Here is a 56,276-nt window from a genome sequence, read left to right as displayed (position 1 = left end):
AGTGGAGACGTTGTCCTCCTCTCTCCGGGGTGTGCAAGTTTTGATATGTTTAAAAACTTTGAGGAAAGAGGAGAAAAGTTTAAGGAGGCTGTAAGGCTCTTGGAGGAAACTCTTGCGGGACGGTAGAAAGTACTCTGCCTTTCTCATATTCATAATAGCGATACTCCTTTCTGTAAGTGGAATAGTCTTTGTATACACCGGTAGTTACTTTTACTGTCTCAAGCACGGCGTTGCTCCCTACTCCTTTGCCTTAAAACAGTCCATCGCCCTCGTTATAGGGGTGGTAATCGCCCTTGGAATCTACAAGTTCCTTGACTACAGAAACCTTGCCGTTAACAAGCGTTACATCTGGGGACTCTACCTTGTAGCCAACCTTCTGCTGATTGCTGTCCTAATCTTTGGAAAGGAGGTTAACAACTCTAAGAGCTGGATATTCATTGCAGGTTTCTCCGTCCAGCCTGCAGAAGTTGCCAAAGTGTTCGTCATTCTCTTCGTTGCCGGTTACTTAAGGTATAAGTGGTATGAAATACAGTCAGACGTTAAAGTCTTTATCGGCTTTATCGTCCTCTCCTTTATTCCGGTTATCCTGATTCTCTTAGAGAAGGACCTTGGCTCTGCGATGATTCTCTCAATCGTTATCTTTGCGATTCTCTTCATTACCGGATTGAACTTTCGCTACATTCTCTACCCGATGCTCTTAGGGATTGTTATGTTCGTGGTTGCCGTCGTTACAGCCCCCTACCGTCTTGCGAGGATAAAGATTCTCCTTGACCCTGCAGGATACTTCCACACATCTGCAAAGTACAACAGCTACCAACTCGTTCAGGCCTTTGTGGCCTTTGCTAAGGGTGGGTTAACCGGAATGGGAATTGGGCAGGGAGCTCAGTCAAAGTTCCTCTTCCTTACCTTTTCCTTTAGCGACTTTATGTACGCCCACATTGCCGAAGAGACTGGAGCTCTCGGCGCAGGGCTGGTTCTTCTTGCCTTCTTCCTGATACTCTACTTAGGTCTCTCCATTGCCGACAGGACGGATGAGAAGGTTGGAAAGTTCATGGCGCTGGGGTTGACACTCTACATCTTCCTTCAGGGAATGGTTCATATGGGGGTAAACCTTGGACTTGTCCCCACAACGGGAATTACCCTTCCCTTTATGAGTATGGGAGGAACTTCACTCATTTCTATGTTCATTGCCGTTGGAATTTTGATGAACATTGCAAGATTCTTGCCTGAAGAGAGTAGAACCAACATAAGGCTCTTAGGAAGGGGGAAGTTTGCGTGAGAATTATCGTCTCCGGTGGAGGAACGGGAGGACACCTCTTCCCCTGTCTGGCCGTTTCTAAAAGGCTCATTGAGGAAGGCCACGAAGTTCTCTTTGTGGGTTCTACGGCCGGTATTGAGAGTAGAAAACGGGAGCTCCTCCCGTCACCTTCCGTCTTCATTGACTCTAAGGGAGTAAGGGGTAAGGGAGTTAAATCCCTCCTAAACGGCTTCTCCCTCCTTAAGAGCATCTGGCAGGCCTTTTCTGTTATCTCCTCCTTTAAGCCCGATAGGGTCGTTCTCTTTGGAGGATACGTCTCTTTCCCCTTGGGTGTTGCTGCGACGGTTAAAGGAGTCCCCCTGATACTTCAGGAGCAGAACTCAATCCCCGGAAAAACGAACCTCCTCCTATCTCGCTTTGCTAAAAAAGTGCTCGTAGGTTATAGGGGTGCGACCGGCTTTTTTAACGGTAAAGCCGTTTTTACAGGTAACCCCGTCAGGGGAGAAATTCTTGAGGCCGTAAAAAACAAAGAGTCTTTAAGGAAGAAAGTTTTAAGGGCGCTGTCCCTTTCTGAAAAGAAAAAGACCCTCCTTGTCGTTGGTGGTAGTCAGGGAGCTCTCTGGATAAACGAGACTATGAAGAAAGTAGCCCCTGAGCTTACTGACCTTAGGGAGAAGCTTCAAATTATTCATGTTACAGGCGAGGGAAAATCTCCGGAGATGGAGGATATTTACAGGAAGGAGGGAATAGAGGCCAGAGTTTTTACCTTTTATCCAAAAATCTGGGAGCTCTACTCGGTAGCCGACGCTGCAGTTTCTCGGGCTGGAGCTCTCGCCATTTCAGAGATTCTCCTCTTTGGCATACCTACCCTCTTTATTCCCTTTCCCTACGCCGTAGATGATCACCAGTTCTACAACGCTAAGGAGCTCTATGAGGCAGGGGCTTGTATCCTGAAAAGGCAGGAAGAGCTTACGCCAAAGGAAGTTGCAACTACTGTGAAGCTCTTGCTCTTTGATATAATGGCAGGGGAAATCTCTAAGAACATGAAAAGGCTTGCCATTTTTGACTCTACTGAAAGGGTGGTGAGAGAGATTATCAATGGGTGAGGTGAAAAGAGCTGTAGAGGCTGCAATCTTCCTGTCTCAGGAGCCGGTTTCTGAGAAGGTCCTTTCAGAAAGGTTGGGATTTGAGATTGAAGAGGTAAAGAAAGCCCTTGAAGAGCTTGTAGAGGACTACGCAGAGAGGGGGATTGTCCTTAAAAAGGTTGCCGGTGGTTACCGCTTCTTTACAGCTCCCGACCTATCAAAAACCCTTAAGTCCTTTGTAGAGGATAGGCCGGTAAAGCTTTCAAGGCCTCTTTTAGAGGTCCTTGCCGTGATTGCCTACAACCAGCCGATTACAAAGAAAGACATTATGAAGATAAGGGGACAGAACTGTGATGGCGCTATAAAGTCCCTCCTTGAAAAGGGGCTGATAGAGGTTGCCGGTAGGGCTAACACTCCCGGTAGGCCAAAGCTTTATAGAACTACCGATGCATTCTTGTACCACTTTGGACTAAATTCAATAGAGGAGCTCCCGAAAGTTTCCTTAGAGGAAGACTTAAATGGGCAGGATTGATGAGGCTATAGATATCCTTTATGAGGATGAGGAGTTAGCTCTCTGCTGTGATGAGTTCCTGCCCGCTATAGAGGAGAGACTCAGAGCTCTGGACAGGACTTTACCTTTAAGCATTGATTCTGATTTTTTTGTTGAGTTAGTTGATAAAATAAGAAAAGAGTTGCTAAAAAATGGAATACCGGAGGGAATAATGGGTGTTGTTACTGTGACTTATGAACTTGGCTCCCTTGGTCTTGACGTTGCGAGGGGGATAGCTGAAAAGCTCGGCTATAAGCTGGTCTTTTCAGAAATACTTCAGGAAGTCGCTAAGAGGCTTGAAGTTCCTGAGTGGGAGATAGAGGAGTTTAACGAGTTTAAATATGTCTCCTCAAAGCTGACAATCTTTGACCTTTTCCAGATAGACAGGAGCTTTATAGACTTTGGAGCTCTCTTTGGAGAGAAGAGAAGGGATATAACCTTTGAAGAATTTAGGGAGGCCCTTACAAAAGCCGTTACGTCTTTTGCCGTTTCAAACAACGTTGTTATTGTAGGCCACGCTTCTGCCTGCATCCTGAAGGAGTACCCCGGAACTCTCCACATTAAGGTTGAAGCTCCCTTTGCCGACAGGGTAAAGGTTTACGCCGAAAGAACAGGAGTTTCACTATCTGAAGCCGAGAGGCAGCTAAGGAGAATAGACGAGAAGGAGAAAGAGTTCTACAGGGACCTGTGCGACGTTGACGTTGCCGATATATCCCTCTTCCACCTCAAGCTCAACACCTCCAAGCTCTCAGTTGATAGCGCCGTGGAAGTTGCACTGAAAGCCTTTGAGCTGGTGGTGGGTGAGTAGCGATGAAGGTAAAAGTTACTCCCTATGATGCCCTTATAATCGTGGACGTTCAAAAAGACTTTCTACCGGGGGGAGCTCTCCCCGTTCCAAAGGGTGACGAGGTGGTTGAGCCTTTAAACGAGTATATTGCCTTCTTTACCTCTAAGGGTCAACCGATTTTTGCTACTCGGGACTGGCATCCAGAAAACCACGTTTCTTTTAGAGAAAACGGGGGACTGTGGCCTAAGCACTGTGTTCAGTGGACTGAGGGAGCGTCATTTGCCGACGGCCTAAAACTTCCTCCCGATACTTTCATAATCAACAAGGGAGATAGGCCTGAGCTTGAGGCCTACTCCGGCTTTCAAGGGACGCTCCTTCATTCCCTCTTAAAAGAAAGGGGCGTAAAAAGGCTCTTCATCGGAGGACTTGCTACAGACTACTGCGTAAAGAACACCGTGCTGGGAGCTCTGAACCTTGGCTATACCGTCTTCTTTTTGGAGGACGCTTCAAGGGGAGTGGACGTCAACCCCGGCGACGTAGAAAGGGCAGTTGAGGAGATGCTCCTAAGAGGAGCAGTAAAGGCTACACTGGATGACCTTCGTTAGTCCTCTTCCTCTTTTAGGCTCTCAAGCAGCTTGTTGATGTCTATGCCGAAAGCGTCCTCCTGCTCCTTTTCGGTTCCGTAGGAGTAGGAGTAGGAGCTCGTGAACCCCCTTAAAGGTCTTCCCTTTTCGTCAAAGCCTGTAGCAATTACCGTTACTTGAAGAACCCCTTCAAGGTCCTCGTCCACCGTTACGCCGAAGAAGAAGTTGGTGTCGTCCCTCTTGGCTCTCTCTTTTATAAGTCCTGCGGCGGCGTAAGCCTCGTCAAGGGTTAAGTCCGGCCCTCCTGTGATGTTTACGAGTATCCTGCTTGCCCCTTCTACCTGAACGTTCTCTAAGAGTGGGTTATCTATCGCCTTCCTTGCTGCGGTGAGAGCTCTATCCTCCCCTTCAGCTTCTCCTGTTCCCATTAACGCGTATCCGCCGCTCTGCATTACCGTCTTAACGTCTGCAAAGTCTAAGTTTATCAGCCCCGGCTTTGTAATTACTTCCGTAATGCCCTTTACCGCTTGGTAGAGAACGTTATCTGCAAGCTTAAAGGCATCTATTATGCTGAGGCCTTTAGGAGCTACGGTTATAAGTTTCTGGTTGGGAATTACCATGAGTGTGTCAACGAACTCTTTAAGCCTCTTTATTCCGGCCTCTGCAAACTCGTGCCTCTTCCTTCCTTCAAAATCAAAGGGCCTTGTGACAACGCCAACAGTGAGGATTCCCATATCCTTAGCAATTTTTGCAACTATTGGAGCAGCTCCTGTTCCGGTACCTCCGCCCATTCCTGCTGTAATGAAGACCATATCGGAGTTCTCTAAGATTTCCCTTATTTTCGGTTCATCTTCTAAGGCGGCCTGCTCTCCAATTTCTGGTTTTCCTCCAGCTCCAAGCCCCTTGGTTAACTTTTCTCCTATCTGAACCTTAACGGGAACTGGAAGTTTGGAAAGAACCTGAGCGTCTGTATTTATGGCAATGAACTCAACTCCTTCTATTCCTTGTTCAAACATCCTTGATACTGCGTTTCCTCCGCCTCCTCCGACGCCTATGACCTTAATTACAGGGCCTTGGAAAGTGTCATCAGCTATTTCAAACATTTGGCCTCCTATTTTGCGCTTGATTTGAATCTAAAATATTTCGCAATATAATTGTTGTAAATTAACAACAACGGGCAAGGGAGGCAGGACACCTAAAATATTAGGCGGGTTCTAAACCCAGCCTACCCTGTATACTTCTCCGCCTTCCTTGCCCTCCCACAAAGGGAGGAATGTTATGCTCGTAGAGTTGTGGGAGCTCTTCCAGAAGACACGGAAACCTCCTTTTCACATTGCCGAGAGAATTATACTCAATGCCTTCAAAAATTCTGGTGTTTGCGTGATAGGTGTTGATGTGGGGGCAACTTTTTCTGTCTTTGCCGTTGACGGTCAGGTGCACAAAGTAAATCATTCAGAACTCAAAACTTTCAAAGAGGAGCTCATCAAAAAAGCAGACAACAGGAAGATTAGAATCTACTTTGAGCAAACTGGCCGTTACTCTCTACCCATCGTTGAAACCTTTTTAGATGTAGCGGAACTTTACCTTGTTGAGGGAAAAAAGCTAAAGGCCGCAAGAGAGCTCTTCTCTACCCCAAGCAAAAACGACTACTATGATGCTCGCCTTTTGGCCATCATTGGAGCTCTTCCTGTCCCTGTTATTCCCCTTGACTATGATGCCTATACCTTAAGGTTCTTAACCCAAAGAAAAGTAAGAATAGAGAAGACAATTCAGAAATCCATAAACAGAATACGCCAGTGCATAGCTGTTCTATTCCCCCACGAGTATGAAAACTTTACAAAGAACAGACTTGAAAACCCTAAAAACCTATCTCGTTTAAGAGAGCTTGCCGAGAACTTTACTCCCTTTTCGGCAATCCAAGAGGAGCTTTTGATAGAGTTAACTTCCGAAATGCAAATTTTGGAATTACTACTTAGACAAAAGCAACAAGTAGAAGAGCGGCTGGAACTGCTTTCAGAGAAACCCTCCATAAAGAGAGACCTTGAAATTTTGATGAGTTTTCCGGGCATAGGAAAAAGTAGAGCCTTGACCTTAAAGGCAAGTTATATAGACATTAGGAGATTTCCCAATTGGAAGGCCTTTATCAAGTTCATGGGATTTACGAAACAAGAAAACCAAAGCGGGACGTCGGTTAACTACAAGAAAAAAGTGAACTCTAACAGGCTTGTTCGCCGTGAAATGTTTATGGTGTGTCAGCTCTTTAAGAGAGATAGCGTAAAGAACGTTGCGGCCGATTACTTCCGTTATTACTTGCTTAAGACTGGAGGAGTTTTTAAGAAGGCTTTTCATAAGTTCTCTGTGAAATACTTGCGGGTGATGTACTACTGTCTTAAGCACGGTGAGAAGTTCACCCCGGAGCTCCTTGAGGCGAGCTTAGAGGACTTGATAAGCCCTCTCACGAGAGAGGAGCTTAGGCGAAATGTTAAGCAGTTAGAGGAGCAAAGGGGTAAGAAGAAGAAAAAGGGGAGAAAGAGATGATTACACTCACGAGGAGGGACATAGCTAAGCGGTTAAAAGAAAGACCGTTGTGGAAGGAGCTCACGCAAGAGCAAATAGAGACAATGATTAACGACTTTTTAGAAGAAGTGAAAAGAGCCGTGTTACATGAAGACTACGCAATCACTTTCCGGGGATTCGGGAGGTTTTTCCCAAGAGTTGTGAACAAGAGCCATGCACCCACGAGGGAAGGGAAAACGGTTCTTAATTCCGTTTCTTACAAGGTTTTGGGGTTCAACTATTCAAAGAAGGAAAGCAGGGTGAAACTCCCTTGTAAGTAACAAATAAGTAATTGTCAAGTCTGGCCATCCTCTAAAGCTTATCTGGGGGAAATAATGAGCTCTTTTGTCTTTGAAAGGGTCTGTTTTGTGTCTGTTTCAGGCGGGAAAGATAGCACGCTAACATTAGCCCTTGCGCTGGAGAAGTACAAAGACACGGATGTTCCTGTAGTTCCAGTCTTTTGCGATACAAAGTGGGAACATCCGGAAACTTACAGATACTTGGAGGAATTAGAAAGGTTTTTTGCTATCAGAATCCATAGGATAGAGGCTTTTAAGGGAGGCCTTCCCGCTCTGATTAGAAAAAAGGGAGTTTTCCCCTCTCCACGCAGAAGATATTGCACCCAGATTCTAAAGACGGAAGCTCAAAGAAAGTTCTATGAGAGCTTTTACTTTTCTTTTCCCTTTAGGTTGGCGGAAGTCTGGATAGGGATTAGGAAAGAGGAAAGCATTGCTCGGAGGAACACAGAAGATTTTCTACTGAAAGCTGGTCAAAAAACGAGATTCGGGGAAAAGTATCCTTTTGACATCCTTTTCTACTACCCCATTAAGGACCTCACAAAAGAAGAAGTCTTTAGGGAACTACGTAAAAGAGGCGTCCCCTTAAATCCCCTCTATCAGGATTTTGAAAGAGTAGGTTGCTACCCCTGCTTTCTATCAAGAAAAGAAATCGTTCAAGTAATTCAGAAAGCATTAGGAGGAGACCCTTTTTCCCAAAAACGACTAAAAGAGATGAGAGAGTTAGACAAGGCAGTTCCGGGAAGATTCCACGTAGATTACAGCTTGGACGAGCTCATAAAAAAAGCAAACGAGCTCATAAAAAAAGCAAAGGAGAAGGCTAAAATGTTGGAACTTCCTTTTGAAAAAAGTAAAGCCAAGCTTAATGTGGTATTTGAAGACGGCTTTGAGCGTATCCGTGTAGCATGGGAGACGATTAAACGCTTTCACGGGAAGAGAGTCCTTGAGGGCAGAAAACCCCTTCCCCTCTTCTACTTGATGATTAAGGAACTGGAAAAGGCTCTTAAGGGAGGAATTTACTACATTGTTGTTTGGAACGTGATACTCGTTGACTATCCTATCCATCCTGACGGGAAGGGAGCTCACGGAAGTTTCATTCTCTACAATGTCAAAGATGGTATTTTGCATCTCAATCCGTTTCTGAAATGGAAGATTGAAAAGCAAAAAAGGCCTGTAGTGCTTACAGGCGACACGAGGAGCTCACGACTTGTAAGACTTTTCCAGAAATACGGAATAGGCCGAATGTTCATAGAAAAGCCAATACGACCCTATCCCGCTGAAAGATGGGGTTTTGACAACGGAGCTTACGGCGACTTCCTTAAAGGGAAAGAATTTGATGCAGACCGCTATAGACGGAACTTGGAGAAGGCCATCAAGATAGCCGAAGCCTTCCACCTTCCTTATTTGGCCGTTCTCCCGGACGTTGTAGGCGGCGGAATGCGTTCTCTGGAGCTCTCTATCTATTGGCTGGAGAAGGAGCTCCGTTATATACCATTCCCGTGGTATTTGGCCGTCCAAGATGGAATGTCCGTTGAAGAGGTCAAAGAAGTCCTTATTAGCTACCCTCAAATTAGAGGCCTCTTCTTAGGCGGAACGGATGAGTTTAAGAAAACAGCTCCTATGTGGAGCTCCTTAGCTCACTCACTTGGCCGAAAATTCCACTACGCAAGAGCGGGCTCAGTGAAAAAGGTGAGAGAAGCCATCAAGGCCAATGCCGATAGCTTAGATTCCTCGTTACCTCTTTGGAGTGAAGAAAAGCTAAGAAGATTTCTAAAGGCCTTGAATCCTGCAATGGAGCTCCCTCTTTTTGAAACCGTCGGAGCGTAACACTCACCCTGATGGTCCATCGTGCCCGCTTAGCACCTTTTAATACCAACTGCGGAATCTGTAATACCTATGCACGAATTGTTCTTTTTTGCACGTAATTCACTTTTTTGCACGTCAACGTGCAAAACTTAGCAAAACGTGCATTTTTCCGTGCTACCCTTCCCCCGATTGGGAGGGTAGCGTGGACTACGGGAAACTGGCCAGCTTAGGAGTAGAACCTGAGAAGGTTTCAAAGTTTCCAGAGGCTTACAGGATACGCCTTACCTCTAACGACCAGAGCTTAGCTATCTTAGAGGAGCTCTCCCGTGAGTATGCACTCCACCCTCGTATCCGTTCCCTTGTAGCTGGAATAATTAGGCCGTGTAAAGAGAAAAACTACGACTGCTATATAGCCCGCATTGCTGAGTTCGTAAGAAGAAACGTCAAGTACGTCAACGACCCGCCACGCACGGAAGTATTCCAAAGCCCCGTTCGGACGCTGGAGTACGGTATAGGCGATTGCGACGATTTTGCGGTCCTAACTGCATCACTGCTTAGGGCTGTTGGCCTTAACACACGTATCAAAATCAAAAAGGTCAACGAACGCTGGGGGCACGTAGTTACCGAAGTTTTTAACCCTAATAGAGGATGGATAGAAGTGGATACAACAAAAAAAGAAGTTTTTGAACTTGGCGGCGGAGTAATACACCGCCCTAAAAGCTGGTACTTCCTTCACATGCATTACAATCGTCCCAAGAACGTTCCTAATTACCACGCTACTCTTTTTCTTGCCCGCAAGGAAGGCAAGTGCGTGCTAACCGCAAGGCATCCATGTGCACCTCTTGTATGTCCGAACGGTCGTGTTATTCCAAGTCCAAATAAGCTTTGCCAACGAAAGCATTACAAGCCACATCATAAACCTCTTCTCCGTCCTTACCATCCTGCAAGAGCTGACCGTCCTGTAAGGCCTGTCAGGCATACAAGCTCACTACAGAGACACATCACAACAACAAAGGCGGTAGAAAAAACGACAAAAGGAGCTCACAAAGAAGGAAGCTTCCCTTGGTGGGCGTTAATTGCCGGCGGTGCAGTGGTATATGCCCTATGGTGATGAGGTGAGAGATGGTTTACGAGCTTGGATTATTCGGGGGGTTTAAGAAAGTTTTCAAAAAAGTTAAGCACGCAGTCAAGAAAGTTGGGAAAACAGTAAAAAGGATAGGGAAAAGCGCTATCTCGGCGGCAGGAAAAGCTATTGGCGGAACTTTCGCAAGTGCAGCAGTTGCGGCAGATAACTACATAGACACTTACTCAAAAATGTACCAGAACCGTTATCCTTCTGCACCTGCCCCTGCGCCTCAGCCACCACATTCCTATTCAAGCTTAGAAGTAGCTCAATACTATCCTTCAAGGCCTGCACCTACGCCACAGAAAGACAAAGTAAATCTTGAAAAATACCTACCTTGGGCACTTGTAGCGTTACTCCTGCTTAGAAAGAGGTAAGCGATGTTGCCGTTAGCGATAGCTGGCCTTTTGGCCGTAGGTGGAGCGGGAATTCTCTTGGGAAAGAAGCTTGAAGAGGATAAAGAGAAAGAACTTGCGTTCAAAAATCAAAAGGAATGCTTTGACTTAGCTAAACAGGGCAAGATAGACCCCAAGGTCTGTGCATCAATTGGGAAAGAAAAATCCTTTTTGAAAGACGTGGCAGAAGTTACCGAAGAAATAGGGAAAGCCATTATTGGGGCCTCTGTAGCCTATCTCGTTACAAAACTCGTAAAGAGGTAGAAAGTGAGTAAGAAAGAGGAACTCAATAAAGCAATTGAACTTTACGAAAAGTTCCATTGGGGAAAGTTGCCTAAACAAGCTTCACAAGTCCGTATAAAGCTAACAAAGACTTTTGTCCATCTTGGAAAGCTCTTAGGTGTCGTTTACTTAGCCGACAAAGGAGATGGCCCTAAACCATATATCCACTTCTTTGGGGGCGAACCCGAGCCCTTCTCCCTTAAGTGCTGTAAGTGCGGAGGGGAAGTCTGTCTTAGGAAAGAGAGGAGATTCCGCATTTCAAAACTTCCAGACCTTTTAACAGACCCAGACGGAGAAGAACTCTACATAGCAAACTTCTCTGGACGAGTAACGGAGAGAGGAATTGAAGGCTAAAAACCCAAATGGAGGTAAGAGATGCCAAAGGAGCTCATAGGAATGGTAATCAATCCTTCAAAGGAGACAAAGGAGAGAAAAAGAAAGAGCTCCAGAAGGAGCTCAAAAGGCCAAAAGAGCACCAAAAGAACATCCGTATCAAACAGAGGGAAGAGCAGGAATGTTGTGATTATCGCTAACCCTGCCCGTGATTCAAACGCCCTCCTTGAAATTTCTGCAGGTGCGGCCGTAGGACTTGCAGGCGGAAAACTACTTGACAACTACGTCTTTAGCAAGATTCCAGTTCCTTCTCTTCCTGTTTCACTTGGAGATGTAACCACTCTTGCAACAGGCCTTCTGCTCTTAAAGAAAGGGGGGAGAAGAAAAGAGTTTGCGATGGGCATAACGGCCGGTGCAGGGGCAAAAATCATCATCAACTTAATTGACCGTTTTGTCTTTAAGGGAAGAAACGTTATTTCTCTTCATGGGGAAGACGAACCTTACGACGTTCCTTACGAGCTTGAAGGACTTGAAGGGGTTGAAATACCCGAAGTTTCCGAAAGAGAAAACGCTTTTAGCCTTTAAAAAAACATTTGAGGGAGGTAGAGATGCCAAGGCCATACGTAAACTGGGCTAAGTTTACAGTTAAGCCAGAGATGACTGGAACTATTCAACCATTTAAGCAGACAGCCGAGGATAGGTACTCAAAAGGAAAAGAACCCGTAGCTCCTGCCTCTTCCAAGCTGAGGATATACAAACTAATGATTCATGGAGCTCCGGGAACTGACCCAAAAGAAGTCCAAAAGGCCGTTCAAGGTGCGGTTGTTACGATTGAGGGACAAACTGGAAAGAAAGTTGAGTGTGGTCCTGCCTTTTTCAGGACAAAAGAGTGTAACCCCTACACGACCGACCACGCTTATGGCTTTCCGGTAGAAATCGTAGTTCCTGCTGGTGGTGAGTACAACGTTGTAATCAGCTATGAAAAACCCTCTGCCAACCAGAACCCGGTAGACCTCTTCATAGAGATAGAGGGTGAGGAGGGCTAAAATGTCCACAGCGACGGCGTATGCGATAAGTTTCTTTATCCTCTCCCCACAGAGAGGGATAAACAGACAAACGGTGGCCGTTCCCGACGGCTTTAAGATAACCGACGTAATAGCGGATGTCCCGGCGGACTCTACACTTGACCTTTTAGATGCCGGGAACTCTGTCTTTGGTCCTCGTCCGCTTGGGGGTGGAATTTTTAGCACTGCAAGCAAAAAGCTTACACTTCCAGCCCCCAAAGAAGTCAAAAACACAAGTCTTGAGCTTGTTGTTGAGTGTAACTCCGAACCTTCAAAACCAATAGGCGTAGCCGTTCTTGGCTATACAGGTGAGTAAAGAGGGGGAGCTCCCCCTCTTTTCTTTTCCGACCGCAGGGAGGATTCTATGAAGGTAATGGCTGTTGACTTTCTTGTTGAGACCGGAAAATCCGAAGAAATTACAATAGCCCAAATCCCTGAAGGGAAAGTTTTTCTCCTGAAAGAGCTCCACATCTATGCTACTCCTGTGGCGTGGATAGAAGGAGACAACGAGGCCCTTGGATTAGGAACGGGGTCTTTTACCTACAGTGCCGTAGCTGTATACCCTTACGACCTTTTCCTCCGTGAGAACGGCCACAGCAAAGTAGAAATTCTCAGCTTCAAAAGGAAGAAGAAAATCCAGATAGTAGATGAAGTTCCTCATCCCATTACAAAGACGATAGAAATAGCGACCCGTCCACCTGCAAAAAGAATATTCCGAAATTTAGACGTAATCTTAGAAGGGACTATCACGGGTCTGGTCAACTGTTATGAGCCACAGGAGGAATACGAGCTTGTAGAGTTCAATGAAGACGATACGCTGGATGAAAACAAGCTCTACTTAATGGTGGAGCTCATTGGCGAAGAATTACCCAAATGCACTTAGGGAAAGGTAAAAATGAAGGAATTAGTTAACTTTCTCAAAGGAGCTATAGAGCTCACTAATCAAATAGGGGAGCTCACGGGAAAAGTGGGGGCAGAAAGTTACCCCCAAAAAAGCACACCCCAAAAACCGAAAGGCTACGTCATAAAAACCAAAACTGGGAGCTCCCCTGTTCAAAAAATACTGTCTGCAAAGAAAGCCGAACTCTCCTTCTCTTTCTACCTTGAACCGTCTTTAGGTGAACCGCTACAGATAAGTGCTAACGTAAAGTTTGCACGGGGTAGAAATGGACACGAAAGAAAGGATAACAGCTCTGGAGGTTAAGGTGCAAAACTTAGAAAGCAACGTAGAGAAACTAATGGAACGGATAGCCAACTTAGAAAAACGTATAGCTGTTTGGACAGGAAGCATCTTAGCGGCGATTTACTTAGTTGACCACCTACTAAGGCTTATCAAGTGAGGTGAGCTGTGTTAGCACTTGCGGGAGCTTTAGCCTCAGCAGGCCTGAATCTTTTGGCCGACGTGATAAAGCAAAAGGGAAAGGGCTTTGTAGAAAAAAAATTTGGTGTCAAGATACCGGACAATCCCGGGGAGCTCCAAAATCCCGAACTACTCGTCAAGCTAAAGGAGCTGGAACTAAAACACGAAGAGGAGCTCCAAAAGATACTCCTTGAAGAGAAAGAAAAGGAGCTCACCTACTTGGCAACAATAGACCGAGAAACCACAAGAAGGTGGTTGTCTGATAACGCTGCCGGAACAGTTACCAAACTTGTAAGGCCTTTTACCCTTGTGTATCTCCTCTTGGCTTACACCATTCTGGCCATCCTTGACCAAAACCTCATACAGGTGAAGGACCTCTACATCACTACGCTGTCAGAACTCCTGAAAATAGCCGTTATCGGTTATTTCAGCTTGCGCTCTATTGAGAAGCTGAGAGGGGTAGAGAAATGAGCCTTGTGGAGAAACAATGGGAATTCCTAAGACAAGTTGCGGAGTTGATAAAAGAAATAGAACGCCGTGGATGGGTAGCAACTGGAGGGGAGCTCTGGAGACACCCTAACATGCAAAAGTACTATGTGCAGATAGGCAGAAGTAGAACAATGAATTCACAGCACTTAAAACGACTTGCGATAGACCTTAATCTCTTCCGTCCGGCACGGCCGGGGGAAGAGCCGTCTGTAATAGTCAACGGCTCACCTTTTGTTCTTACGTGGAACGTAGAGGATATTGAGCCGATAGGCCGCTTTTGGGAATCCTTAAGCAAAGATAACCGCTGGGGTGGCCATTTTCGGACGTTTAAAGATGTCCCACACTTTGAGAAGGAGGGCTAAAGGAGGACTGGATGTTTAGGGGTCAATATGACGCAAGAGTTAAGTCAGAGATAGAAAAAGTAAAAAGCTTAGCAGGCAGGATTCAAAGAACCTTTTACGTTGAAGATGCTACCTCCCTAAAAGAAGCCTTAACTGCTCAGGCTGTAAACATTGACATACACCTGACGTCAGATGTTTTTTGGAATGAAGAAGTCGGCATAATTGACATAGGCGGAAAAAACGTAAGGCTGTTTTTGAACGGAAAAAGGCTGAGAGTAGGAAAATCAAAAGAAGGAGAAATCTACGGGCTTACCCATTCGTACGTGGCTTCTCTGGAGATACACGGTTCCGGCATAGTAGAACTTCCCGCTACATCCGGAGGTAGCCGCTCTTTTGTACATCCTTGCTTTATTAAGCGTGATACCCGTTCTCCCTTCTTTTCCCTCTTGGTTGCTTGTTGCGTGAGGATTGAAGCTTCCGCCCTCTACGGCTTATTAGAGGTTTATTCACCAGCGGCGGTCAGTTGGTATGGAGTGATAACTTCCCCTTACGCTAACTTGCCAAGAGCAACCTTTAAAACGCTCTTCCGTGGAATCATGAAAGACGATTCAGGCCGTCCAATTAACGTACTATGGAGCGGTTCAGGATACGGAGCTCTTTAAAGGAGGGAATGATGAAACTCAAACTCACCGCAAGAATGCTCAAAGTTGACGGTCTCATACAGCAAAACTACCGTGGGGAGCTCACGGAGGAAGAACTAAGGCAGGCCACTATAGAAACGCTTAATTACCTCACGGATGAATTCTTTTACCGGGAAGCCCAAAAGAGGGGTGGTTACAAAAACATGGGAGAAATACTTGTAGATGCCCAGCAAGGAGATGAGGACGCTAAATACTTGCTTTCCCTTTACGAAAAAGTTTGGGCTGTAGAAGAAGAGGCAGAAAAGCAAGTAAGTGAAGCTGGTCAGAAACTACTCTTAAAGATTGCCGAGGACGTCCGTACTTTTCTACTGCCGAAACTCAAAAAGGTCCTCAAAGAGGTGGAACCGGGAGGCAAAGATGAAGCTTAAAACCCTTCTCCCGATAGCAGGGGTTGCAATACTTGTTCTTGCTACAAGAGCTCACGCTCATACAGGAGGAGGGAGCTCCCCTTCCTCTGCCGATTCCTTATCTCCTCAATGGAGGGAACTTTTAAAACAGCAGATAGACAAGGTTGCTTTTGAACAAAGAGTACCGGCCGAGGTTCTTTGGGGAATCTGTATGACAGAATCCGGATGTAGCAGGGAATACTTGCGTTCCATGCATCCAGACGGTAAGAGCTTCGGCCTTTTCGGCCTCACAAACGGAGCTCTCCAAGATGCCCTTAACGAGTACAACCCTCTTCCCGGCTTTAGGAGAACTATTGACAAAGTAAGCGATGAAAGGGCTATCTACCTACAGGCCGAAGCTGCCGCTAAATATCTCCATGCTCTAAGAACTAAGTACGGCCACCCGTACAGAATACACACCCTTTTTGACGCCATTCAGGCCTATCACGTAGGACCAACGGCCTACAGGTGGGGAAGGAGAGCTCCCGGCTACCTTGACAAAGTTCTGGCCTACGCAAAAACTTTTTAAGTGAACTGTTTTTGGAGCTGGCCATGAAGGTAATAAAGAACCCTGCCAAAGTTGAAGACCAAGACCTTGCTAAGGCTTATGAAACAACGTTGAAATTTTTAGAGGAGAAGGGGTATAGGGTTAAAAAAGTTAAGATGGCCATCTCTCCTTTTGCTCCTACATATCAAAAAGCGATGATTGTAAAAATTTCTCCTACTCCTCAAGATATAGTAGAACTTGTCAACCTTGAGCAGACCCTTCAGAAGAAATTGGGCAAAAAGGTGGGGATTTCCTTAGTATGAAAGAGTTTCCGATTCAAATTTTGGAGTTATGTAGGTCTCTCTTGAAAAAGAGGGGTAATGAGGGAGTATACAGAACAATAATAGCACGTAGTTATTATGCAGCATTGCTTTACGCTGCCCTATGGATAGATGAAAATCATAAGAAAGTTGATTGGAACAGGAAGCGCTTACATCAATTTGTCCCTTCTCACATAGGTCAATACCTACCGGACGAATACAGAAAGACGATTCCAGCTTTTATTCACTCTTTGAGGAAGATGAGAGAAGATGCTGACTATCAGCCTGCCTTTGATATAGAAAAGGAAGAAGCTGTAAAAGCTTTCAAAAAAGCCGAATACATCATTTCTGTTTTGCAGTCTCTCCAAAAGTCTTAGAAAGGAGCTCCTCCTTCATATCCTCAATCGTAAAATCCAAGTAATGCTTTAAGGTATCATAGTCCTTGTGTCCCAATAACCGCCTAACGTATTCCAAATTAGAAATGGTTTTCAACAGCCTAATAGCAAAAGCATGCCTAAAAACGTGAGGATGTAGTGGCCTATCCAAAACCTTTTCCGTGAGCTCCCTAACCAACTGCCACGCTCTTTGACGGGTAAACTCAAAAAGAGGGAGCTCCTCCCCTTTAACTTCCCTCAAAACGTACTCTCTTACATACTCCTCTACCGGTGGAGGAAGGAGAACCTCCCTTACGAGCTCCTCCCCTTTCCTCTTCTTTAACTGCCGTATCAAAATCACCTTTTTCAAGAGATTGACGTCCTTTTTCCGTATAGCAAGGAGCTCACTAACCCTACACCCTGTAAAGAAAAGCAGGCCGAAAAAGCAAACTTCCCGAAGGCCATAGATAGGACGGAATCCCTCCCGTAGGAGCTCCCTCCTTACCTTCTCTGCCTCCTCACCTGCACCTATGAACCTGTCAAGGACGAAATCCCACAGCCTAAGAACCTCTTCCCAACTTGGGACATCTTCAAGCCTTAATCTGCCTTTAGCCATTGTCTTACTTACGCTATCCCGCCGATTTTACAAAATACTAATTTTGTAAAACGAGGGTCAAAAAGACCCTCTTTCTCTGCCAAAACCTACCCCTCACCTGTAATCTTCCTGTGATTCGCCTGTAATTCACCTGATAGGTCTCCTGTAGTCTCCCTATTTACCTGCTCATCTACCACCTGCATATACACCTGCTCACTTTCCTGTGGTCCTTCCTGAGAATCTTCCCCTACTTCCTCAGCAAACAAGTAGGAAAGGAGCTCATCAATAACCGCCTTGTGTCTCTTCACAGCATCTATGTAGCCTGCAACGGTAAAGCGGGGAACCGGGAGCTCTTCAAGTAACCTAACAAGTCCTTCCGAATCCTTTATGCCGTATTGTTCTGTTAGAGCTATCAGAATGTCAATCTCTTCATCGCTTAAAGAATCCCATATCTGGCCTGCGTTAGCTCCCTTTTCGGCTAAGTCCAGAATCTTAGTACCAAGAGCTACTACTTCCTGCACGCCTACAACGCTCACCTCTTCACCCCTTACCTCGTTTATCTTCCCGCTGTCCACAGGAGTATCCACAACGGTTGTGGACTGTTTTATCTGCTGGCCATTTCTGGCCAACTTGTGGAGCTCCCTCTTTACCGTTGGAATTGGATTCTGGCCAGCCTCACGAATGGCAAGAGCCTTATTCACTATGTCAAGAGTTTTGTTAAGGAGCTCAGGATTAGAAAGAATCCTGTCAATGATTCCTCCACCGCCTCCATACTTAGCACCTACGGCCTGAATGGCAAGCTCTTTAAGTTCGGGGTCATCTTTGGCCACCTTGATAAGTTCAAGGAGCTCATTCTTATTAGCGATAGCCTTTTGAATTAACTTCCAGAGTCCGCTACCGGCCGCAAGTAATATTTGCGGGTTAGAGAGAACCTTATCAATCAGACTATCTAAGAATCCCTTCTCTTTTGGTTTCTCGTTTTTGAGGAGCTCAATAATCGTCTTTGTGTTTTCCATTTGCATTTCCATCATCTTTTCAAAGACAGTAGTTAATTCAGATTCAGAAGGGGAACGCCTTTTCTCTTCTAACTTTTCAACCAGCTTAGAAAGGAGCTCCACCATTGCGTCTTTACTTCCCTCCTTCTCCTCTTGCGGGAACTTAGGAGTTCCGTCAATCGCAAAAGAAAGTCTCTTCTTTACTCTTCCGTCCGCTCCAAAAAGGATAAGCTGATACTTACCGCCGCCGTATTTTTCCTTTACCCAAAAGACAACATCATCGTCAACTTCTTCTGGTAGGGCTCTATCCAGAACTTTACCGTCCCGCATGATAGTTATACGGGTAATCTCACCACGTAAAGCCTTAAATACCTCTTCCGGGGAGTTCACATCAACAACTCCGGTCTGGAGTTCCTTTTCTTCTGCCATAGCTACCTCCAAATGTTAGGTTTGGTCTGGTTTTTCTTGATGAAGGCAAAGAGCTCACTCTCCGGGATTAGGTACTCACGGCCTATCTGAATAGCCCCCAGCTGGCCGTCGTAGATGTAACGACGAATGGTGGACTCCGACTTTCCCAAGAGCCGTGCTATTTCCTTCACAGAGTAAACTTTTACGTTGAAGAGCTCCTTAGGCACGCCTCACCCTGCACAATTTTTGTGCACCTTAAGGGAGAGTATAAGAAAAACTTCCCCCCTCTCTTCTTTTGTTTTTTCTTGGCTTATTTTCTAAATCCTGTAGCGAACTCTGGTCATTAGGACTTGATACAGGATGTTAAACTGTCTGAAAAGCCTTTAGGAGGTTAAAGTATGGAAGTTTTTGCCGTGGATATTGGAAAGGGAACTCAGGATTTACTTTACGCTGATGAGAACCTCAACGTAGAGAACTGGGTCAAGGCAATACTCCCTTCTCCTACCGTAAAGTTAGCAAGGAGGGTAGCTTCGTTTAATGAAGACCTTTTTATTGATGGCTACGTAATGGGAGGAGGGCCTGTAAAGAAGGCCATTATTAATCATTTAAATAAGGGTTATAGAGTTGTAATTTCAGAAAGGGCAGCAAGGACCATAAAAGACGACCTTGAAAAGGTTAGGTCACTCGGAATTGATATTGCAGATAGAGTTGAAAAACCAAACCTTTACCTTTCCGACCTTGAGTTTAACGTTTACGAGGAGCTCTTAAGGTTGGCTGGAAGGCCTTTCAACCCTAAGGTTATAGCCGTTGCCTGTCAGGACCACGGCTTTATAAAAGGCCAGAGTGACAGGGTTACGAGGTTTAAGTATTTTGAGAAAAAACTTGAGGAGACAAGAGACCCTCGCGACTTTATCGTTACTGAAAAGACAGGCTTTTTCAGTAGGTTTGATTCAATCTTAGAACAGCTTAGAGAAAAAGGTTTTTCCGGTTTTGTTATGGATAGTAAAGTTGCTTCTATCTGCGGAATCCTTGCTTACGCTAAGGAATTAGGAGTTAAAGAGTTTGTTGGTCTTGATATTGGAAATGGCCACACCCTTGGGGTTTCAATTAAAGACGGAAATGTATGCGGTCTCTTTGAACACCACACACGCTACCTTACGGCAGAGAAGCTGAAAGCGCTTGTTGAGAAGCTCTGTAAAGCCACCCTTACCTTTGAAGAGGTTTTCCTTGACAACGGCCACGGAGCTGTAGTCTTTGAGAAGGTAGAACCGGAGAAGGTCTTTATTGCAGGACCCAACAGAGCTCTCTTTAAAAAGTACGGAGAGTATGCCTTCCCCGGAGGGGATGTGATGATTACGGGTTGTGTAGGGCTTCTGTTTGCTTTGAATAATTTACCATAAAAATTTACGAATAAGACAAAACTCATAAAACCATACCCAACAACAACTGATCCCCATCAACAAGCATCTTGCTTTTCAGAGCTTTTCTGCTATTCAAGGGATGAACCAAAGAATCTGCAACTTCCCTTAGCGCTATTTATAGCTATAGAGATGTAGAGCAAAAAGTTCCACTTCTACAAGCGTTGTTAGCAGAGAGTCTAAGTCTTATCTAGATTTTGGAAGTAGAGGGTATTTGATAATTTACCATAAAATTTTACTATTTTGGTACACAAAACAAATCAACAAGAACTTATCACATCCCCAAAACTCTTTTCACGACTAAATGGGTCTCCTTTAAACCACGTTGTAATACACAGACCATCACAGACCGGCATAGTCACCTTACCGGAGTAGGAATCACACTTCTTAAAGAAATCCACAATAGGTCTTGCATACCTATCTATAACAATATTCTTTTCCTCATTCTCTATTGCTTCAACGTAATAAGAGACCTTTTCAGCAATCTTAGCTAAGGTATCAGCAATAGTTGGAGAAAAAACTGTAACAAAAGCAATAGCTCTGTCCTTACATGAAAGAGGTTCGCAAAAAAGGAAAGACTTTCCGCACAAAGACTCGTATAGTCCCATTCCTCTTGCTATAGGTGTTTCCTTTAAAACTCTTGAAAGGAATTCGGCTACTTCTTTGCCAAGGAATTTCCTTAGCTTTGAATCTTCTCTTTCCAGTATTTTTTCTGCAAGTTCCTTTAGAAGTTTATCTCCTTTTTCAGGGAAAATTTCACCAAATATCTTTTTAGCTATCTTGACCAAACTGCATATAACTTTCTGATAGAAGACCTCGCTTTCTGAAGGAAGAGGAAAATGAGCATAGACGTCTTGAATATCAGCGACGGGTGAAATCCTTTGTTTCTTAGCTGCAGGTTGTAAATAGTAGTCAAGGGGAGAAAAAGATATGGGCTTGTCGGAAAAGTTGAGAATTTCTACCTTACCGGTCAAGGGAGATATTCCAACCGACTTAGCATAAACTTCCTTCAAGATTTCTGAATAACCTGCACCTTTTGGGCCGGGGAGCTCCTTTCCACGCTGAATTAGCTCGTTCAATAGCTTCTGAGTTACGTTCGGATTGAAAACAAGCTCATCCAATGTGTAAGTCTTATACCCAACTTTAATTTTAAGCTGCTTAAGTAAAGCTACAAATAGTTCCTTAGGAATCTGACTTCTTTTGTATGAAAGGATAACCTCTCGGCTACCCGGACAAACCTTTTCTAACTCCCTCAAGTGGTAAGAGTATCTACCTTTGATAAGCTCCGAGTAAGGTATTTTGTCAATCTCTACGAGGAACCACACGAGTCCTTGAGGGTTGTTAAGCTTTTCCTTGTTAAGAATTACGCATTTTAAAACAGGTAAAAGCTTGGACGGAATCCCAATTTTTGATATCGGTTCAAGTCTTAGACGGTCGTTCCAGACCGGCGCTGGACGGTCATGATTCATGCAGAAACCGTGATGTTTATAGCTTAAAACAGCTCCCGGTGGTATTATGAAGTAATAGCCCCTTTTTATGACTTGTGGTGCTTTTGCTGAGCTTTTAATTAGAGTGATGTAGATAAAAGTTTGAATGAATTTAAAAAGAGGAACTGAGTAAAAATTCATCAAGTCGCTAACCTTTATGTAGCCTTGTTTCTTGTAGCTACTGCGAAGATAGTTCATACCGTTTAAGAGCTGGTGGTAAAGCGTAAGATATTTAAGTGTCAAAGGGTCTCTCTTATTTTCAAATATTTTCCTTATTTTTTCCTCTGATGGACGAGAGGAAGGAATTAGGACTTTTAAAGAATTAGTTCTACTACTACATCCAACGGCCGATGATGCTAAGGGCAGTACAGATAGTTTAATGAAATCCCTTCGCTCCATGGCAGGTTCAATTATACGAAAACTCCATGAACTTTTTTGGCGGGATAGAAGGACTATAATTGAAATGAAAAACCGAAAATAAGGGAGGAAAAAATGAAAACAGCTAAAGTAGAAAAACCAGCCTTCATCCGTAAACTGGAAGAAGAGGGAAAGAAAGAGCTTGCTACTGTTCCTTTCCGGTTCTATAACACCCTTTGCCGGCACGAAGAAGATTTTCCGTTCCTGCAAGACGATAGTGTTAAGGAAAGCCTAACCAAGCTGATGCTTGAAACGTTCCAGAACAGCCCTGACGGGGAGCTCACGGCCAAAAAACTAATGTCCCTACCACTTACAGACTTGCAGGAGTATATAGCCGCTACCGTAAAGCAGGCCTTGAAGGCGTTTGAGGAGAAGATGGAAAAGAGGCTGGAAAAGGTAGAAAATGAAGTCAGGCGGACTAAGAAGGAGCTGAAAGAGCATATAGACGATAGGGGAACTAAAATTGTTGAGTTTGTAGGGGATAGCGTGGAAAACACTATGGATTTGATAGCCTCTCACAGCGAGGCTATAAGACAGGAAATTAGGAACGCTAAAGAAGAAATCAAGAAAGACAACGCTGAGAGAGCTTTCCTTCACGAAAGAGGGTGGTAGGAGGTAGAGAATGGAAAACACTTTTGAAGGAGCTATAGAAAGAAGACTTAACACACAAGCTTTTACTAAACAAACCAAGCAACCCGACTCCACACTCCCTCTCACCCAAGACTATCTCCGCCTTAACATTCTCTCCCGAACCACAAAAGGCCTCTTCCCCGACATCATTCCAAGCGAAGAGAACCTGAAAGAGCTCTTAAGAAACCCTCAAACAAACAGAAGCCAGATTTCCTCAGAACAAAGTTTTAGTAAGTTTACGTTAGAAAATTCAAAAAGGGTGTTTGAGCTTTCATAGAAAGCGTAACTTTGAGTTTGGATGCCGTTCACGCTGGAGGGGTAAATGGAGGAGTTAAATAGGCTTATTAAAATGATAGATAAAGAATATGAGGACATAAACCGTGTAGAAGACCCTAATAAAAAGGTAGAAGTTGATGCATTTAACAGACTTTCAGAAAATTTGAAAAATGTTCCTTCTATCCTCTACTTTAATCCCTATATTCCTCCACAGCGCTTTACTTCTGAAATTGAGTTTGACATTCTATGGCTATATCCTAAGGCCGGACTTTTGATTATAGAGGTCAAAGCTTGGGACAAAGAATTTATAGAAAACCTTGAAATCAGAGGAGAGCGATTTTTCTTTGGCAACCGCTCCTTTCGGAATCCTGTCATAGAAGCAAAAAGGTTTAAGGACAAACTGATGGATTTCATCAAGCGAAAACTTGACAGAGAGCTCCCCGCGCCAGTTGAATACGTTATTTATTTCCCTAAACTTTCCCGCAAAGAGTACAGAGCTCTGAGCAACACTGTGTTTAAAGAGCGCGTCCCTGAGGATAGCTGTATTTTTAAAAACGACAGAAGAATAGCAGAAAAACTTATTGCGAGGCTTAGGCTGCACCAGTTCACAGTAGACGAGGAAGGTGTCATAAAACTTAGGAGAATCCTATTCCCCGGCCTTAGAGTTGCAAAACTCAATTTTAAGGTATCAGAGGAAGAGATAACTCTCATGGACGTTTATCAGGAAGGACTTCTCTACAAGCACTCAAGAGGGATTACAATCTTGAGAGGGGCTGCAGGTTCCGGTAAAACAGTAGTTCTCATAGGGAAAGCAATTCAAGAGAAGTTTGAACACCCAGAAAAAAGGATACTTTTCTTGACTTACACTAACTCCTTGGCAAACGAGATAAAGGCCGGAATAAAAAGGGTTTTAGAACTTGAAGAAATTGAAGAACTTAGTTTAGAGGACTTTGAAATTCTAACTGTTGATTCCCTCATTTCCAACCTTGCCGAGGAGTTTGACATAGAGAACGACAGGCATAAAGTAGCAGAGTTTCTGCGTGAAAAACCTTTTCCCGTGTATGACGTTATTCTCTGTGATGAGTCTCAGGATTTTACCCCCGAAGTCTTTACAGTGGTCAAAGCCCTTCTCAAGGAAAACGGTCTGTTGATTTTTGGAATTGATGAGACCCAGAGGATATATGACGGAACGGACTGGAGATGGAAAGACGTCGGTATTGAAGCATCTGGAAGGAACGTAACGATACTGCGCAGGAGTTACAGAAACCCCGGCAAGATTGTAAGGCTGGCAGTTGAGTTCCTGAAAAGAGACCCCCACCTTATCAAAGAGCTTAAAGAACTTGATTCTGTTGTTGCAAATGGGGAGATAGAATCTGTTAGGGAAGATGAGGGAAAACTGGAGTTTTACGAGTTTGAGAATGAGTTTATAGGGGTAGCAGAGCTCGTTGGAAAGCTGGTAAAAGTAGAAGGAATTCACTACGGAGATATTTTCATCCTAACGGCCTTTAAGAATCAGGTTAAAGACTTCTTCAATGCTCTCTCTAAAAAAATACCAGAAGTTAAACTTCACGCTTTCTCGGCTGAGAGTAAAAAAGAAGAAAAATTCGTACCAGAGGACAAGCTTGTCATAATGCCTTACAAATCTTCAAAAGGCCTTGAAAGAGGAGTGGTAATTGTTACGGGTGTGGGGCACTTGCCGTATACGAGCAGTAAGAAAGTAAAGGAGATAAGGAGGGACAGAAGAACGCTTTACGTAGCCATGACAAGAGCTCAAAAGAGGTTAATAATTACCTCTTTCAAGGGAAGAGATAACGGTTTTGCCAAAGAAATAAAGGAACTCGTGGAAGAGTTCAGTCGCTGAAAATCTCTTCAACTACTTTAAACATGACTTCGTCTCTGACTTTGGCGTACCTTGCTGAGGTAATGGGAGAGGCGTGGCCGAGGAAGGCCTGAATGACGCGGATGTCAACTCCCCTGTCTACTAAGATGGTTGCGAAGGTGTGTCTTAGTTTGTGGGGGTGTAGCCTAATGCCGGTTTCTTCCTGAAGTTTATTGAAGATGTATCTAATTCCCTGATAGGAGAGAGGAAAGAGTCTCTTACTTTCTACTTTTTTAGAGAGCTCCATTAGCTCCTCTGCAAGGCTACCGGGTAGGGGGACAAACCTTTCTTTGTTTCCCTTTCCAACTATCCTTAGAACCTTCCTTCCCTTTACTTCAACTATGTTTTCTGGCGTGAGAGATAGGAGCTCCGAAACCCGAAGCCCACAGTAAAGGATAGTCTTTATTATGAGGTAATCGCGGTAGCTTCTCTTCTTAGCAGCTTCAAGAACCTTTTCTACTTCCTCGTGGGTAAGAGCCTCTGGAACTTTCTGCTTAACCTTCTTTATTCTCAGAGAAGGTTTAACCGGGTTGCTCCTTATTACCTCCATGTCAACGAGAAAGTTAAAAAAAGTGTTTAGTGCAGAAATTCTACGGTTTATGAGGGAAGGGCTACACTCAAGGGATGTCCTAAAAAGCATGAGGTCCGCAGTCTTTATAGACTCAACTTCCCTGTCTCCAACTATCTTCTTAAAGAGTTCTAGGTCACTCCTATACTCTTTTAGAGTTCTCGGGGCAAGTTCCTTTGATTTGAATCGGAGGAAGAGCTCTACTGCCTGACTCAGCTTCATCTCTTCCTGTTACTCCTTTTACCATTTTCTTTTATGGTAAGTAAACTATCTCATAAAATCCCTGCCAAAACAACCGTTACAGTAAAACGTCAAAATATTTGCCCTGTAAGGGAACTCAAAGGGTATGGGATACCACGACTTTCTTACAGGGGAAATATATCAACGTTTCCGTTTGCTCTATTCTAACGGTTACTACAACAAATGTCAATTTGTTGTGGTCAAGTAAGCCATCTGAGTTCACTCTACTGAGCGTCAGACACGCTACTAGAGTCGTAGGTTGTAATCTTCTGTAGTATAGCCATCTTCTTTTTCTCAATTACCTTGCCGCAGGTTTCGGGGCTTGAATCAACTTTTCTAAGGAAGAGGGCTTTCTCTTCAGAGTCAACTTTTGCTCCAAGTCTAAAGAGGAAAGAAGCTGCCTGTGGAGCTCCCGCCAGTGTAGCCTTGTAAGCCAAGCAAAAGCCCAACTCAAAATCGGTCTGCACAAACTCCTTGGCCAGTAAGAAGTAAACTCTACCTATTACTCTATTCCTTAAAAGCAGTTCTTTCCTTAAGTAAGGTAGAAGAACTCTTAGCTCCCTGTAGCCCGGAACGTATCCCCCTTCAATTGCCATCTCCATATACTTGGCAGACTCTTTCAATCTGCCAGCCAAGAGTTCTACTTTTGAGAGTAGGACAAAAGCCTTAACCCTATTCTTTTCTTCACTGCTTAAGAGGAGGTACTTCCTAGCAAGTCTAAAGGCCTCTTCTGGACGTCCGATAGTAAAGAGGAGCTTGGCAGCCCTGTAGTAGGCCTCGGTACAGTTCCTTGAAAGGGCAACCTTGTAGTGGTGAAGGGCTTTATCAAAATCTACAAGCTCGTTCCCGTAGTCTCCCTCGTAAATTGCTCCAAGCCTTAAAGATGCTGAGCAGTATCCTTTCTCCTCAAGGAATCGGAAGTGTTTAACAGCCTCCCTTTCGTTTCCGTGCTCCAAAAGGTAGAGCGCCAGCCTCCTAACAGCCGGAACGTATTTCTGCCTTGCTGCTTCCTTAAGCCACTTTAACCCTTCTTCCTCATTTCCGTACTTAAAGTAGAGCTCCGAAAGGGCAAACATCGCCTTTGGCACTCTTTTTTCCTTTGCGTAGTAGTAGAAAACTGCACCGGCCAGCTCGGGGTTTTCTCTTTCTTTCTCAAGGGCAAGTTCTATCTCTGCCGAAGAGCTCCCCAGAGTACAAGCTTCCTCCAAATTTCCTTCCTCTAAAAGTTCCTTAGCCTTAGACCTTTTTGGACTTTCTTCACACCTTCTAAGGTCTAAAAGGGCTGCCTTTACCCCCTTTTCGGCAAAAAGATGGATAATCTCCAAGTCCTTACAGCGTTCACCTTTTAGCGTCCATTCAATCCTCTTATACCTATACTCTGCCTCAAGGCTTGGGAAAGCCCTTTCGTACCACTCCTGAGCCCTTCGGAAGAGGAGCTCCCTATCTCTTTTGAGTCCCAGCCTGAGAAGAAAGTAATCCTTAGCAGTGCCTGCCTTTTCTAACGGACAAAACGTAAATTTCAGCTCCCGTGCTCTCTTCTCATAGATTTTCCCAAGAAGCAGCGCTGCTTCCTTTTCACCCGTTTTACGGTAGACCTCCCTTAGGAGACCTTCCGCCTCACTTTCACGACCGGTACGGAGGTAAACCTTTGCAAGCCTCAAACCAGCCAAAGTGACTCCACGGGAGTAAGCCTCCTTAAAGTACTTTTCCGCTAAGTCATCTTTTCCAAGTTTTAAATAGTGACTTCCCACGTCAACGAGAACCTTGGGGTTATCCTTGGTCAGCTCAAGGAGCTCTCTTATCTCCCCCTCCTCTATCCTCCCCAAGGTGAGTTTCAGCTTTAAAAGGGCAACTTTTGCTGGTAAGTCTCCGTTTTCTGAGGCCCTTTTTAGCCACTTTAAGGCTCTTTCGTGGTCTCCCAAGCTCTTGTAGAGGTAACCGAGGGCCTTTCCAGCTTTCAGGTAACCAAGCTCATAGGCCTTTTCGTAGTAATAAGCAGCATCTTCTCTTTTGGAGTTTGGCAGTTTTCCTTCCGCTATAAGTTTCCCCATTAAGTAGTAAGCCTCTGGAAAACCGCGCTTGACTAAGGGTTCTAACTCTTTCCTTGCTTCTTCTGTCTTTCCTGCAGAGTAGTAAAGCTTAGCCCTCTCCAAGCTTGCACACGAAGCCAAAAGAATACTTCCAACCGCTAAGGAAACTGTCAGTAAAAGAAACTTCTTCCTCATCACCAGTACCTCTTTAAACGGAGAGAAACGGCGTAGACTTTATCCCTGTCAAGCTGACCGTCAAAAGCCCCTCCGGCTACAAAGAGGCTTCCGGTTAAAAGGTACCTCCACCTGCTCTTTCCCGTTGTAAGTTCACCGTCAAGCATCAGGTCAATCTCGTAGCCAAGGTCCTTGCTTCCGCTCTTTGGAGCTACAAAGTAACGGGAAAAGGAAGTACCTCCTGAGGAATCGTAGCGGAGGTACTTTAATAGGTTAAACTCCAGCCAGTTCTTTGGAAGAAACCTGTAGCCTCCAAAGAGGGAAAAAATTACTAAGTTATTCAGGTCAGGATTTGCAAGTTCTCCGTAGTAGCGAACTCTGTTCTTACCAAAGAGCTTTTCTCTGGAAGTGGAAAGTCTCGGAAGGTAGAAGGCCCTTTCTTCTGAAGGAGTATTACTTCCCTGTCCGAGTGCTACCCTTGCACCGACACCTTTATTGTTTATAACCATTTTACCGCCAACTTCCATTCCAAAACCGTTCACCTTGCGGTAGGAGGTTGAGAGGACCTCCTTGTAGGCGGTGCACTCCTCTTCAAGCACTTGCGCAAACCCCCTTTTTCCCCACATGTAGGCCACGTCAAGCCAGTAGTAGCGAACTCTCTTCCTTCCAAATTTACCGTTCAGCCTAAGACCTACCCAGTTTAAACTTTCCTTTTCCTTAACTCCGCTCCAGACCGAAACTTCAGAACTTCCAAAATCTCCCCTCTGCTCTCGCAGGAAAAAGAACCTCAAGTGGTGGTTGTAGAAGTACTGGTAGTCAAGAGTTCCTATGAGGTAGGCGTAGCCGTCCAAGTTTATTCTCTCCTCAGTGTTACTTATCCTTGAATCGCCAAGTCTCTTCCCTGCAAAGAGGAAACCACTTAGAATGGAGTCCCTATACTCCAGCCTAACTCCGTCAACGTAGTTGTAGAACCAGAAGCCTCTTTCCTCAACCAGAGGAACCCTTCCAACAAGAGCACGGAAGCCGGAGTAGGGAGGCTCGGCCAAAAGGTAGAAGTATCTGACGTCTCCCCAAGTTTTGTTCCTGCTTGTTTCCTCGTAGGACTGATAGCCTGTTCCTACGTAAACGTCACCAAAGAGTCTAACCGACTCAAGAATAGGCCAAGACCCCCTCACTCCTACCTTTGCGGTTAGCTCCTTCCCGCGCCTTTCACACCCACCTTTAATTTCCATCCCGCCAACTGAAAGACCGTCAAGGAAGAGGTAGTATTTAAGGAGCTCCTTCTTAGTTTCCCTTTCTACACTGGCGACTTCCTTTTCCCTCTCCACCGTTTCTTCCTGTCTGGGGCTGAATTCAACGGTAATCCTTTCTTTCCTGTAAGGTTTTGTCCTCCTTAGAAACTCTTCTACTGAGAGGAAGTCCTTTGCGAAAGAGAGAGGGCGCTTTTCCTTTGAACTCTGGCTGGGACAGACAAAAAGGGGGTCACCCTTAGCAACAGAACAGAGGGTAAAAAGAGGAAAGATTAGCAGGAAGAACTTAGTCACCCTCAAAGTATTTCCTCCAGAAGTGGTTAATTTCTTTCTCTACGTTGAGCTTCATCTTCTCAGTTCTGAAGAGGTTTATTTCCCTGATTCTCTGCTCAAGTAGAGGTTTAATTAGCTCAAAATCCTTTTTGGCAGAGTCTCTTAAGACAAGATTCCACGTTTCAATTATCTCCCTGTTCCTCTCAAAAAAGGTAAGGGCTTCTGTGCTGTTTTTTTCATACTCTTCTGTAGCTCTCCTTAGCTGCTCCTCTTCCCACTGGAAGAATCTTACAAATCTCTCATTCTTTTTCTCTATTCTTCCCTTTACCCTTTTTAGCTTGTTCTCAAGGGCCTCTTTAGTAAACGTCTTTATGTCCTTACTTAAGAAATCGTAGCAACTTTTAGCCCCTAATACGTGAAATCTCTTCCTGAAAGAACGGAGCTTAGACTTTAAGAGTGGATTAACGGTCTTAGGGCAGCAAGAGAGCTCCTCCTTCCAGAGTTCACAGTTCACCAAGAAACCGCTCTCTACCCTTTTAACAGCTTCCTTAAAAGCTCTTTCTATCTCCCTCTGGTCAATTTCTGAAAGCAAGGGAAGGAGAAAGAGAACGTACTTTGACTGAGCGCTACCTAAGAGAGCTCCCTCTGAAAGGAGAACCAAAGCCTCTTTCCTCTGTTCTCTACTCTTACAGGTAAGAAGGATTAAGCCTAAGGAGGTCAAGGCATTGGAGTCACCCTCTATCGCCCTTTTCAGTATCCACTCTACTCCTTGACCCTTTAACTTTTCACAGGGGGAGCTCCCGGTCTCTTCGTTTAGCTTTATGAAACCTATCGGAAGCATTGCCTCCCTGTTTCCGAGCTTTAGAGCTCTCTCCTCAAAGCGCAAAAGGTAAGGAGTAATGTCCGGTATCTCCCTCTTTATCCACTCCTTTCTTCCCTTCCCGGGGACTACTACCGGTTCTTCTTCTTGGGACTTAAGAATTTTACTGGCTAAAAGCCTAAGGTCTCCTCCGAAAGGAACGAAGTCTGTAGAGGCAAAACGGTTCTTAAATACCGCCACTCCTCCCCAAAGGCTCTTTACCTCTCCCCTCATGTTGCCCCTTATCTCGTTCTCCTCTATCCAAGCAGAGGATGCAAGGTGGTAGGGGTCTAAGTAAAGGTTACGGTAGGTCTGGTAGGATATGTCTATTACAGAAACCTCTATCCCTGCACCAGCGTTCCTCAGTATCGTGTTTCCCCCAATTAAGGCGTTAAGGGAGTTCCGCACGTATATACCGTAAGCATTGTTCCTTATTACAGTGTTATTGAGGATTTCATTTCCGTCACTCTCTAAGAGCGAGATTCCCCCTATTCCGTTTCCGAGGATTAAGTTTCCCTCTATGAGAGCTCTTGAGAGCCTGTCCATCATAATGCCGGCACCGTGGTTACCGGCACAGATGTTCTTAAATACCTTTCCCTCTGTAAACCTTGAAAATACAACTCCGTGGGCTTTGTGAGCTCCCTCAAAAATGTTGTACCCAACAATCAGCCCTTTTGACCAGTCGTGGGGGTCAAAGTTGTACTGGTAGTTGCCCCTGAAAACATTCCCAAGAACTACAGCTCCAAGGGTTTCGTTGGAGTAGTAGCCCATGTAGTTGTTCTCTATCGTATTTCCCACTAAGACTACAGCTGGTTCCCTGCTGTTCTCCTTTTCCTCCTTGAGGAAAGAGGAAACGAAAAAGTTTAAAAGGGAGAGGTAGGGCTTTTTCTTGTTCTCCCACCTGTTTGCACCAAGGCCGAAGGAGGAAAAGAGTCCCCTGTATCCGAGCCCCTTTATTGTTGAGGAGACTATCCTAAGCTTGCCGTTCATAACGGCTACTATGTAGGGGCGGGGAGGCTGAGCACCGTAGAGGTAGTAGCTCTTCCTATCAATCTTTCCTATTGGCAGGTAACGGTTGTTCTTGGTGTCCCAAGTAAGGACCGTTGAGTTTAAGATGTAGAGCTCCCCGCTGCACATTATCGGAGCTCCCGGCTCAAAGGCAAGCCTCAAGGTAGAGTCCTTCACTACGAGGGTTGCATTGTTGCCGATAAAGAGGGGAGCTCTAAGAGTGTAGACGTTTTTGCCCTCTTTTGATATGAGGGAAGGGTCTTCAACCTTTCTGTACAGCTCTTCTAAGGAGAACTTTCCTTTAGAAAGGACTATGATTTTTACTCCCTTTTTGTGCCACTTTAGGTAGTACTCCTCAAAGGGAAGAAAGAAAAGTTTCTCTACTGGAAGGACGTAGAGTACTTTCTCGCCGTTGCCCTTTAAGTTAACGCTCTCAATGAGCTTTTCCGGGGAATACTTTTTGAGGAGCTCCTCTAAGGTAGGAACTGTTTCCTCTACCTTTAGCCTCTCAGGAACTACAGTTTCAGGGTTCTCAATCTTGGGAACTATTAACTTTTTCTTGTAGAACTTTTCAAGGAGCTCCGGAGAAATATCCGCGTCCATCAGCGAGGCCCAAACATGAGAGAAAGCGAGAAAGAAAAAGAGAAGAGAAAGAGTTAGCAACCTCGCAGTTTTCACTCCCACCCCCTATAGTTAAGGAAGAACGTTGAATATGGGTTTTAATTTCTGAGGAGTAAGGTCTATCTCAACAGAAACAACTCTACCAATATCGTCAATCGTGCAACTTTCTGGTGGAACATCTATCACCAGCCTATCGTAAACCACCCTTGAAGAAGGAGGCTCTGGGGAAGCCCTGTCTATATCCACTATCCTACCTGTAATCACCTTTCCATCTGGTCTAAGGACCTTTACTTTCTGACCAAGTTTCAACCTTTCAACGTCCCCGTGTAGAACGTGGGCAACGACTCTAATCTTTTCACTTTCAGGAAGCACAGAGATTATGGGGTCTCCTTCTTCAAGGGCGTCCCCGTCGCTAACGTGAACCTCAACCACTTTCCCTGTAACGGAAGAAGGAACAACAAAAGAAACCCTTCCGGGCGCTTTTAGAAAGCCCAAGACTTGACCCTTTTTAACTATATCCCCCTCTTTAACTGGTCTTTTAAACGAGAAGAAACCTCCAACCGGTGTTTTTACAACTTTAAGGGGAGCATCGTAAAAGGCCGAAACCGCCTTTACAAGGTAGACCCGAGAATACAGGGCCTTTAATACAAAGAGAACTCCTATGCCTATAATCGCTAAAAACATAAATAAAATAAAGAGGCGCCTTATAAACTCTTCCAAACCACCTCTCTTAGGTGCTTGAGGCCTCTGAGCTTCTAAGGCCTCTCGTAGGTCCTCTCTGCGGATAATGTTAATGAGCCCGTCTAAGGTAACGATAACCCCTTCAAGAAAAGCCTCTATTACGTCCTGCAGTAGAGAAATCTGGTCGGGCCTTAAGTTAGCGAACCTACAACCTATAGTGCCGTCTGGATTTTTCCTCAAGAATTCAAACTTAACGTCCTTGATTACTGCATCAAAGGTATCAAAAGGTATCACGAAGTTTCCAACTGCCCACTTTTTCTCAAGGTACTCTTCCGGAAGGTCAAAGATTGCACATCCCCCTATTGACCAGTCCTTTAGCCTATACTTCTTGCCGTCCACCTCTACGAAAGCCGGAATTTTGTACCTCGGAAAGTGCCTTGTAGGCTCCGCCTTAAATTTAACTTTGCTGCCACCGCCCTTAACGGCATCTTCCATCTTACCTTCCCCCTAAGGCTTCCGCCAAGTTTACTACGTCCTCCAAGTCAAAGAAACCGACGGAAAAACCAGTTAAGACAAAGAAAACCAAGAACTTTGCAAAAGCTTCTAAGTGAGAGGAAAAGACAACGTAGAGCCTATCAAGTTTTGTCTCTTTACCGGCGAGGACTGTTTTTTGTCTTGTCCACTTCTGTCTGTAGAGGTGACTTGAAATGTAAATTTTTATGAGAGAGCCGTAAATCTGGTTAAAGTAGAGCAGAAACGGCCAAGACATATAGTAGTAACCTCTCTGTATGCCGTAGAAGAGGACAACGGCGTACCTTGTGAAGAGAATCCACCATATATAGGCAAGTAGCACGCCCCCTCCCCATTTTATCTCTGCGAGGATAGCAGCAAGTAGGCCGTAGAGCCCCGTCCACATTGTTACCCTTTGGTCCCTCACCAAGTACCACATATAAGGAGTAGTGATACCTACAGGAATCTTCATGGCTCTGTAGGTTGCCCTGAGGGAATTTCCAAACCACCTTACCATAAGCATCGTTGCCCCTTTAAGGAAGGAAGGGGACGGAGGGTCCTCGTGGGTCCAGACGAGAGTGTCTGGGACGTAGAGCATCTCCCATCCTTTCTTTAAGACGTAGTACCAAGTTGACTTATCGTCTCCCGTTAAAAAGCGTAGCCATCCAATACGCCAGTGCTCTATAAAGTCGTACTGGACAGTGTTTGTAAACTCTGGGTCAAGGAAAAGAACTCCCCTATAGACAGACATACGGCCTGTAAGAGTTTGCACCCTCCTTGATAGGGCAGCAGAGGACATGTAGATGTCCCTCTGTGCAAACCTCAGTTTGTACCACTGCTTGTAAACCGTGTAGGTGAAGTTTTTCTCCTCAAGGATGCAGTCCTCGTCGGTAGTAACCGCCCCGAGCTTAGGATATAGGGCGAACAGTTGGGCACACTTTAGGATGGTTCCTTCCGTTAGGATAGAATCCCCATCAACGAGAGCTACTATGGCCTTCTGAAGTTTTGCCGGTTTCCTAAGGAGAGCTCTGAATGCCACTGCCAATCCGTCCCTTTTTCCAGTTCCGGCAAACCGTACAACTACTAAGGTGGCATTTTCAGGAGGCTGAAGAACGTTCCAAAGTTTCCTGACCAAGTTCTCTTCGGCTTTTTCTACAACAGAAGCTATTAAAGTCGCTTTCATTCCATTTTTCACGCAGTTTATAACTTCCTTGATAGCTGCCCGGTATACCTCTACTGAGATGTGTTCCGGAATCCTATAGGTGGTAACAAGAATAAAAGCGTGCTCTGGAAGTTTTTCTTTTGGGAGTGCTTGAGCCTTTTTTCTTATTCTTGGAAAGTAAACTTTCTTGTAAAAAATTGCCCTGAGGACGTTTACAGTAAGCCACGTGTAACGCCAAACAGCTATTGTTCCAGCCACTATCAGGTACTTCTTAGCCTGAGGATTAAAGTAAACCGGGGGAAGATACAGGGCTAATCCAAGAAGGAATAGGATAAAAATTACATTGTAGGCTACCTGTCTCAAGATCTAAGAACCTCCCTCTTTAGGAGCCTTATCTCCCCTCTACTTTGTGTAACTGTTCGCTGAACATTATACTGGAAAGGAGAAAGCAGAAGAAAGGATATTTGATAAAATGGAAAAAATTGCAAATTTGCGGAGACGTTATGGAACATTACAACCTTTCGCCGGAGCTTAATCCAGAAGAAGACGTGGTTCTCTATCAGGGACATGACCACTTTGTTGTCTACCTTGGAACGAGGGGAGCAGATAGAAATAGGGAATCGGTGGATGTTATATCCTACCTCATTGTTGATAACGGAGAAGCTCTATTAATTGACCCAGGGGGATACCACCTCTTTTCTTACCTCATACAGAAGATTTCAAAGTACGTATCCCTTGATGCAATTAAGTACATCTACTTTTGCCACCAAGACCCAGACGTCTGCGGTTCTCTTCCAATGTGGAAGGATGTGTGTCCGAAAGCCAAAATAGCCATTGGAGAGCTCTGGATACGCTTCCTTCCCCACTTTGGAGTAGAGGACATAGAGAAGAGCGCGTACCCGCTTTCCTCAGAAGGCGGACACATGAACGTTGGCAAAACTCCAATAGAAGTAATCCCCGCTCACTACCTTCACTCTCCCAACCACTTTTCTCTGTATGACCCTGTTTCAAAATTTCTCTTCACAGGTGACATTGGTATAGCATTAGGGAACTTTAAGTATTTAGTAGTAAAGGACTGGCTGTCTCACATTGACCACATCTATTTACCTCACAGAATACTCATGGCAAGCAATAAAGCTTTAAGAGCTTGGCTCAATAGAGTCAGAAAACTGGAGATAGAGGCCATCCTTCCCCAGCACGGAGCAATAATCACGGGAGAAAACGTAAAGCACTTCTTTAAATTTTTGGAGAACTTAAAATGCGGAGTGGACCTGATAAAAGAGTAGTTGATAAGTTATCCAGAGCTCTCTCCGATATTGAGAGAGGAACCCTTTCCATAAGTAGAGCAGCAGATGTAATAGAAAGGCTCGTCAAACAGGTGGAAGAAACGTTCGTTAGGAACAGTGCCATAATCGGAAGAGATGTTGATACCCTTAATTCTATTTCGGAAAACCTCCAGAGTTTCGTCAAAGAGTTCAAACCCATAACGGAGGAAATGGCTAAACTATCTTCTGAATACAACGAGCTCTTAAAGAGCCTTGAGCGCATTAGGAAGTACCTTGAAAACATTGAGAACATAGCAAGCCACACAGAACTCATTGCTATAAACGCTTCAATTGAAGCTGCAAGAGCAGGCGAAAGTGGAAAAAACTTTGCCGTTGTTGCCAATGAAATCAGACATATGGCAAAGGACACCTTTCGCTTTATAAACGGAATAAAAGAGCTTGATAGAGAAATTGATCCAAAGCTCAAGAGCCTCCGTGATAGCGTCATGGCGATGGAAAGGATAAGGGGGAGGATGGATCAGCTCGTTCAGGACATAAACAGGGTAATAGCAATTTCAGAAGAGCTCAGGGCCATAAATGAAGTCCAATCAGAGATAGTTGAAGAAGTGAAGGGACTTTCAGGTATATCGGTAGCTATTAAAAGAATAAATGGAATCTTTAGCAAAACAAAAAAGGAGCTTGTTGAAGGGTTTAAAAGGCTGATGAACCTTAGGTACTGATAGAGGCTTTCAAAGAGTAGATGTTACTTGTTATCTCCTTGCGTTTATCTGTTTCATTAGCAATGTAGGCAGGACAGGGGAAAGTTTATTTGGGTGGTGTTAACTTCTTTGAGTCCTCGTTATTCTTTGTGCTTTTTTGGGTATTTGCAAAAGGAAGGAGGTGTTTTTATTTTTGTTTGTTTTGCCTTAAATTGTAAATTTTTATGGTTAATTTAAAATTCAACCGACACAGAGGACATATAGTTAAAGATTTTTGATGGGACGCACACTTTTACGTAAAATTTTATGGTTAGCGAAAAATTCGGATATAATCTGCTAAAGAAAAAACCGTAACGGAGGACAAGGTTGGAAGTCATCTGGGCTCCATGGAGGCTATCGTACGTAAGTAACGTAACAAAAGGAAAGGAAAAAGGCTGCTTTATCTGTAGAGCAATAGAAGATGACCCTTCAAGGGACAGGGAGAACCTACTTCTCTACAGGGGAAAGAAGGCCATAGTCATACTCAACAGATTTCCCTACAACACAGCACACTTGATGGTATGCCCAATAAGGCACACAGGAGACTTTTTATCGTTACTCCCCGAAGAGCTCGCAGAAATAGACGAACTCTTGAAGCGCTCTATAAGGGCAATAAAACGGGCTTACAACCCAGATGGGTTCAATATAGGATTAAACCTTGGAAAAGTATCTGGCGGCAGCGTTGATACCCACATACACTACCACGTCGTCCCACGGTGGCTGGGCGATACAAACTTTATGCCTGTAACTGCAGGAGTAAAGGTCATTCCCCAATCCCTTGACGAAACCTACGATAGACTTAAGACTTTTTGGGAATAGAGATGCTCCAAAAGCTCTTTAAATTTTTAAGCGGGAAGAAAGATACCTCCTTTTCAGACTACCTTAAAGAGCTCTCAATAAACAGGCAGGACCTTATAAGACATCTACCAGACATAGACATAGATAGTCCTGTTAACGCCTACATCACGTTAGCGATCCTCTTAAAGGAGAAGGGAGAGTACTATAAGAGTCTCAAAATACTTGAAAAACTTAAGGGAGAGAGACTTTCAGAAAACGAGCAGAAGCTCCTATACCTAAACCTTGCACTTACCTACAGGGCAGCAGGTTTCTTGGACAGAGCAGAAAGAGCTCTAAAAGAAGGGATTTCCCTCTTTCCTTCAGAAGGCCTTTTTTACTACGAGCTCGCTTTAATTTACAAAGTCTCAAACAGGCTTGAAGAGGCGGTTAGCCTGCTTGAAAAGGCAGTTGAACTGAAAGGAGAATTTTTAGATGAGCTTGTTCACACAAAGCTCTACTTGGCCGACAGCTACATAGATAGGGGAAGAACGGATAAAGCCTTTCGTCTTTTACGAAAGCTTGATATTCGCGTTCCACTTCCGCTCTTTTACTACGTGATGTCAAAGCTTTACTACGCCGTTGGAGAGAAAGAGAAAGGTTACAGGAAAGCTATCCAAGGGATGAAACTGTCACCCGGCCACGTGGCACCGTTTCTAAAAGTAATTGATGAGTACGAAGGACTATCGGTAGACAAACTCTACGAAATAATCAGAGAAACAGGCACTCTGGCTATTACGGGAAAACTCCTTGCTGAGAAGCTCATTAAGGAGAACAGGAAAGAAGAAGCCCTTGGAATACTTGAAAAGCTAAACGAGGAATTCCCAAACGATGCAAGAGTCAAAGAGCTCTACCTTCGCCTCCTGTGGGAAAGCGGGAAGAGAAAACAGGTCGTAGAGGAGATAGAGAAGTTCCTACTTGACCTTAAAGATAGAAAGAAAGAGTTTAAATGCAGAAACTGTGGATACGAAACAAACACCTTTGACTGGATTTGCCCACGTTGTAGACAGTGGGAAACACTGGAGATAGGCAGTGAAGATTGACAGGGAGCTCCTCAAAGAGCTACTAAGGTCTCTCCGTAAGGGAAGGCTTCACCGACTTCTAAAACTTATCCTACTAAGCCTGTTAGTTTACTTCTCAGTACTGGTAGTAAGGGACTTAGCTGTATTTTACTTTCAGGAAAAGAAAATAACGGGCGTTGAATACTCTGGAATTTCCATCTCATTTAGCAAAGGTGAGGTAACTCTAAAGGTAGAAAAGCTTTTCATCTCAAGGCCTACTTTTAAGCTCAGTGTAAGCCACGCAAAGACCTCCCTAAGGCTCTGGGAGAGTATAAAAAAACTGCACCCTCACTTTTCAGAAATTAGCGTAACTAAACTCCAGATAGAAAAAGCCGTAAAGAAAGAGCGAGAATTCCTCCCGATAGTGGCCGTAAAGCTTCCCTTTTACGTAGAGAGACTAAAGCTGGGAGAACTCCTTTATAAGTCAGGAAAAACAACCCTTCACCTTAAAGGCCTTGAGATAGACGAAAGGAGAGCTCTCCTTAAAGGTATCAAAGGAGAGTCAGGCAACGTAAAGTTCACAGTACCGGAAACTATTGGAACCGTAGAAGGCAACCGCATAACACTGCCAAACTTCACGTTAAAAGTTAATAACCTTACCTACTCGGGAAGAGTCTCTCTCACAAAGGACTTAGAAAACGCTGAACTTAAAGGAACCATAGAGTTTAAAAACATTAAAACTTCTATAAACCTTAGAAAGCTCGGAAACACATTCTCTTTAGAGGGGAAAGTTTCCCTTCCAGAAACTCCTGTAAACTACTCCATCTCAGGAAAAATAGGGAGAGAAATAGAAATACTGAATGGTCTTATTTCCTATCAGGAAGCAAAGAGCTCCTTCTACGGAAGGTTGAACCTAAAAGAGCTCTCCATTAAGGGAAACATTTCAGGAAATAGGATAAGTATCGCAAAGGTAGTAGCTAAGGAAATTAGCGGAAACTACGTTATAGACGGCACTTACTCTTCCCCTAGCCTCTCGTGGCAGCTAAGGGCAAAAGAGTTAAAAACTCCCCTTGCTCCCTTCAGCGATGTTTCTTCAAGAGGAAAACTCACCTGTGATGCCTTAGAGCTCCAAGTTGATTCTACCACTCTATCACTTACCCTCCTGCGCTCTAAAAGCAACACCTCCGGGAGCTTCCACCTTAAAAGATTTAACATAGACAGTCTCTACCCCATCAGCAAAGTAAAGGAAAAGTATGGAAGGTGGATTCCAGAAGTAACTCTCACAGGAAAGGGCGATTTCTCCCTCACAGGAAAGGAGGACTTAAACTACTCTGCAAAGCTCAAAATAGAAAATTTCTTCTTTAGGGGCTTTAAAGATAAAGGCTCCGTAGACCTCAAAGGAAACAGAAAAACTGTCCACTACACGCTCCACTTAGATAAAGTCAACTCTGAAGGGACTATAAACCTTGCAGAGCTCGCAATCAACGCTTCTTTTAGCGGCAACTCCTTACCAATCTCTGAATTTGATTTCCTTCGGAAAATAGGTCTTGAAGGTAAAGCATCCTTCACAGGAAAAATGCAGGGAAGCCTAAAAAATCCGGAAGGACACTTCTCCTTTAGCGTTCCTGACTTCGGATTTAGAGGCGTCTACATAGGAAAGGTAGACGGAAACATCGCTCTCTCTAACTTCCACCTGAAAGTGCAGGGAAAGGCTAAAGAAGAAGACATTACCTTAGAAGAGCTCAGCCTTCACCTTAAAGAGCCTATGGAGCTCCACATAGCCCTACAGGCCAAGGAAATCCCCCTTTCTATGCCGATAGCGGTACTAAAAAGTTTCAAAATTAACCTGCCCTTAGAGCTCTCAGGCATCGCAACAGGAAGCTTTTCTCTTGACTCTAAAAACGTTAAAGACCTAAAGGAGAACATAGATGTAAAGGTAAAAATAGAAAACGCCTCCGGAAGGTATAACTTAGCGAATCTCTCTGGAAGTGCCAAAGACGTCAGTGGCTACATCAACTACATAGATGGAAACCTCTGGGTGTTACTTGCCGGCAAGAACAGGAGAGTTAACTTGCAAGGAAGCGAGTTTACAGAGGGAGAGTTTTCACTCCTACTAAAGAACAAAATACTGAACGTATCATTTAACGGAGTCAAATATCCTAAGATTCCCGAAAGCCTAATATCCGGTACAGTTAGAACCGACCTCGGAAATCAAACAGTAGAGGGCGAGATAAAGGTAAAGGGTAAGTTCGCTAAGAAAGATTTAGTAGCCGAGGGAAGTATTACAACTTCTATATCTGGCACTCTAAACTCCATAACCGCCCAAATAAGCGGAAACGTAAAGGTAAACCATCCCTATCTTTCAGAACCACTTACCTTCAAGGCTCAAGGAATATTAGAAGAACCATCCGGTACCGGCTATCTTGCTCTTGAAAGAGAAAACAGCACTTTAAGGCTCCTTGCCTATAGGAACAAGTTTCACCTGACCGGTATACTAAGAGGTATAGAGTTTAAGACTCCAGCCGGGAGAGTCTTAGTAAAGACATCCTTTATCAACCTGAGCTTAAGTAGCTTAGACGGCCAAATAACAGTACCCGCATTTGAAATAAAGCCAAAGGAGTTTTACAAGCTCTTTTCCATCTCTGGTATATACATAACGCTAAAGGGGGGAAAACCAGAAATCTCAGGGTGCAGGCTCTCCTACACTGACGGCTGGGTTGAGCTTGAGGAGATAAAACTGGAAGAAGGAAAAGTTAGCGGAAAACTGAACGCAGAGACCGGAATAAAAGGCCTCCTTTACCTGAAAGACATAAGGAAAGGAATAAAGTACGTAAAAGGGAACCTCCTACTGCAAGGGAACTTCAAGTACGACAAGGAGCTCCACTACTCGCTCTCCATCTCTGCCAGCAGAGTAGAAGGGAAAGTTGACTATATCCTTGAGAAACTCAACCTCGTCAATCTAAACGGGAAATTAGAAGACGGAAAGCTTAAAGAAATCTCTGCAGAGATTTCTGTTGGTGACGGAAGCATAGTCATTAGCGGAACTCAGGAGGAGCTCATCGTTTCTGTTTCCGAAGTGCCTATAGGGGAGCTCTCTCTGTGGAAAAGCGTAATTTCTGGCAACGGAACGCTAAGGGGTAAAAACTTTTCTGGAAAGTTCAACCTGCTAAAAACAAAAGTGCTCTTTGGGGAAAAGAGTAAAAAAGGCAAGGGTAAGAATTCTCCTGAGCTTCCCATCAAACTCTCCATTAGCTTAAACTTTGCAGACCCTGTTACATTAAAATCTCCAGTATTCCAGATGAAAATACTCCCAAGGCTAAAGGTAGAAACGGTCAATAAGAAACCGGTTATAAGCGGAAGCTTTACGAGTATAGAGGGATCCATAGACTACATGGGAAAGAAGTTCAAGGTTCTATACGGAACTGGGATAATAGACAACTTAGCTGAAGAAAAAGGCTCTGTTGATATACTGGCAAGTACCTACATCTCAGGCTACTACATCTACATGAATATAAAGGGTAGCTTTAAAGAGCCTAAGCTCTTCCTAACCTCAGACCCGCCCCTTACGAGAGAACAGATACTTAACCTCATAATGACAGGAGCAACTCCGGAGCAGATAGAAGAATCTTCGGAACTCTTCCCTGCAGTCCAGATTGCCTACTACGCAACAGCCTCATTCCTAAAACCCTTAGAAAAACAGTTTAAGCGTACCCTAGGACTTGAGAGCTTTTCCATTGAACCTTACATAACGAAGTACGGGGAAACTGTTGCGAAAGTATCCATCGTAAAAAAACTTGGCCAAAGGTTTAAACTAATCGGCTACGAAACGACCGGACAGAAACCGGAGTACGGAGGAAGTCTACAGTACTTTTTAACGGACCGCCACTACCTTGAAACAAAGTACAACAGCTACTACGGAGTAGAGTTCGGTATAGGCATTGAACTAAACATGAGGTAGCAAAGTTGAAGCTGGAAAGAAAGAAAATAGAAAAGGTAGTTAACGAACTCCTTTCAGAAGGAGCCATCCACGAGGAGCCACCAGCCTACGCGCTATACCGCCTAAGGCTTGACGACGGAATAGTCACAATCTACGAATCAGGAAGCGTTGTTTTTGGCGGCAAAGATGGGGAAAAATTAAAAAAGAGGTTTTTAGAGCTCCTCTTTAAAGAAATAGACCTTTCACCAAGGATAGGGTGCGATGAGGCCGGTAAGGGGGAGTTTGTAGGCCCCTTAGTGGTTAGCTGCATATACGCAAACGAAGACTGCATAAAGAAACTCCTCTCCCTTGACGTAAAGGACTCAAAAAAACTACCAAACAAGAAGTTAAAGGAAATGGCAGAGGAGATAAAAAAGCACTGCCACGGATACGTAAAGGTTTTAATGCCTGAAAACTACAACAGGCTTTACAAAAAATACGGCAACGTTAACAGGATGTTAGAGGACATCTATAAAGAGGTTATTGGAAAATTACTAGAAAAATACAAGGTAAAAAGGGTTATAGTTGATAAGTTCAGTGAGAGAATAGAAAACATCCTCAAAGAAAACTTTCCCAACGTAGAATTTAAAGTGGTTCCCAAAGCAGAATCAGACCCTGTAGTTGCAGCAGCCTCAATAGTTGCAAAAGCGGAGAGGCTAAGGAAAATGGAAGACCTCTCTAAGCTTTTAGGATTCCCTCTACCTGAAGGGAACAAGGAAAACAGGGAGCTCCTTTCAAAAATCCCGCCAGAATTGAGATATAAATTTGTAAAAGAACACTTCAAAGTAAACGGAGAGTAAGATGGGAAAAATAAGAGCTTTCTTTATGACGCTCGGAGTAATCTTCTTTGCCCTTATCGTCTTTACCATCACAAAGGTCCTTTTCCTACCCGAAACCTCAATAACGGGCAACAAAATAGGAGTTGTCAGGGTTGAGGGAGTAATTAGCTCCTCTGAGCGCTACATAAAACTTCTCAACCAGCTTGAAAAGAACAAAAGCGTTAAAGCAATAGTTTTACGCGTTAACTCCCCCGGCGGAGTTGTCGGCGCCTGTCAAGAAATCCACGACAAGGTAGAGGAGATTACTAAGAAAAAACCTGTAGTCGTCTCAATGGGAAGCGTTGCTGCCTCAGGAGGACTCTACATATCCGTCCCAGCAACGAAAATAGTTGCCAACCCCGGAACTATTACTGGCAGTATCGGCGTTATACTGCAGACGTATAACGTCAAAGAGCTGGCAGACAAGTGGGGAATAAAGGTAGTAACAGTAAAGAGCGGAAAGTTTAAAGACCTCCTCAATCCTTTCAAAGAACCTAAAAAGGAAGACCTTAAAGTTCTTCAGGAACTCATCAACGACTCCTACATGCAGTTTGTTGAAGCGGTCGCAAAGGGTAGAAAACTGCCAATAGAGAAAGTCAAGGAAATCGCCGACGGAAGGGTGTTCACGGGCAGAAAGGCGAAAGAAATAGGACTTGTTGACGAGCTCGGTAACTTTGAAAGAGCTATAGAAATCGCTAAGGAGCTTGCAAAAGCCCCAGATGCCAAAGTTTACGAAGTAAAGCCCAAAAAGACGCTCCTCCAAAAGTTAATAGGCGAGGAAACCAAAGAGACGTTAAGCACAATTGTGAGAATTCTCAATGGACAGGTTAAAAGTTTTAACCTTATGTATCTCCTTAATTAGTAGCTTCGCCCATCCGGCCTACGGCTGGATAAAGGTTTACACGAAGAACGGCACGATTTACATCGTCGGCGAGGGCGAAAAGCGGTTTAAAAAGCCGAAAGAGGATAAGCTAAGGAAGATAAAAGAGAAAGTTCGTTACTACGCGAGGAAGTATGGAATTCCTGAAGAGCTCTTTTTAAACCTCGTGAAGGCTGAATCAAACTTTAACCCTAAAGCCGTCTCGCCCAAAGGGGCAATGGGGCTCTGCCAGCTCATGCCTCAGACGGCTAAGGAGCTCGGCGTGAAGGATCCTTTTAACATTGACGAAAACCTAAACGCAGGAGCAAAGTACCTTAAAAGGCTCTATTGGAAGTATAAAGATTGGAAGCTTGCAATTGCGGCCTATAATGCAGGAGCTGGAACTGTAGATAAATACGGGGGAATACCTCCATACAGAGAAACCCTCAGTTACGTAGAGAAAGTTACAGCAGGCAGAACAGGCTTTAACACTCGCAAAAAACGTTACCGCATAGTTGTAAAAAGCGTCGGGAATACTGTTATAATTTCGCAGGAATTTGAGTAAAGGGGAGAACGGAAATGAAAGTCCTTGTAGTAGGTTCAGGTGGAAGAGAACACGCCCTCGCGTGGAAGTTGGCTCAAAGTCCCCTTGTAAAGAAAGTTTTTGGAGCTCCCGGGAACCCCGGAATAGCAAAAATCGGAGAGTGCGTAAACATTCCGGTAACAGATATAAAAGCCCTTGCCGAATTTGCAGAAAAAGAGGGAATAGACCTCACAGTAGTAGGTCCTGAAGCACCGTTAGTTGCAGGAATCGTTGATGAGTTTGAAAAGAGAGGCCTTAAGATTTTTGGCCCTACAAAAGCAGCCGCACAGCTTGAGGGAAGTAAGGCCTTTGCAAAAGAGATGATGAGAAAGTACGGAGTTCCTACAGCAGACTTCAGGGTATTTGATAACCCTGAAGAAGCAAAGGCCTACATAAAGGAGAAGGGAGCTCCCATAGTCGTAAAGGCAGACGGACTTGCCGCAGGAAAGGGAGTTACGGTCGCCAAGACCGTTGAAGAGGCAATAGAGGCAGTTGAGAAGATAATGGTAGAGAAAGTCTTCGGTGAGGCCGGCAATAAAGTTGTAATAGAGGACTGCTTAGTAGGTGAAGAGGCCTCTTACCTTGTAGTAACCGACGGTGAAAGGTTTATCCCACTGGCAACTTCTCAGGACCACAAGCAGGTGTTTGATGGCGATAAAGGACCAAACACCGGAGGAATGGGCGCTTACTCCCCTGCCCCTGTCCTCTCTCCGGAAATGGAGAAAGAGGTTCAGGAAAAGGTTATAAAACCAATACTAAAAGGTATGAGGGAAGAAGGGCACCCCTTCAAGGGTATCCTCTACGCAGGGCTTATGATTACTGAAGAAGGACCAAAGGTTCTTGAGTTTAACGTTAGGTTCGGAGACCCCGAGGCTCAGGTAATCCTCAGGAGGTTAAAAACAGACCTCGTAGAGGTGTTTAACAGCGTAATAGACGGAAAGCTAATAGATGAACTCTCTTGGATTCCCGAAACTGCGATATGCGTTGTCCTTGCCTCTAAGGGTTATCCCGGAAAGTATGAGAAAGGAAAAGAAATTACAGGAATTGAAGAGGCAGAGAAGTTAGACAACGTCGTCATTTTCCACGCCGGAACTGCTGTAAAAGACGGAAGAGTAGTCACAAACGGCGGTAGAGTCCTAAACGTAACAGCCCTTGGTAAGGATATAGTTGAGGCAAGGGAAAACGTCTATAGGGCGATAGAGAAGGTACACTTTGACGGAATGCACTACAGGAAGGATATAGGCCTTAAAGCACTAAAACGCTTGGGAAGGGCGTAGCTTTTCGCCCTTTTCCTCTCTTTTCTCCCCCTTCCCTTTAAGGAGCTCCATATACTCCTTGGCGATAACGTTTTCAGGGTCAAGGATAAGAATATCCTTAAAGAGAGATTCTGCGTAACTCTTTTTCCCCTGATGGAACAGAGAAATGGCAAGTTCGTTGAGGAAGTTTACATCAGTAGGGTAGATTGCGAGCATCTTCCTTGCCACAGCCTCTGCCACAGAAAACTTTTTGAGCTTTCTCAAGGCAAAGGACAGCCGCAAGTTACCGTAGTAGTTGTAGTAATCAATCTTTAAAAGCCGATACATAAGAGACTCCACATCGCCCCAGCGACCCTGAGCCATGTAGGGTAGTGAAAGCCCAAGCATCGCCTCAACAGAGGATGGAACGCTCTTTAAAGCCTTTTCATAGTGGTAAATAGAGTTTGCATACTTTCCAATCAAGTAGTAAAGCCATCCAAGCCTCAAGTTCACCGTATAGCCGTTAGGGTAGTTCTTATAGACGGGCATTAAAGCCTTTATTGCTTCCTCGTAGTTACCGCTTTTTTCGTAAGTAAAGGAACTCTGGTAAGCTTCCTTTATTTCCTCGTAGGTCAGCGGGTAGGCCGACGTCCCGAGGAAAAAGAATAAGAAAACTGCTGTCAGAACTCTCTTCATTTCCCTTACCTCTCTTTAAAGCGGGGCATACGCCCCAAAGACTAAAATCTATAACCAACAGAAAGAGTTCCTACAGTCTGAGTAACAGATTCTCCAGTATCTACCTCTTTGTACCTATTGATGCTAAGGTTCAAAGAAACTCTTAAGCCGTTTCTGAAAGTATAGCCAAGCTCTCCGTAAACTCCACCCTTATACTTTTCTTTAAGGTTATAGACCACAAAACCGCTGTTCTTGACGGCAAAGACCTGCTCTCCTGCCCAGCCACCGAACTTAACGTCAAGCCCTCCGTAGTAATACCTGAGGGCAACATCCAAGGAGTAGTAGTTACTATCCCCAAGACCTACTTTACTCTTGTTCTCAACGTAGATGCCGTAACCGGTCACATCGGTATAGAGAGCTCCCCTCTTATAGTCCGAAAAAAGCCTGAAAGTAGCGTGGGGAGTAACCTGAAAGACGTTAAAATCCACAGTGTTACTGTAGCTCGTGTAGTAGAACCCAATTCCACCGCTCCAGTTAAAGAGGTAAGGGTAGGTCTTTTGGTAACTTGAGTAAGTTCCGTCAAAGAAGAGTGTAAAACCGCCATCCGTAAGGTCATCGTCGCTGTTTATGTAATGAAGACCGAAGGTAAAAGTGTGATTCCTAAGGAAACCGTTTGTATTTGTGTAGGCGACTGTAAAGTCCTGCTGGTCTAAGTCAGGCTGGTCGTTCTTATAGCTAATTCGGGTAAGCGAAATCCCAAGCTGAAGGGTATCCTGCCCCATTGTAAGGGCCAAGTAGCCGGTGGCAGATTCCCCCTTGTCCTTAACGTCAGAGCCGCTGTAGTTGATGTAAGTTCCGTAAAAGGCCTCATAACCTGTAAGTTTTACCTCCTGAGCATTTGCCTCAGAAAGGCCCAGCAAAAAGGCACTACACGCTAAAAGCAGTTTCCTCATCACCTCTCCTCCTCTCAATCGTTACGTTTTCCCCAAAAGTAACCTTTTCAAAACCAAAATCTTCTGAAATCTCCAAGGCAGCAGAGAGCCTACCTTCAGGCAGAAATATATCAGACTCTACCTTGTTTTCGGAAGAAAAACGGCTTTCCACTTTAACTTCAAAGAGGCTGTGTTTAAAAGATGAGAGAAAGAGGTAGAGCTCCCTCCTAAGCTCTGACGAAAGTGTCATAAGAGGCAGGTAATCCTCCCACCTCATTATTTTTCCAGAAATCAAAGGAATCTTAGGAGCAGCAAAGAAGAAGTATTTAAGTGGAGAGTTCAAGTTTCCCTCAAAGTGGTAGAAGTAAAAGGTTGAGTTCTTTATTCCAAAGTAAAGTTTAGAAGCTCCGTCTGTTAAGTAAAAAGTACCGTCTGGAGCCATTTTCACGGTAACGGAAAACTCCTTTCTTTCGCTGTTTTCTCTTACTACAAACTCCATACGCTGGTCTATAAGAAGGTTTAGTCTGTTCCTAAGACCTTTATCAGGGAATACAGGCTCTAATTTCTCTCCCACTTTCGGAACACCGGTATCCTTAAAGACTCCGTTAGAAATGTAAGAGGAGAAACTAAAAGGAAGCGTCGGAGAACCCGGCTCTGGTAAAGCTTGAACGTGAATGTGAATGTGAGGTTGAGGAGAGTAACCGGAGTTACCGCAGAGTCCAAGAAGAGCTCCCTTTACAACGTAATCCCCCACCTTCACCTTTATAGAGTTTTGCTTAAAGTGAGCAAGGAGAACGTAAAAACCTCTTTTATCGTAAATGACAACGTAATTACCCCAGTTATTCTCTTTATCTGCCTGACCGGGAGGGTTATCAGGAAGCGAGTTAACCACAGCAACCACCTGTCCCTCTACTGGAGAGAGAACGGGTTTTCCAAAAGCGTAGTAATCGGTAAGGTAGATACCTTGATTTTTATAGGTTTTCCCCTCCTCATCCGTTATAACAAAGTCAACGGCGTACTTCCAAGAACCCTTGTGGGTCCACTCACCATCAAAGGATTGCCAAACAGTCCACTCTCCAGAAAAAGGGAGAGCTACCTCTCTTCCTGTAAACGGGAACCTCTTTGAAACGGTCAGGTAGTAGTCAAGAGTCCTTTCAGGAGTCCCTTTGTAGATTTTCGTAACGTAAAAGTAGCTCACAGAGAGGAGAACGTAAAGGAGCAGGTGTGTAGTAACGTTGAAGGGCAGTGCAAAGACCGGAAGTCCATAGCTTTCCCAGAAAACCTTTGCACCCTCAACAACTGGAACAGACAGAACTGCTGAAAGAATAGCGAACTTGTAGCTCCTGATTGACGGAATAAGGAAAACTCCACCAACTGCCATTGAGGTTAGGATGTAGTTGAAAGAGGAGGTATCAGAGACTGCAGAGTAGAAAGAACCTACAAAGAGAGCTTTTGTGAAAATACCGCATAGATACCCGAGAACTGAAAGAAAGGTAAGAATCCGCGAGATGAAAAGGAGCAGGAGGAAAATAACAGCTCCAGCAAAAACGTTCGGCATAAAGAAAATAGCTCCTAAGGACTTTAAGTAACCCGCTAAGATACCGGGGAGCTCAAGAGGAAAGAAAAAAGAGTGGGGATAGAGGCTACCTACAAAGAGGTTAGAAAACTTAGAAGAGGCCAAATATAGGAGAGAGCTCGCTACAACAAAAGGAACGCTTAAAACGGGAAGTTTTAAGTAGTAGGAAAAGAGAGAAGAGAGGGTATACGTAAGGAGAAACGTAAGAACGCCGGCTATTGAGAAGAAAAAGAGGCTCAAAAGGTTTACTTTAAATAGGTAACCCAAGGAGAGGCCAACAAGGAGAGGGTTGTAAATGTAGTAGTCAAGCCTCAGGAACTCATCCTTAAAGCCAACAAGTTTTGCAAAGGCGTAGGCAGAAACTACGGCCGTAAAACCGCCGATTCCAAGGTTGGGGTTTAAAAAGGTAAGGAGGAGCAGGAGAGCTCCACCCTTAGTGCTTGAGTTAAAGAGAACTGCCGAGTAACTCCGCAGGATAGGAAGAGCGTACTTTTTCACTCCCATGAGAGCCTTAACCTCTCAGGTAGTCTCTCCCTCCCCACGATGTCAGATAAGTCTTCCCTTTCACGGATTAGCTCAACCTCTCCCTTCTCACCAATCAGTACTACAGCAGGTCTATAGCGGATAAACTGCATCCACTGGGTAACGTTGTAGGCTCCAACCGGGGAAAGAATGAGGCGAGTTCCCCTTGGTAGGGGAGGAAGGTAAACAGTATCGTCAACAACGTCTATGTTCATACAGAGTGGCCCGTAAAGAATGCAGGGCTCTAAAGGACCAGCAACCTCCTTGTCAACTTCAATCTTAAAGTGGTACCAGAAGGCCGTGAAGAGGACGTTAACGCCGGCATCAAGTACGTAGGCCTTCCTGCCGTCTGGCATGCGTTTAGAAGCGTGGACGGTAGTTATTAGAAAACCAGCCTCGTCAACGATTGCTCTACCACTTTCCAAAATGAGTTTTGGGTAGTCGCCGGGACGAAGGCTTGAAAGGAGAGCGCTTGCAATTCTTTCTGCAAATTCATCTATCGTGGGAACGGCCAGCTCAGGCGGAAGGTAAACACCCCTTAAACGGTTTCTTGATGGAAAACCTCCACCGATGTCAATGTACTCAATCTTAAATCCAAACTCATCCTCAACCCTGTAGGCAAACTCAACCATCTTCTTTACTTCTTTCTCGTAGGCGCTTGGTTCCAAGATAAAGGTTCCAATGTGACAGTGAAGGCCAACAAGCTCTATTTTGCCGCCAGCAGCAATCCTCTTTACAGCATCCAGGGCTTGACCGTTCTCAAGGTTAAAGCCGAACCTGCTCCATTGGGGGTATATGCCAGTATCCATGTTGAGCCTTATACCGGCTTTAACCTTGACTCCCAGCTCGTCAGCCACCTTTTCAAGGTCTGAAATCTCCTCAAAGTGGTCAATGTTTATCCTTGCACCTTCTTTAACTGCAGTTCTCAAAGAGTCTATCGGCTTGTAAGGGCCGTTGTAGATGATTTTCTCTCCCGGAACGCCCAGCCTCCTTGCCTTTTCGTACTCAAACTCAGAAACGACCTCTGCCGTTTCGCCTTCTGAATGCAAAATGGCGCAAATAGCGTCAAGGTAGTTGGTTTTGTAGGACCAGCTAAACTCAACGTTTGGGTACCTCAAGGTAAAGGCGTTCTTTACCTCCCTAAACTTTTGGCGAAGTCTTTTCTCAGAGAAGACGAAAAGGGGAGAACCAAACTCCTTAACGAGCTCCTCTATCGGTACTCCGTCTATCTCCCTCCTAACTCTTCTACCGTAAGGCAGAGTAGATTTTCCAAACTTGTTCATTAACCCTGTCTTAAGCTTGAAAATTACAGGTTTCTCGTAACGCTTTTTCATGTTACCCTCCATTTAAAACCTACCGCAGTTTTTACAGCGTTGCCTGCACTGTAAAGTGGGGAAACGGCCGTAGAGCTCCTTAGCCACAAAACGGTACCCCAGTCCATGGGGCATTTTCCCACTTAATACGGCTTTCCTAACGGCAGACATAAAGGCATCTGGGGTCTTGTACTTTTCAAGAAGGGACTTTTTAGAAGGAGCTACCGTTCCGTTGTGGCACGAAGCGCACTTTGTTTCCCAGAGGCCAGCGTAGGCTGGAGCTCCGAGAATAAGGGCAAAAACAAGTGCAACCACAGTCCTCATTGGCTTTCCCCCCTCGTTACAATTTTCTGGAACTCTACCATGTCGGTTACAAAGTCGTCCGTAAACCTCACGTAAAGCTTTCCGGCCTCGTAATCCCAGTCCCTCTCTGGCTCTATTCCAAGAGCTGCCTTTAAAAGTCTTCCGGGGAGGTTAACTCCAACACCGGTAGCAAAGTAGACCCACGCCGGAAAGCGAGGATTTATCTCTATCAGGTAGATGGTTTCGTCGTTCACTATGCACTCAAACTCAAAAGCGCCTCTCCACTTAAACTCAGATATGAACCTTTCTGTAGCAGAAAGGAGCTTCTCGTTTTTAACGGTAACTCCCGTCCAGATTTTCCCGAGGCTCGTTATCCAGAGCTTCTTTATGCCCACAAGGCCAAAGTGCCCTCCCTCACCGTCTCCGACCCCAACAACGTTCATCTCCTCACCAGAAACCACTTGCTGGACAATAACGGGGTAACCCCACTCAGAAACTATTGAGTTAAAGTAGGAAACAGCCTGAGAAAAGTTAAAAGCCTTGTAAGCCTTGTAGAAGATTCCCTTCACCATTACGGGATAGCCAATTTCAGAGAGAGCTCCCGTTAGCTCTTCGTAGGAAGTAACCACCTTTGTTTTCGGGACTTTCACGCCTATCCTTTCGGCAATTTCAGGAAGCTTGTCTTTACCCCTTAGCTTAAACTGCTCCTCAGTCGGGAGGAAAGTGCTTATTCCGGAGTTCTTTAAGGTTTCCTGTGCCTTTATGAAGAGGGGGAGCTCTGCGTCAAGGGCAGGGATAACAGCGTCAAGGCCGTAGGTTACCTTTATGTAGAAAAGCCTCTCTAAGAAAGGCTCTTCACCGACAGAAGGGTAGGGCATCAGGAAACTCTTAGAGATTAACCACTTCATATATATACCGGGCTCCATGGCATCGTAGGCAAGGCCGTAGACGGTAACGTCAAGTCCACTCTCCTTTAACCCCTTGGCTATTCCAATACCGGGCCCCGGGTTATCAACGGCGTTAATTCCAGAGACAGCAACCTTATACATCCTTACCCTCCAGTATCCCCAAAACCCTCAGCTGTTCAATGAAGTCAAGTAAGTCCCTCCTTGCCTCATCTTCCGAAACGTCGTACTCCTCCATGAGGGCAGAGAGTATTTCTTCCTCTCCCTTTCCCTCCTTGAGGAGCTTTATTATGAAGAGCCCAGTCCCGTTTACCGTAAAGCTGTTCCCCGTTTCAGGGTCAAAGATGAAACCCTCATCGTTAATGGCGAGCCTGTTAAGCCTACTCATCCTTTCCTCCCTGTAAAATTTCAACAATCTCGTAAGGATACCTTCCTTGGCTAAAGGCTATCTCCCTCAGTGTTTTATCAGGAGTCGCCTCTATTCCGTGACTTTTAAGCTTCTTAACACACTCCTTAACAGGAATTCCAAGCTCCTGACACACTTCCCTTAGAGTCATCCTACCCATACCGGAACCGGGCTGGAATTTAAAGGAGGTCTTCTCCTTCTTTGGTGAGGCAGAGAGGAGAATCTCGTAAATATGGGCAGGTGTGGTGTCGTTCTTAAGGGCAATGTCCTTTAGCCTCTCGTCTAAGGAACTAACCTTTATGCCCCTATCTTTTAGAACTTTGAGGGCTTTTTCAGGAGAAATTCCAACAAGCCCTGCTACCTTCTTAAGGGGGAAGACCTCCGTGTGGGGAGCAGGAGGCATTACCTTCGGCTTTTCCCACATGTTCTTAATCTGTTCTCCAAACTCAGAAACAAAGCTGAAGGGAGGAAGGTTCAAGATAGTGCCCACAGCTACAACAAGAGCAACTACAGAGGAAAGAAGAAACTCTTTGGAGAGGAGAGCTCCTGCCTTCCCCTTAATGTAGCTCACGATACTGCTCCAGTTTAGAACGACGTGCCAGATACCAAAGAAAACCATGAGGAAACCGAAGACGGTATGGAGGTTGTCCCACTGGTCCTTATCAAGTCCTAAGAACCTCCAGCCCGTCCAGTAAGCTACCCTTCCGTGGGGCATGATGTAGAGAACGACACCACTAACAACCATAGCTATTAGAGTAAAGAACAGGAAAAGGCTCACAAATCTTCTCATCTCCCACCTCCCACTACGGACAACGTCTCCTTATTCTGTACTCAGAACCCTTGCTCAGATTCTTAAAGTAACAGGCCATATAGGTATTCTGCACATTTAGAACCCTCCAGCGAGGAGGCGTAAAGACCATTAGCTGAAGGGAATCTCCCGGAGAAACGTCAATACTTGGAAACCTAAAGGTAGGGGCAAGGTAAACCTTTACGTTCCCCTGAGGGGTCTCAAGATCTGCAACCCACCAAGTTACGTTCTTCCTTCCGACACCCGGCTGTTGAGAGATGGATACGACTTTTCCGGTTAGAGTCCAGCTCCTTCTGTTTCCAGAGGAGGCCAAAGTCTTGTTCTTCTGGGCAACAGCTGTTCCTTTAACGTTAATTCCTCTACAAGGAGGTTTAAAGGTAAAGTCTATGAGAGCTCCAGCACTTTTATTTTCTACAAGACAGGCCATCATTCCCTCTATCCCACTTATCTGCCAGTAAGGTGGAACAAAGCCGGTAACCTTCACCTCATCGCCGGGCCTTAAGTTGATTGATGGATACCTCCAGACAGGAACGAGCCATACTTTAACGGTTCCGTTTCCCGTCTTTACATCCACGGTCCACCACATTACCTTACGCCTTCCAAAACCGGGAACTTTCTCCACTTTTAGAACCTTTCCTTCAACTACCTCTGTAAAGTCGGCAACGTAAGGTTTACCGGAAGAGCCGTAAAATCCGGCCTCGTGCTTAACTGAGAGGATTCTCTGAAACTCCTCAGTTGAGATGTACTGAGGTGTGTAGTCGCTACCGAAACGTCTAAGGAGTCTTACAAAGGCCCTCATATGGTTTCTTGAACCTTTCATCAAGTTCTGGTAGACAACCTCTACGTCCTCGTTGTCCGTCTTAGAGATAGCCTCTTCAAGGTCTTTGATGTCAAGGTCTTCAATTGTAGCTCCCACCTTTAAAGCAGCAATGAGAGAGCTCCTCCCCTGCTCAACGAGCTTGTTGTAGAGCTCCTGTAGTTTCTTATTCTTAAAAACTCCAACCCTGTTACCAGTTTCTGCAACCGGGTCTGGGATTCCGTACTTATCAAGGAGAACCTTCACCATCTTCATGTGTTGCTCTTCAGACCTTGAAATATTCCTGAAAACAGGAAGGGGATAAACCTTTGAAAGGGTCAGGTAAACGTCCCTTGCAAGCTTTTCCTCCTCCCTCATGTAGAGGAGGTCGGAAATCTCTGACTTGTTTAACTTCTGCTTTGGAAGGTTCTGAACGTAGTACTCCCCATAAGTCTTAACTGGCATTTTTGCATTAAGCTCAAAAGGAAAACAGAGAACTACTGCTGACAGAAGTACTAAGGCTTTCTTTACCATGGCTAACTCCCTTAAGAAGGTTTTTAGGTTCAGAGGGCCACCCGGAGAGACCCTTCTTTAAGCGTAAACATCCACCCCGACTGTAGAGCCAGAGTCCGAAACTGAGGTAGCGCCACTTACAGAGGAGATAATGTTCACGATGGACTCAAAGAGCTGGTCGGAAGTCATGGAGGCCAAGTCAAGTTGAAGTATCTGCTCCTTTACCTCTATCCTCTGCTCCTCGGTTAAATCCTGAAGGAGGGAGGAAACTTCCTGCCTCTGCTCTGGAGTCAAGAACTGCATCACAAGTCCCATTCCCTTATGCTGGCCATAATGACGCCTGTACTGGAACATCTGCTGGAGGAGCTGATACTGGACGTACGTCGTATCAGTAGTAGTTACATTGGAAACCATTTTCTTACCTCCCTCTCAAGGATTATATCCTCTCCGGGTGACCTGTTAAGTAAACAAGCAAGAGGAGTGCCAAGTTTTGGAGTAGCAAAGACAAGGACTGGTAAACAGACTTTCGGAAATTTTTCCGAAATCCTAAGTGAATCTCTCGGAAAGAATTCCGAATCTCAAGCTAAAGGAAGAGTTATCCTAAAGACAGTCCAGCCACCTTCTACAGAAGCCTCTATTTTCCCACCGTGGGCTTCAACAACTCGCTTGGCGTTGTAAAGTCCTAAACCAAATCCCCCCTTCTTAGTTGAACGGTAGGGAAGGAAAATCTTTTCAGTGTCTGGGAGCTCCCCCCCACTGTCCATAATAGAGACAACGTAGAAGTTCCCCTCTCTCTTTCCCTCTATCTTCAGTTTTCTCTTTTCCTTACCCTCTAAGGCCTCAATAGCGTTTTTTATAAGGTCTACAAAAACAGAGGAAAGCTTTTCAGGGTCAACTTCTAAGAGTGCCCTCTCAATGTTTACTTTCGTCTCTATTTCCTTCACGCCCAAGAGGTGGGAAAACTTTGCCACGGTTCCCTCAACAAGTTCCCGAATATCCACTTTCTCTTTCTCTAAGACTATAGGCCTTCTAAGGTCGGCAGTTTCTTCCAAGTACCTTCCGAGCCCCTCCACCTCTTTTTTCAGTTTTTCAACGTAAGGGTTCTCACAGTTACGCTCTATCCTGTGGAGGAGAAGGTTTAAAGTATTGAGCCTGTTCTTTACCTCGTGAAGGAGAGAGTGAATCACCAAATTGATACTCTCAAGCCTTTCCTTCTCCTGCTTCTCCTTTTCATAGAGGAGTTTCTCCTCAAAATACTTTCTAACGAGCCACACCGTAACTGCCGTAAAGGAGAAACTGAAAAATAGGAGGGCTACGAATGTGTAGAAGACGTGCTTATTAAACTCCTCTAAGTAGGAAAAGTCAAAGTAAAGGTTAAATGTAAAAGGCTCTACTTTAACGGTTTTTCTATAGTAGTTCTCGCCAACAGCAGAACCGGGAATGATTATCTCCCTTCCTCCTAAGCTGAAAGTAGCTCCAACTAAGAAAGGAGAGCTCTCCATGTAGGAACTAACAGCTTCAACGGGGTCACCACCTCCCGCAACTGTTCCCTCAATTATGGACTCTACCCTACGGGTCTCCTCAGCAATTACTGCAAAGTAGAAGTCTTGGAGCTCCTTATGAAGGAAGTATAGGTTGGAAACGAGCGCTACAAAGAGAACTCCAAGAACCAAAGCCGGCAGAAAGAGTTTCCTCATATCCCGTACTTCTTCCTCTTATACCTTAGAGATTTCTCGTCTATCCCAAGAAGTTTTGCAGCCCTTGTCTGAACGTAGTTCGTCCTCTTTAGGGCCTCTTCAATAAGCCTCTTTTCAAACTCTGCAACCTTCTCAGGAAGAGGCTTTGAAAAGTCAAGCTCGTTACACGGCTTACTTTCTGAAAGCTCTTCTAAGTCTCTTTCTGTTATTTTCCCTTCAGAGAATATAACTAAGCGGTGGAGCAAGTTCTCAAGCTCCCTGACGTTGCCGGGAAAGGAATAACTAAGAAGCTTCTGAAGGGCCTCAGGGGTTATCTCTACCTTTTTTCCGTACTTATCCGAGTACTTTTTGAGGAAAAATCCTGTAAGCTCTAAGATATCTTCGGGTCTTTCCCTGAGAGGAGGAATCTTTAAAGTCAAAACGTTTAAGCGGTAGTAGAGGTC

The 56,276-nt window shown here is 44.8% G+C and carries 61 protein-coding genes (2 of these 61 running past the window's edge); 38 read left to right on the top strand and 23 right to left on the bottom strand.

What is annotated here, in order from left to right:
* The 6 genes in view from murD to CLV27_RS00830 are tightly spaced (at most 2 nt apart) and all read left to right on the top strand, a layout consistent with a single transcriptional unit that may run on beyond the window.
* Positions 1-126, top strand: partial view of a UDP-N-acetylmuramoyl-L-alanine--D-glutamate ligase gene (murD, locus tag CLV27_RS00855; RefSeq protein ID WP_132524855.1) — the 3' end only. The gene continues 1,116 nt to the left of window position 1, outside the view; only the last 126 of its 1,242 coding nucleotides appear in the window; its start codon lies off the left edge, out of view; the stop codon is at positions 124-126.
* The gene (locus CLV27_RS00850; RefSeq protein ID WP_132524853.1) at positions 113-1,279 is read left to right on the top strand and encodes an FtsW/RodA/SpoVE family cell cycle protein; all 1,167 of its coding nucleotides are present in this window, start codon (positions 113-115) and stop codon (positions 1,277-1,279) included. The genes murD and CLV27_RS00850 overlap by 14 nt, the downstream gene beginning before the upstream one ends.
* Complete coding sequence (murG, locus tag CLV27_RS00845; RefSeq protein ID WP_132524851.1) at positions 1,276-2,364, top strand: undecaprenyldiphospho-muramoylpentapeptide beta-N-acetylglucosaminyltransferase; 1,089 nt, start codon at positions 1,276-1,278, stop codon at positions 2,362-2,364. Before CLV27_RS00850 ends, murG begins: the two co-directional genes overlap by 4 nt.
* On the top strand, positions 2,357-2,875 hold the full coding sequence (gene scpB / locus CLV27_RS00840; RefSeq protein WP_132524849.1) for an SMC-Scp complex subunit ScpB: 519 nt from the start codon (positions 2,357-2,359) through the stop codon (positions 2,873-2,875). The genes murG and scpB overlap by 8 nt, the downstream gene beginning before the upstream one ends.
* Entirely contained in the window at positions 2,862-3,701 is an 840-nt protein-coding gene (locus tag CLV27_RS00835) for a cytidylate kinase-like family protein (protein ID WP_132524847.1), read from the top strand. Before scpB ends, CLV27_RS00835 begins: the two co-directional genes overlap by 14 nt.
* A gap of 2 nt (positions 3,702-3,703) precedes the next feature.
* Positions 3,704-4,285, top strand: a complete 582-nt coding sequence (locus CLV27_RS00830; protein WP_132524845.1) for a nicotinamidase — start codon at positions 3,704-3,706, stop codon at positions 4,283-4,285.
* On the opposite strand, the gene ftsZ is transcribed toward CLV27_RS00830, so the two are convergent.
* Entirely contained in the window at positions 4,282-5,367 is a 1,086-nt protein-coding gene (gene ftsZ / locus CLV27_RS00825; RefSeq protein ID WP_132524843.1) for a cell division protein FtsZ, read from the bottom strand. The genes CLV27_RS00830 and ftsZ overlap by 4 nt on opposite strands.
* A gap of 175 nt (positions 5,368-5,542) precedes the next feature.
* Here ftsZ and CLV27_RS00820 point away from each other — a divergent pair, with 175 nt between their 5' ends.
* The 20 genes from CLV27_RS00820 (at position 5,543) to CLV27_RS00730 (ending at position 16,580) form a co-directional block, all read left to right on the top strand.
* Complete coding sequence (locus CLV27_RS00820; RefSeq protein WP_132524841.1) at positions 5,543-6,802, top strand: transposase; 1,260 nt, start codon at positions 5,543-5,545, stop codon at positions 6,800-6,802.
* Positions 6,799-7,101: an HU family DNA-binding protein gene (locus CLV27_RS00815; protein WP_132524839.1), complete on the top strand. Its 303-nt coding sequence runs from the start codon at positions 6,799-6,801 to the stop codon at positions 7,099-7,101. Before CLV27_RS00820 ends, CLV27_RS00815 begins: the two co-directional genes overlap by 4 nt.
* Before the next feature lie 54 nt (positions 7,102-7,155).
* Positions 7,156-8,943, top strand: coding sequence for a phosphoadenosine phosphosulfate reductase family protein (locus CLV27_RS00810; RefSeq protein WP_132524837.1), 1,788 nt, complete (start codon positions 7,156-7,158; stop codon positions 8,941-8,943).
* Positions 8,944-9,124: 181 nt separating this feature from the next.
* A complete protein-coding gene (locus CLV27_RS00805; RefSeq protein ID WP_165863653.1) occupies positions 9,125-10,033 on the top strand; it encodes a transglutaminase-like domain-containing protein in 909 nt (302 codons plus the stop codon).
* Between the two features lie 11 nt (positions 10,034-10,044).
* Positions 10,045-10,422, top strand: coding sequence for a hypothetical protein (locus CLV27_RS00800; protein ID WP_132524833.1), 378 nt, complete (start codon positions 10,045-10,047; stop codon positions 10,420-10,422).
* 3 nt (positions 10,423-10,425) lie between these two features.
* Positions 10,426-10,704 (top strand): hypothetical protein, encoded by a 279-nt coding sequence (locus tag CLV27_RS00795; RefSeq protein WP_132524831.1) that lies wholly within the window; start codon positions 10,426-10,428, stop codon positions 10,702-10,704.
* Between the two features lie 3 nt (positions 10,705-10,707).
* Positions 10,708-11,076, top strand: coding sequence for a hypothetical protein (locus CLV27_RS00790; protein WP_132524829.1), 369 nt, complete (start codon positions 10,708-10,710; stop codon positions 11,074-11,076).
* Between the two features lie 21 nt (positions 11,077-11,097).
* A complete protein-coding gene (locus CLV27_RS00785) occupies positions 11,098-11,640 on the top strand; it encodes a hypothetical protein (RefSeq protein WP_132524827.1) in 543 nt (180 codons plus the stop codon).
* 23 nt (positions 11,641-11,663) lie between these two features.
* Entirely contained in the window at positions 11,664-12,101 is a 438-nt protein-coding gene (locus CLV27_RS00780) for a hypothetical protein (RefSeq protein WP_132524825.1), read from the top strand.
* Between the two features lies 1 nt (position 12,102).
* Positions 12,103-12,435, top strand: a complete 333-nt coding sequence (locus tag CLV27_RS00775) for a hypothetical protein (RefSeq protein WP_132524823.1) — start codon at positions 12,103-12,105, stop codon at positions 12,433-12,435.
* A 48-nt stretch (positions 12,436-12,483) separates the two neighbouring features.
* Positions 12,484-13,002 carry a hypothetical protein gene (locus CLV27_RS00770; RefSeq protein WP_132524821.1) on the top strand — a complete coding sequence of 173 codons (519 nt, stop codon included), beginning with the start codon at positions 12,484-12,486 and terminating at the stop codon, positions 13,000-13,002.
* A gap of 12 nt (positions 13,003-13,014) precedes the next feature.
* Positions 13,015-13,323, top strand: coding sequence for a hypothetical protein (locus CLV27_RS00765; RefSeq protein ID WP_132524819.1), 309 nt, complete (start codon positions 13,015-13,017; stop codon positions 13,321-13,323).
* A 1-nt stretch (position 13,324) separates the two neighbouring features.
* Positions 13,325-13,459: a hypothetical protein gene (locus CLV27_RS08605; protein ID WP_274542977.1), complete on the top strand. Its 135-nt coding sequence runs from the start codon at positions 13,325-13,327 to the stop codon at positions 13,457-13,459.
* Between the two features lie 8 nt (positions 13,460-13,467).
* Positions 13,468-13,950, top strand: coding sequence for a hypothetical protein (locus tag CLV27_RS00760; protein WP_132524817.1), 483 nt, complete (start codon positions 13,468-13,470; stop codon positions 13,948-13,950).
* Positions 13,951-13,994: 44 nt separating this feature from the next.
* Complete coding sequence (locus CLV27_RS00755; RefSeq protein WP_165863652.1) at positions 13,995-14,330, top strand: M15 family metallopeptidase; 336 nt, start codon at positions 13,995-13,997, stop codon at positions 14,328-14,330.
* An 11-nt stretch (positions 14,331-14,341) separates the two neighbouring features.
* Complete coding sequence (locus CLV27_RS00750; protein ID WP_132524813.1) at positions 14,342-14,971, top strand: hypothetical protein; 630 nt, start codon at positions 14,342-14,344, stop codon at positions 14,969-14,971.
* Positions 14,972-14,982: 11 nt separating this feature from the next.
* Positions 14,983-15,378, top strand: coding sequence for a hypothetical protein (locus CLV27_RS00745; RefSeq protein ID WP_132524811.1), 396 nt, complete (start codon positions 14,983-14,985; stop codon positions 15,376-15,378).
* Positions 15,368-15,925: a hypothetical protein gene (locus CLV27_RS00740; protein ID WP_132524809.1), complete on the top strand. Its 558-nt coding sequence runs from the start codon at positions 15,368-15,370 to the stop codon at positions 15,923-15,925. The genes CLV27_RS00745 and CLV27_RS00740 overlap by 11 nt, the downstream gene beginning before the upstream one ends.
* Positions 15,926-15,948: 23 nt before the next feature.
* Positions 15,949-16,206 carry a hypothetical protein gene (locus CLV27_RS00735; RefSeq protein ID WP_132524807.1) on the top strand — a complete coding sequence of 86 codons (258 nt, stop codon included), beginning with the start codon at positions 15,949-15,951 and terminating at the stop codon, positions 16,204-16,206.
* A complete protein-coding gene (locus CLV27_RS00730) occupies positions 16,203-16,580 on the top strand; it encodes a HEPN domain-containing protein (protein WP_132524805.1) in 378 nt (125 codons plus the stop codon). Before CLV27_RS00735 ends, CLV27_RS00730 begins: the two co-directional genes overlap by 4 nt.
* Here CLV27_RS00730 and CLV27_RS00725 read toward each other — a convergent pair.
* The 3 genes from CLV27_RS00725 to CLV27_RS00715 all read right to left on the bottom strand — a co-directional run bounded on the left by CLV27_RS00725 (position 16,546) and on the right by CLV27_RS00715 (position 18,802).
* On the bottom strand, positions 16,546-17,193 hold the full coding sequence (locus CLV27_RS00725; protein WP_132524803.1) for a tyrosine-type recombinase/integrase: 648 nt from the start codon (positions 17,191-17,193) through the stop codon (positions 16,546-16,548). The genes CLV27_RS00730 and CLV27_RS00725 overlap by 35 nt on opposite strands.
* A gap of 86 nt (positions 17,194-17,279) precedes the next feature.
* Complete coding sequence (locus CLV27_RS00720; protein WP_132524801.1) at positions 17,280-18,596, bottom strand: hypothetical protein; 1,317 nt, start codon at positions 18,594-18,596, stop codon at positions 17,280-17,282.
* 2 nt (positions 18,597-18,598) lie between these two features.
* Positions 18,599-18,802 carry a helix-turn-helix domain-containing protein gene (locus tag CLV27_RS00715; protein WP_132524799.1) on the bottom strand — a complete coding sequence of 68 codons (204 nt, stop codon included), beginning with the start codon at positions 18,800-18,802 and terminating at the stop codon, positions 18,599-18,601.
* 171 nt (positions 18,803-18,973) lie between these two features.
* On the opposite strand from CLV27_RS00715, the gene CLV27_RS00710 reads away from it, so the two are divergent.
* The gene (locus tag CLV27_RS00710) at positions 18,974-19,975 is read left to right on the top strand and encodes a DUF1786 domain-containing protein (RefSeq protein ID WP_132524797.1); all 1,002 of its coding nucleotides are present in this window, start codon (positions 18,974-18,976) and stop codon (positions 19,973-19,975) included.
* Between the two features lie 278 nt (positions 19,976-20,253).
* Here CLV27_RS00710 and CLV27_RS00705 read toward each other — a convergent pair whose 3' ends face one another.
* Positions 20,254-21,879, bottom strand: coding sequence for a hypothetical protein (locus CLV27_RS00705; RefSeq protein ID WP_132524795.1), 1,626 nt, complete (start codon positions 21,877-21,879; stop codon positions 20,254-20,256).
* A 93-nt stretch (positions 21,880-21,972) separates the two neighbouring features.
* Here CLV27_RS00705 and CLV27_RS00700 point away from each other — a divergent pair, with 93 nt between their 5' ends.
* Both CLV27_RS00700 and CLV27_RS00695 read left to right on the top strand, forming a co-directional pair.
* Complete coding sequence (locus tag CLV27_RS00700) at positions 21,973-22,509, top strand: restriction endonuclease subunit S domain-containing protein (protein ID WP_132524793.1); 537 nt, start codon at positions 21,973-21,975, stop codon at positions 22,507-22,509.
* Between the two features lie 340 nt (positions 22,510-22,849).
* Positions 22,850-24,664: a 3'-5' exonuclease gene (locus tag CLV27_RS00695; protein ID WP_132524791.1), complete on the top strand. Its 1,815-nt coding sequence runs from the start codon at positions 22,850-22,852 to the stop codon at positions 24,662-24,664.
* On the opposite strand, the gene CLV27_RS00690 is transcribed toward CLV27_RS00695, so the two are convergent.
* The 6 genes from CLV27_RS00690 to CLV27_RS00665 form a co-directional block, all read right to left on the bottom strand.
* Complete coding sequence (locus CLV27_RS00690; protein ID WP_132524789.1) at positions 24,654-25,472, bottom strand: tyrosine-type recombinase/integrase; 819 nt, start codon at positions 25,470-25,472, stop codon at positions 24,654-24,656. The two genes, CLV27_RS00695 and CLV27_RS00690, sit on opposite strands and share 11 nt — an antisense overlap.
* 242 nt (positions 25,473-25,714) lie before the next feature.
* Positions 25,715-27,715 carry a tetratricopeptide repeat protein gene (locus CLV27_RS00685; protein ID WP_132524787.1) on the bottom strand — a complete coding sequence of 667 codons (2,001 nt, stop codon included), beginning with the start codon at positions 27,713-27,715 and terminating at the stop codon, positions 25,715-25,717.
* The gene (locus tag CLV27_RS00680; protein WP_243644842.1) at positions 27,715-29,238 is read right to left on the bottom strand and encodes an alginate export family protein; all 1,524 of its coding nucleotides are present in this window, start codon (positions 29,236-29,238) and stop codon (positions 27,715-27,717) included. Before CLV27_RS00680 ends, CLV27_RS00685 begins: the two co-directional genes overlap by 1 nt.
* A complete protein-coding gene (locus tag CLV27_RS00675) occupies positions 29,231-31,687 on the bottom strand; it encodes a right-handed parallel beta-helix repeat-containing protein (RefSeq protein ID WP_132524783.1) in 2,457 nt (818 codons plus the stop codon). The genes CLV27_RS00680 and CLV27_RS00675 overlap by 8 nt, the downstream gene beginning before the upstream one ends.
* A gap of 90 nt (positions 31,688-31,777) precedes the next feature.
* Complete coding sequence (locus tag CLV27_RS00670) at positions 31,778-32,881, bottom strand: biotin/lipoyl-containing protein (RefSeq protein ID WP_132524781.1); 1,104 nt, start codon at positions 32,879-32,881, stop codon at positions 31,778-31,780.
* A gap of 1 nt (position 32,882) precedes the next feature.
* Complete coding sequence (locus tag CLV27_RS00665) at positions 32,883-34,421, bottom strand: glycosyltransferase (RefSeq protein WP_165863651.1); 1,539 nt, start codon at positions 34,419-34,421, stop codon at positions 32,883-32,885.
* Positions 34,422-34,561: 140 nt separating this feature from the next.
* On the opposite strand from CLV27_RS00665, the gene CLV27_RS00660 reads away from it, so the two are divergent.
* From CLV27_RS00660 to purD, 9 genes are all read left to right on the top strand, one after another.
* Positions 34,562-35,344, top strand: a complete 783-nt coding sequence (locus CLV27_RS00660) for an oxygen-binding di-iron domain-containing protein (protein WP_132524777.1) — start codon at positions 34,562-34,564, stop codon at positions 35,342-35,344.
* On the top strand, positions 35,317-36,063 hold the full coding sequence (locus tag CLV27_RS00655; protein WP_132524775.1) for a methyl-accepting chemotaxis protein: 747 nt from the start codon (positions 35,317-35,319) through the stop codon (positions 36,061-36,063). Before CLV27_RS00660 ends, CLV27_RS00655 begins: the two co-directional genes overlap by 28 nt.
* A gap of 345 nt (positions 36,064-36,408) precedes the next feature.
* Positions 36,409-36,900: an HIT family protein gene (locus CLV27_RS00650; protein ID WP_132524773.1), complete on the top strand. Its 492-nt coding sequence runs from the start codon at positions 36,409-36,411 to the stop codon at positions 36,898-36,900.
* Positions 36,891-37,958, top strand: a complete 1,068-nt coding sequence (locus CLV27_RS00645; protein WP_243644820.1) for a tetratricopeptide repeat protein — start codon at positions 36,891-36,893, stop codon at positions 37,956-37,958. Before CLV27_RS00650 ends, CLV27_RS00645 begins: the two co-directional genes overlap by 10 nt.
* Positions 37,948-41,874 (top strand): translocation/assembly module TamB domain-containing protein, encoded by a 3,927-nt coding sequence (locus CLV27_RS00640; RefSeq protein WP_132524771.1) that lies wholly within the window; start codon positions 37,948-37,950, stop codon positions 41,872-41,874. The genes CLV27_RS00645 and CLV27_RS00640 overlap by 11 nt, the downstream gene beginning before the upstream one ends.
* Before the next feature lie 5 nt (positions 41,875-41,879).
* Positions 41,880-42,692 (top strand): ribonuclease HIII, encoded by an 813-nt coding sequence (gene rnhC / locus CLV27_RS00635; RefSeq protein WP_132524769.1) that lies wholly within the window; start codon positions 41,880-41,882, stop codon positions 42,690-42,692.
* A gap of 1 nt (position 42,693) precedes the next feature.
* Positions 42,694-43,572, top strand: a complete 879-nt coding sequence (sppA, locus tag CLV27_RS00630) for a signal peptide peptidase SppA (protein ID WP_132524767.1) — start codon at positions 42,694-42,696, stop codon at positions 43,570-43,572.
* Positions 43,529-44,134 carry a lytic transglycosylase domain-containing protein gene (locus CLV27_RS00625; protein WP_132524764.1) on the top strand — a complete coding sequence of 202 codons (606 nt, stop codon included), beginning with the start codon at positions 43,529-43,531 and terminating at the stop codon, positions 44,132-44,134. The genes sppA and CLV27_RS00625 overlap by 44 nt, the downstream gene beginning before the upstream one ends.
* 14 nt (positions 44,135-44,148) lie before the next feature.
* Complete coding sequence (gene purD, locus CLV27_RS00620; RefSeq protein WP_132524762.1) at positions 44,149-45,429, top strand: phosphoribosylamine--glycine ligase; 1,281 nt, start codon at positions 44,149-44,151, stop codon at positions 45,427-45,429.
* On the opposite strand, the gene CLV27_RS00615 is transcribed toward purD, so the two are convergent.
* The 12 genes from CLV27_RS00615 to CLV27_RS00560 all read right to left on the bottom strand — a co-directional run.
* Positions 45,406-46,083 (bottom strand): tetratricopeptide repeat protein, encoded by a 678-nt coding sequence (locus CLV27_RS00615; RefSeq protein WP_132524760.1) that lies wholly within the window; start codon positions 46,081-46,083, stop codon positions 45,406-45,408. The genes purD and CLV27_RS00615 overlap by 24 nt on opposite strands.
* A gap of 41 nt (positions 46,084-46,124) precedes the next feature.
* A complete protein-coding gene (locus CLV27_RS00610; RefSeq protein ID WP_132524758.1) occupies positions 46,125-47,015 on the bottom strand; it encodes a hypothetical protein in 891 nt (296 codons plus the stop codon).
* Complete coding sequence (locus CLV27_RS00605; RefSeq protein WP_132524756.1) at positions 46,990-49,074, bottom strand: urea transporter; 2,085 nt, start codon at positions 49,072-49,074, stop codon at positions 46,990-46,992. Before CLV27_RS00605 ends, CLV27_RS00610 begins: the two co-directional genes overlap by 26 nt.
* Positions 49,065-50,426, bottom strand: coding sequence for an alanine racemase (locus CLV27_RS00600; RefSeq protein ID WP_132525520.1), 1,362 nt, complete (start codon positions 50,424-50,426; stop codon positions 49,065-49,067). Before CLV27_RS00600 ends, CLV27_RS00605 begins: the two co-directional genes overlap by 10 nt.
* A gap of 12 nt (positions 50,427-50,438) precedes the next feature.
* Positions 50,439-50,729: a c-type cytochrome gene (locus CLV27_RS00595; protein ID WP_132524754.1), complete on the bottom strand. Its 291-nt coding sequence runs from the start codon at positions 50,727-50,729 to the stop codon at positions 50,439-50,441.
* Positions 50,726-51,757 (bottom strand): ATP-grasp domain-containing protein, encoded by a 1,032-nt coding sequence (locus CLV27_RS00590; protein WP_132524752.1) that lies wholly within the window; start codon positions 51,755-51,757, stop codon positions 50,726-50,728. Before CLV27_RS00590 ends, CLV27_RS00595 begins: the two co-directional genes overlap by 4 nt.
* Positions 51,750-52,001, bottom strand: coding sequence for an HPr-rel-A system PqqD family peptide chaperone (locus CLV27_RS00585; protein ID WP_132524750.1), 252 nt, complete (start codon positions 51,999-52,001; stop codon positions 51,750-51,752). The genes CLV27_RS00590 and CLV27_RS00585 overlap by 8 nt, the downstream gene beginning before the upstream one ends.
* Entirely contained in the window at positions 51,994-52,809 is an 816-nt protein-coding gene (locus CLV27_RS00580) for a DUF4405 domain-containing protein (RefSeq protein WP_132524748.1), read from the bottom strand. The genes CLV27_RS00585 and CLV27_RS00580 overlap by 8 nt, the downstream gene beginning before the upstream one ends.
* A gap of 13 nt (positions 52,810-52,822) precedes the next feature.
* Positions 52,823-54,157, bottom strand: coding sequence for a DUF2202 domain-containing protein (locus CLV27_RS00575; protein WP_132524746.1), 1,335 nt, complete (start codon positions 54,155-54,157; stop codon positions 52,823-52,825).
* Positions 54,158-54,214: 57 nt separating this feature from the next.
* Positions 54,215-54,550, bottom strand: coding sequence for a hypothetical protein (locus tag CLV27_RS00570; RefSeq protein ID WP_132524744.1), 336 nt, complete (start codon positions 54,548-54,550; stop codon positions 54,215-54,217).
* A gap of 164 nt (positions 54,551-54,714) precedes the next feature.
* Positions 54,715-55,833, bottom strand: coding sequence for a sensor histidine kinase (locus CLV27_RS00565; RefSeq protein WP_132524742.1), 1,119 nt, complete (start codon positions 55,831-55,833; stop codon positions 54,715-54,717).
* Positions 55,830-56,276 carry the end of a sigma-54-dependent transcriptional regulator gene (locus tag CLV27_RS00560; RefSeq protein WP_243644817.1) on the bottom strand. The gene runs 864 nt beyond the window's last position, so only the last 447 of its 1,311 coding nucleotides appear in the window; the start codon falls outside the window, past its right edge — the gene reads right to left on this strand; its stop codon occupies positions 55,830-55,832. Before CLV27_RS00560 ends, CLV27_RS00565 begins: the two co-directional genes overlap by 4 nt.

Source organism: Phorcysia thermohydrogeniphila (genome assembly GCF_004339575.1).
Classification (GTDB): Bacteria; Aquificota; Aquificia; order Desulfurobacteriales; family Desulfurobacteriaceae; genus Phorcysia; species Phorcysia thermohydrogeniphila.
The sequence above is the reverse complement of the archived record's forward strand: the minus strand, read 5'-3'. Positions and strand labels throughout refer to the sequence as shown.

Excerpts from the sequence above, each read along its gene's own strand:
- scpB (WP_132524849.1), top strand. The coding sequence starts at position 2,357 with ATGGGTGAGGTGAAAAGAGCTGTAGAGGCTGCAATCTTCCTGTCTCAG.
- CLV27_RS00835 (WP_132524847.1), top strand. The coding sequence starts at position 2,862 with ATGGGCAGGATTGATGAGGCTATAGATATCCTTTATGAGGATGAGGAG.
- CLV27_RS00830 (WP_132524845.1), top strand. The coding sequence starts at position 3,704 with ATGAAGGTAAAAGTTACTCCCTATGATGCCCTTATAATCGTGGACGTT.
- ftsZ (WP_132524843.1), bottom strand. The coding sequence starts at position 5,367 with ATGTTTGAAATAGCTGATGACACTTTCCAAGGCCCTGTAATTAAGGTC.
- CLV27_RS00820 (WP_132524841.1), top strand. The coding sequence starts at position 5,543 with ATGCTCGTAGAGTTGTGGGAGCTCTTCCAGAAGACACGGAAACCTCCT.
- CLV27_RS00815 (WP_132524839.1), top strand. The coding sequence starts at position 6,799 with ATGATTACACTCACGAGGAGGGACATAGCTAAGCGGTTAAAAGAAAGA.
- CLV27_RS00810 (WP_132524837.1), top strand. The coding sequence starts at position 7,156 with ATGAGCTCTTTTGTCTTTGAAAGGGTCTGTTTTGTGTCTGTTTCAGGC.
- CLV27_RS00800 (WP_132524833.1), top strand. The coding sequence starts at position 10,045 with ATGGTTTACGAGCTTGGATTATTCGGGGGGTTTAAGAAAGTTTTCAAA.
- CLV27_RS00795 (WP_132524831.1), top strand. The coding sequence starts at position 10,426 with ATGTTGCCGTTAGCGATAGCTGGCCTTTTGGCCGTAGGTGGAGCGGGA.
- CLV27_RS00785 (WP_132524827.1), top strand. The coding sequence starts at position 11,098 with ATGCCAAAGGAGCTCATAGGAATGGTAATCAATCCTTCAAAGGAGACA.
- CLV27_RS00780 (WP_132524825.1), top strand. The coding sequence starts at position 11,664 with ATGCCAAGGCCATACGTAAACTGGGCTAAGTTTACAGTTAAGCCAGAG.
- CLV27_RS00775 (WP_132524823.1), top strand. The coding sequence starts at position 12,103 with ATGTCCACAGCGACGGCGTATGCGATAAGTTTCTTTATCCTCTCCCCA.
- CLV27_RS00770 (WP_132524821.1), top strand. The coding sequence starts at position 12,484 with ATGAAGGTAATGGCTGTTGACTTTCTTGTTGAGACCGGAAAATCCGAA.
- CLV27_RS00765 (WP_132524819.1), top strand. The coding sequence starts at position 13,015 with ATGAAGGAATTAGTTAACTTTCTCAAAGGAGCTATAGAGCTCACTAAT.
- CLV27_RS00750 (WP_132524813.1), top strand. The coding sequence starts at position 14,342 with ATGTTTAGGGGTCAATATGACGCAAGAGTTAAGTCAGAGATAGAAAAA.
- CLV27_RS00745 (WP_132524811.1), top strand. The coding sequence starts at position 14,983 with ATGAAACTCAAACTCACCGCAAGAATGCTCAAAGTTGACGGTCTCATA.
- CLV27_RS00740 (WP_132524809.1), top strand. The coding sequence starts at position 15,368 with ATGAAGCTTAAAACCCTTCTCCCGATAGCAGGGGTTGCAATACTTGTT.
- CLV27_RS00735 (WP_132524807.1), top strand. The coding sequence starts at position 15,949 with ATGAAGGTAATAAAGAACCCTGCCAAAGTTGAAGACCAAGACCTTGCT.
- CLV27_RS00730 (WP_132524805.1), top strand. The coding sequence starts at position 16,203 with ATGAAAGAGTTTCCGATTCAAATTTTGGAGTTATGTAGGTCTCTCTTG.
- CLV27_RS00725 (WP_132524803.1), bottom strand. The coding sequence starts at position 17,193 with ATGGCTAAAGGCAGATTAAGGCTTGAAGATGTCCCAAGTTGGGAAGAG.
- CLV27_RS00720 (WP_132524801.1), bottom strand. The coding sequence starts at position 18,596 with ATGGCAGAAGAAAAGGAACTCCAGACCGGAGTTGTTGATGTGAACTCC.
- CLV27_RS00710 (WP_132524797.1), top strand. The coding sequence starts at position 18,974 with ATGGAAGTTTTTGCCGTGGATATTGGAAAGGGAACTCAGGATTTACTT.
- CLV27_RS00705 (WP_132524795.1), bottom strand. The coding sequence starts at position 21,879 with ATGGAGCGAAGGGATTTCATTAAACTATCTGTACTGCCCTTAGCATCA.
- CLV27_RS00700 (WP_132524793.1), top strand. The coding sequence starts at position 21,973 with ATGAAAACAGCTAAAGTAGAAAAACCAGCCTTCATCCGTAAACTGGAA.
- CLV27_RS00695 (WP_132524791.1), top strand. The coding sequence starts at position 22,850 with ATGGAGGAGTTAAATAGGCTTATTAAAATGATAGATAAAGAATATGAG.
- CLV27_RS00690 (WP_132524789.1), bottom strand. The coding sequence starts at position 25,472 with ATGAAGCTGAGTCAGGCAGTAGAGCTCTTCCTCCGATTCAAATCAAAG.
- CLV27_RS00685 (WP_132524787.1), bottom strand. The coding sequence starts at position 27,715 with ATGAGGAAGAAGTTTCTTTTACTGACAGTTTCCTTAGCGGTTGGAAGT.
- CLV27_RS00675 (WP_132524783.1), bottom strand. The coding sequence starts at position 31,687 with ATGGACGCGGATATTTCTCCGGAGCTCCTTGAAAAGTTCTACAAGAAA.
- CLV27_RS00670 (WP_132524781.1), bottom strand. The coding sequence starts at position 32,881 with ATGGAAGATGCCGTTAAGGGCGGTGGCAGCAAAGTTAAATTTAAGGCG.
- CLV27_RS00660 (WP_132524777.1), top strand. The coding sequence starts at position 34,562 with ATGGAACATTACAACCTTTCGCCGGAGCTTAATCCAGAAGAAGACGTG.
- CLV27_RS00655 (WP_132524775.1), top strand. The coding sequence starts at position 35,317 with ATGCGGAGTGGACCTGATAAAAGAGTAGTTGATAAGTTATCCAGAGCT.
- sppA (WP_132524767.1), top strand. The coding sequence starts at position 42,694 with ATGGGAAAAATAAGAGCTTTCTTTATGACGCTCGGAGTAATCTTCTTT.
- CLV27_RS00625 (WP_132524764.1), top strand. The coding sequence starts at position 43,529 with ATGGACAGGTTAAAAGTTTTAACCTTATGTATCTCCTTAATTAGTAGC.
- purD (WP_132524762.1), top strand. The coding sequence starts at position 44,149 with ATGAAAGTCCTTGTAGTAGGTTCAGGTGGAAGAGAACACGCCCTCGCG.
- CLV27_RS00615 (WP_132524760.1), bottom strand. The coding sequence starts at position 46,083 with ATGAAGAGAGTTCTGACAGCAGTTTTCTTATTCTTTTTCCTCGGGACG.
- CLV27_RS00610 (WP_132524758.1), bottom strand. The coding sequence starts at position 47,015 with ATGAGGAAACTGCTTTTAGCGTGTAGTGCCTTTTTGCTGGGCCTTTCT.
- CLV27_RS00605 (WP_132524756.1), bottom strand. The coding sequence starts at position 49,074 with ATGGGAGTGAAAAAGTACGCTCTTCCTATCCTGCGGAGTTACTCGGCA.
- CLV27_RS00600 (WP_132525520.1), bottom strand. The coding sequence starts at position 50,426 with ATGAAAAAGCGTTACGAGAAACCTGTAATTTTCAAGCTTAAGACAGGG.
- CLV27_RS00595 (WP_132524754.1), bottom strand. The coding sequence starts at position 50,729 with ATGAGGACTGTGGTTGCACTTGTTTTTGCCCTTATTCTCGGAGCTCCA.
- CLV27_RS00590 (WP_132524752.1), bottom strand. The coding sequence starts at position 51,757 with ATGTATAAGGTTGCTGTCTCTGGAATTAACGCCGTTGATAACCCGGGG.
- CLV27_RS00585 (WP_132524750.1), bottom strand. The coding sequence starts at position 52,001 with ATGAGTAGGCTTAACAGGCTCGCCATTAACGATGAGGGTTTCATCTTT.
- CLV27_RS00580 (WP_132524748.1), bottom strand. The coding sequence starts at position 52,809 with ATGAGAAGATTTGTGAGCCTTTTCCTGTTCTTTACTCTAATAGCTATG.
- CLV27_RS00575 (WP_132524746.1), bottom strand. The coding sequence starts at position 54,157 with ATGGTAAAGAAAGCCTTAGTACTTCTGTCAGCAGTAGTTCTCTGTTTT.
- CLV27_RS00570 (WP_132524744.1), bottom strand. The coding sequence starts at position 54,550 with ATGGTTTCCAATGTAACTACTACTGATACGACGTACGTCCAGTATCAG.
- CLV27_RS00565 (WP_132524742.1), bottom strand. The coding sequence starts at position 55,833 with ATGAGGAAACTCTTTCTGCCGGCTTTGGTTCTTGGAGTTCTCTTTGTA.